The sequence below is a fragment of the Pedobacter sp. MC2016-15 genome (assembly GCF_026239695.1).
In the GTDB taxonomy this organism is placed as follows: domain Bacteria; phylum Bacteroidota; class Bacteroidia; order Sphingobacteriales; family Sphingobacteriaceae; genus Pedobacter.
Window position 1 is genome coordinate 1 of the sequence record NZ_JAPIVS010000007.1, and the last position, 57671, is coordinate 57671.

General features: G+C 45.1%; 48 protein-coding genes (1 of these 48 running past the window's edge). 30 read left to right on the top strand and 18 right to left on the bottom strand.

Features of this window, described 5'->3' with window-relative positions; translation table 11 throughout:
- A partial coding sequence (locus OQY15_RS18740) for a response regulator transcription factor (protein WP_265793462.1) occupies positions 1-511 on the bottom strand: 511 nt, incomplete at its 3' end.
- A complete protein-coding gene (locus OQY15_RS18745; RefSeq protein ID WP_265793463.1) occupies positions 508-1860 on the bottom strand; it encodes a HAMP domain-containing sensor histidine kinase in 1353 nt (450 codons plus the stop codon). The genes OQY15_RS18740 and OQY15_RS18745, both read right to left, overlap by 4 nt.
- A gap of 110 nt (positions 1861-1970) precedes the next feature.
- On the opposite strand from OQY15_RS18745, the gene OQY15_RS18750 reads away from it, so the two are divergent.
- A complete protein-coding gene (locus tag OQY15_RS18750; protein ID WP_265793464.1) occupies positions 1971-2921 on the top strand; it encodes a hypothetical protein in 951 nt (316 codons plus the stop codon).
- 50 nt (positions 2922-2971) lie between these two features.
- Complete coding sequence (locus OQY15_RS18755) at positions 2972-3931, top strand: hypothetical protein (protein WP_265793465.1); 960 nt, start codon at positions 2972-2974, stop codon at positions 3929-3931.
- Positions 3932-4008: 77 nt separating this feature from the next.
- On the opposite strand, the gene OQY15_RS18760 is transcribed toward OQY15_RS18755, so the two are convergent.
- From OQY15_RS18760 to OQY15_RS18780, 5 genes are all read right to left on the bottom strand, one after another.
- A complete protein-coding gene (locus tag OQY15_RS18760; protein ID WP_265793466.1) occupies positions 4009-5043 on the bottom strand; it encodes an acyltransferase in 1035 nt (344 codons plus the stop codon).
- Between the two features lie 477 nt (positions 5044-5520).
- On the bottom strand, positions 5521-6642 hold the full coding sequence (locus OQY15_RS18765; protein ID WP_265793467.1) for a glycosyltransferase family 1 protein: 1122 nt from the start codon (positions 6640-6642) through the stop codon (positions 5521-5523).
- Entirely contained in the window at positions 6639-7340 is a 702-nt protein-coding gene (locus OQY15_RS18770; protein WP_265793468.1) for an acyltransferase, read from the bottom strand. Before OQY15_RS18770 ends, OQY15_RS18765 begins: the two co-directional genes overlap by 4 nt.
- On the bottom strand, positions 7330-8718 hold the full coding sequence (locus OQY15_RS18775) for a hypothetical protein (RefSeq protein ID WP_265793469.1): 1389 nt from the start codon (positions 8716-8718) through the stop codon (positions 7330-7332). Before OQY15_RS18775 ends, OQY15_RS18770 begins: the two co-directional genes overlap by 11 nt.
- Positions 8719-8724: 6 nt before the next feature.
- Positions 8725-9663, bottom strand: a complete 939-nt coding sequence (locus tag OQY15_RS18780) for a glycosyltransferase family 2 protein (RefSeq protein WP_265793470.1) — start codon at positions 9661-9663, stop codon at positions 8725-8727.
- A gap of 126 nt (positions 9664-9789) precedes the next feature.
- Here OQY15_RS18780 and OQY15_RS18785 point away from each other — a divergent pair, with 126 nt between their 5' ends.
- On the top strand, positions 9790-10518 hold the full coding sequence (locus OQY15_RS18785) for a CpsB/CapC family capsule biosynthesis tyrosine phosphatase (RefSeq protein WP_265793471.1): 729 nt from the start codon (positions 9790-9792) through the stop codon (positions 10516-10518).
- 10 nt (positions 10519-10528) lie between these two features.
- Here OQY15_RS18785 and OQY15_RS18790 read toward each other — a convergent pair whose 3' ends face one another.
- Entirely contained in the window at positions 10529-11662 is a 1134-nt protein-coding gene (locus OQY15_RS18790; protein WP_265793472.1) for a hypothetical protein, read from the bottom strand.
- A gap of 1042 nt (positions 11663-12704) precedes the next feature.
- Here OQY15_RS18790 and OQY15_RS18795 point away from each other — a divergent pair.
- The 18 genes from OQY15_RS18795 (at position 12705) to OQY15_RS18880 (ending at position 33230) form a co-directional block, all read left to right on the top strand.
- On the top strand, positions 12705-13523 hold the full coding sequence (locus OQY15_RS18795) for a polysaccharide biosynthesis/export family protein (protein ID WP_265793473.1): 819 nt from the start codon (positions 12705-12707) through the stop codon (positions 13521-13523).
- Positions 13524-13550: 27 nt separating this feature from the next.
- Positions 13551-15878 (top strand): tyrosine-protein kinase, encoded by a 2328-nt coding sequence (locus OQY15_RS18800; RefSeq protein ID WP_265793474.1) that lies wholly within the window; start codon positions 13551-13553, stop codon positions 15876-15878.
- A gap of 2 nt (positions 15879-15880) precedes the next feature.
- Positions 15881-17164, top strand: a complete 1284-nt coding sequence (locus OQY15_RS18805) for a polysaccharide biosynthesis protein (RefSeq protein ID WP_265793475.1) — start codon at positions 15881-15883, stop codon at positions 17162-17164.
- A gap of 1 nt (position 17165) precedes the next feature.
- Positions 17166-17771, top strand: a complete 606-nt coding sequence (locus OQY15_RS18810) for an acyltransferase (RefSeq protein ID WP_265793476.1) — start codon at positions 17166-17168, stop codon at positions 17769-17771.
- A gap of 19 nt (positions 17772-17790) precedes the next feature.
- The gene (locus tag OQY15_RS18815) at positions 17791-18720 is read left to right on the top strand and encodes a hypothetical protein (RefSeq protein WP_265793477.1); all 930 of its coding nucleotides are present in this window, start codon (positions 17791-17793) and stop codon (positions 18718-18720) included.
- A gap of 24 nt (positions 18721-18744) precedes the next feature.
- A complete protein-coding gene (locus tag OQY15_RS18820; RefSeq protein WP_265793478.1) occupies positions 18745-19320 on the top strand; it encodes an acyltransferase in 576 nt (191 codons plus the stop codon).
- A 14-nt stretch (positions 19321-19334) separates the two neighbouring features.
- Positions 19335-19988: a hypothetical protein gene (locus OQY15_RS18825; protein ID WP_265793479.1), complete on the top strand. Its 654-nt coding sequence runs from the start codon at positions 19335-19337 to the stop codon at positions 19986-19988.
- The gene (locus OQY15_RS18830; protein ID WP_265793480.1) at positions 19988-21226 is read left to right on the top strand and encodes a glycosyltransferase family 4 protein; all 1239 of its coding nucleotides are present in this window, start codon (positions 19988-19990) and stop codon (positions 21224-21226) included. Before OQY15_RS18825 ends, OQY15_RS18830 begins: the two co-directional genes overlap by 1 nt.
- A complete protein-coding gene (locus OQY15_RS18835) occupies positions 21226-22578 on the top strand; it encodes a hypothetical protein (RefSeq protein WP_265793481.1) in 1353 nt (450 codons plus the stop codon). The genes OQY15_RS18830 and OQY15_RS18835 overlap by 1 nt, the downstream gene beginning before the upstream one ends.
- Complete coding sequence (locus tag OQY15_RS18840) at positions 22575-23735, top strand: glycosyltransferase (protein WP_265793482.1); 1161 nt, start codon at positions 22575-22577, stop codon at positions 23733-23735. Before OQY15_RS18835 ends, OQY15_RS18840 begins: the two co-directional genes overlap by 4 nt.
- A gap of 13 nt (positions 23736-23748) precedes the next feature.
- Complete coding sequence (locus OQY15_RS18845; protein ID WP_265793483.1) at positions 23749-24885, top strand: glycosyltransferase; 1137 nt, start codon at positions 23749-23751, stop codon at positions 24883-24885.
- 6 nt (positions 24886-24891) lie between these two features.
- Entirely contained in the window at positions 24892-25680 is a 789-nt protein-coding gene (locus OQY15_RS18850) for a glycosyltransferase family 2 protein (protein WP_265793484.1), read from the top strand.
- A gap of 4 nt (positions 25681-25684) precedes the next feature.
- Complete coding sequence (locus tag OQY15_RS18855) at positions 25685-26248, top strand: WcaF family extracellular polysaccharide biosynthesis acetyltransferase (RefSeq protein ID WP_265793485.1); 564 nt, start codon at positions 25685-25687, stop codon at positions 26246-26248.
- Positions 26248-27489: a WcaI family glycosyltransferase gene (locus tag OQY15_RS18860; protein WP_265793486.1), complete on the top strand. Its 1242-nt coding sequence runs from the start codon at positions 26248-26250 to the stop codon at positions 27487-27489. The genes OQY15_RS18855 and OQY15_RS18860 overlap by 1 nt, the downstream gene beginning before the upstream one ends.
- A 15-nt stretch (positions 27490-27504) precedes the next feature.
- Positions 27505-28953, top strand: coding sequence for a capsule assembly Wzi family protein (locus OQY15_RS18865; protein WP_265793487.1), 1449 nt, complete (start codon positions 27505-27507; stop codon positions 28951-28953).
- A gap of 56 nt (positions 28954-29009) precedes the next feature.
- Positions 29010-30383, top strand: coding sequence for an undecaprenyl-phosphate glucose phosphotransferase (locus tag OQY15_RS18870; RefSeq protein WP_265793488.1), 1374 nt, complete (start codon positions 29010-29012; stop codon positions 30381-30383).
- 455 nt (positions 30384-30838) lie between these two features.
- Positions 30839-32173, top strand: coding sequence for an undecaprenyl-phosphate glucose phosphotransferase (locus OQY15_RS18875; RefSeq protein ID WP_265793489.1), 1335 nt, complete (start codon positions 30839-30841; stop codon positions 32171-32173).
- Between the two features lie 148 nt (positions 32174-32321).
- Complete coding sequence (locus tag OQY15_RS18880) at positions 32322-33230, top strand: sugar phosphate nucleotidyltransferase (RefSeq protein WP_322973384.1); 909 nt, start codon at positions 32322-32324, stop codon at positions 33228-33230.
- A 55-nt stretch (positions 33231-33285) separates the two neighbouring features.
- Here OQY15_RS18880 and OQY15_RS18885 read toward each other — a convergent pair whose 3' ends face one another.
- From OQY15_RS18885 to OQY15_RS18895, 3 genes are all read right to left on the bottom strand, one after another.
- Positions 33286-33609: a hypothetical protein gene (locus OQY15_RS18885; RefSeq protein ID WP_265793490.1), complete on the bottom strand. Its 324-nt coding sequence runs from the start codon at positions 33607-33609 to the stop codon at positions 33286-33288.
- Positions 33610-33727: 118 nt separating this feature from the next.
- Positions 33728-35008: a PAS domain S-box protein gene (locus tag OQY15_RS18890; protein ID WP_265793491.1), complete on the bottom strand. Its 1281-nt coding sequence runs from the start codon at positions 35006-35008 to the stop codon at positions 33728-33730.
- Between the two features lie 82 nt (positions 35009-35090).
- Positions 35091-35687 (bottom strand): class I SAM-dependent methyltransferase, encoded by a 597-nt coding sequence (locus OQY15_RS18895; RefSeq protein WP_265793492.1) that lies wholly within the window; start codon positions 35685-35687, stop codon positions 35091-35093.
- A gap of 165 nt (positions 35688-35852) precedes the next feature.
- Between OQY15_RS18895 and OQY15_RS18900 the strand changes: the two genes are divergently transcribed.
- From OQY15_RS18900 to OQY15_RS18920, 5 genes are all read left to right on the top strand, one after another.
- The gene (locus OQY15_RS18900; RefSeq protein WP_265793493.1) at positions 35853-37055 is read left to right on the top strand and encodes a PAS domain S-box protein; all 1203 of its coding nucleotides are present in this window, start codon (positions 35853-35855) and stop codon (positions 37053-37055) included.
- A gap of 123 nt (positions 37056-37178) precedes the next feature.
- Positions 37179-38687 (top strand): ATP-binding protein, encoded by a 1509-nt coding sequence (locus tag OQY15_RS18905; protein ID WP_265793494.1) that lies wholly within the window; start codon positions 37179-37181, stop codon positions 38685-38687.
- The gene (locus tag OQY15_RS18910; protein ID WP_265793495.1) at positions 38687-39076 is read left to right on the top strand and encodes a response regulator; all 390 of its coding nucleotides are present in this window, start codon (positions 38687-38689) and stop codon (positions 39074-39076) included. Before OQY15_RS18905 ends, OQY15_RS18910 begins: the two co-directional genes overlap by 1 nt.
- 160 nt (positions 39077-39236) lie before the next feature.
- Positions 39237-39842: a response regulator transcription factor gene (locus OQY15_RS18915; RefSeq protein ID WP_265793496.1), complete on the top strand. Its 606-nt coding sequence runs from the start codon at positions 39237-39239 to the stop codon at positions 39840-39842.
- Between the two features lie 50 nt (positions 39843-39892).
- Positions 39893-42754 (top strand): SdrD B-like domain-containing protein, encoded by a 2862-nt coding sequence (locus OQY15_RS18920; RefSeq protein ID WP_265793716.1) that lies wholly within the window; start codon positions 39893-39895, stop codon positions 42752-42754.
- A 372-nt stretch (positions 42755-43126) separates the two neighbouring features.
- Here OQY15_RS18920 and OQY15_RS18925 read toward each other — a convergent pair whose 3' ends face one another.
- The 7 genes from OQY15_RS18925 to katE form a co-directional block, all read right to left on the bottom strand.
- On the bottom strand, positions 43127-44422 hold the full coding sequence (locus tag OQY15_RS18925) for a hypothetical protein (RefSeq protein WP_265793497.1): 1296 nt from the start codon (positions 44420-44422) through the stop codon (positions 43127-43129).
- A gap of 55 nt (positions 44423-44477) precedes the next feature.
- The gene (locus OQY15_RS18930) at positions 44478-45230 is read right to left on the bottom strand and encodes a hypothetical protein (protein ID WP_265793498.1); all 753 of its coding nucleotides are present in this window, start codon (positions 45228-45230) and stop codon (positions 44478-44480) included.
- An 84-nt stretch (positions 45231-45314) separates the two neighbouring features.
- Positions 45315-45857 carry a hypothetical protein gene (locus OQY15_RS18935; RefSeq protein WP_265793499.1) on the bottom strand — a complete coding sequence of 181 codons (543 nt, stop codon included), beginning with the start codon at positions 45855-45857 and terminating at the stop codon, positions 45315-45317.
- A 76-nt stretch (positions 45858-45933) separates the two neighbouring features.
- Positions 45934-46722, bottom strand: coding sequence for a HAMP domain-containing sensor histidine kinase (locus OQY15_RS18940; RefSeq protein ID WP_265793500.1), 789 nt, complete (start codon positions 46720-46722; stop codon positions 45934-45936).
- 126 nt (positions 46723-46848) lie between these two features.
- Positions 46849-47547, bottom strand: coding sequence for a PRC-barrel domain-containing protein (locus OQY15_RS18945; RefSeq protein ID WP_265793501.1), 699 nt, complete (start codon positions 47545-47547; stop codon positions 46849-46851).
- 165 nt (positions 47548-47712) lie between these two features.
- A complete protein-coding gene (locus tag OQY15_RS18950; protein WP_265793502.1) occupies positions 47713-48345 on the bottom strand; it encodes an ankyrin repeat domain-containing protein in 633 nt (210 codons plus the stop codon).
- On the bottom strand, positions 48263-50428 hold the full coding sequence (katE, locus tag OQY15_RS18955) for a catalase HPII (protein WP_265793503.1): 2166 nt from the start codon (positions 50426-50428) through the stop codon (positions 48263-48265). The genes OQY15_RS18950 and katE overlap by 83 nt, the downstream gene beginning before the upstream one ends.
- Before the next feature lie 179 nt (positions 50429-50607).
- Between katE and OQY15_RS18960 the strand changes: the two genes are divergently transcribed.
- From OQY15_RS18960 to treY, 4 genes are all read left to right on the top strand, one after another.
- Positions 50608-51738, top strand: a complete 1131-nt coding sequence (locus OQY15_RS18960; protein WP_265793504.1) for an alpha/beta hydrolase — start codon at positions 50608-50610, stop codon at positions 51736-51738.
- A 187-nt stretch (positions 51739-51925) separates the two neighbouring features.
- A complete protein-coding gene (gene glgX / locus OQY15_RS18965) occupies positions 51926-54100 on the top strand; it encodes a glycogen debranching protein GlgX (protein WP_265793505.1) in 2175 nt (724 codons plus the stop codon).
- The gene (gene treZ, locus OQY15_RS18970) at positions 54060-55895 is read left to right on the top strand and encodes a malto-oligosyltrehalose trehalohydrolase (RefSeq protein WP_265793506.1); all 1836 of its coding nucleotides are present in this window, start codon (positions 54060-54062) and stop codon (positions 55893-55895) included. The genes glgX and treZ overlap by 41 nt, the downstream gene beginning before the upstream one ends.
- A protein-coding gene (treY, locus tag OQY15_RS18975) for a malto-oligosyltrehalose synthase (protein WP_265793507.1) crosses the window boundary here: on the top strand, positions 55888-57671 show its start. Its footprint extends 2209 nt past the window's final position; only the first 1784 of its 3993 coding nucleotides appear in the window; it begins with the start codon at positions 55888-55890; the stop codon falls past the right edge of the window. The genes treZ and treY overlap by 8 nt, the downstream gene beginning before the upstream one ends.

The following is a 57671-nucleotide window of genomic DNA, read 5'->3' on the forward strand; positions in this document are numbered from 1 at the left end:
GCCCTAAGTTCTTTCGGAGCAAAAGCAAAAGCTGCGATTCCCGCTCGGTCAATATCTTGCGGTCTGAGGGACCGATAAGCAGCAGTTCTTTGGGATAAAAACGATAGAGCCCAATCTCGTAAGATTCCGGCTCCGGTGTTTTCAGCGAAGACCTTTTGAGGATATTTTTCACCCGCAGCACCAATTCGTCGGCATCAAATGGTTTGATAATATAGTCATCAGCCCCCAGTTTAAGGCCCTTCATCACATCTTCCTTCAGTTTACGTGCAGTAATAAAAAGAAAGGGCATTTGAGGATATCCTTTAGCAACCCAGGCGGCAAAGGTAAAACCATCCTCTACCGGCATCATCACGTCGGTGAGGATAATATCAAACGCCATTTCCTGAAGAGCTATCCGGGCTTCCTGTCCATTTACCCTTAGCTCCACGGAAAACCCATTAAGCTCTAGATACTGTTTCAGTAAGGGACCAAGATCCTGATCGTCTTCTACGATAAGTACAGATGAACTCATGCAAATGCTAAATAAATGCTAAATATACTTCCTTGAGGCGAAGAGTTCGTTAACCGGAGGTCGCCTCCGATACTTTTTACCGACTGCCTGCTCAAATAAAGGCCCAATCCCAAACCCTGTACGGAGTGCACATAGTGTTGGGGTACACGGAAAAACTTCCCGAACAGATACTCCTGATAAACCCGGTCAATGCCGATGCCCTTATCAATCACATCGATACGGAACATATCACGTTCTTTCTCACCGCTGATCTGTATCAAAGAACCTGCTGCAGAATACTTCTGTGCATTGTCTACCAGGTTATCTATCGCAGCTTCAATCAATCCCGCAGAACCTATGACATCACAGGATCCTGACCCTGCAAAGACCTGTAATTCATGATTGTTTGATAGCGTTGATTTCTGGTAATTGTGCAGCAGCGCTATGATATCGACCCGTTCCGTATTTAATTTTTCCCTGATGACAGAGCTTTCCAGTACGCGTTCAACCGTAGTATTTAATTTTCTATGCTGACGCTCCAGATTTTGTATGAGTTCCTTCTGTTTAACAGAATCTTCTGCATACACGGGCAAATTGAGCGTCTTAAAGGCGATAGCCATCGAACTCAGCGGGGTTTTCAATTCATGTGTGATATTGTTGACCAGATCTTCTCTCAGCTCCGTTATCTTTCTTTGCCGTTGTGCCGAGCGAATTACCTTAAAAAATACGATCACCACGGCCCCAAGTAGTAAAAGGGAAAGAGATCCAACAAGCACCATTTGTTTTAGAATTGATATTGGCATAGCGGGTACTTCCAGGTAGATCAGGTTATCGTAGGCGGTCGCAATTGTGTTGTCGCCTGTATGGTCTGTGGTACCATTATTTTGGCCTAAAAATATCATCTGGTAACCTTCGCGTGCCAGTTTCCTCAGACGTGATCTTTGATCAGGTATGTTCAGATCAATGATCGTCCGGCCCTGTGATTTTATCTTAATGGCCGCGTAGCCGGTTTGATAGGAAACACCTTTGATCAGTTCATCCTCCCTTGCCCTGTCAGCCAGCAGGCTATTCAGATTTTGCGATACTTCTTTGTCTTTCGCACTCAAAAACCGCTCGAAACCTATCCGGTCAAGTTTGCCCGCACGAACCATCTCTGCAACATCTGTGAGGTTGGTAAAGTAACGTTTTTGAATCTTCTGAAATGCGGAGTCATTGTACAATTTCAGTACCGAGGCCTGTACCTGGCTATGATAGTTGGTAAGGTTGAGCTGCAAAGTATTATTCAATAAATAACACTGAACGGACACTAATCCTGAAAGGATGATTAAACATACAAAGATCAGCAGCTTAAAGCGCCCCTTATTTTCCATGAAGCAAAATTAATCATTAATGATCCTTGCGACGAGGATATAAGGATCATTAACACTTCATTAACTATCCATTAACCATTTCCGGGTGGAAGCTAAGCGAGATTTGCATCATGATATTGAAACGAAAACACATGATGCTGGTCACTATGCTGACGGTATCAATGGCACTTTATGGTTATGGACAACAAATGCCAAAAGCCGACCGCGGCATTCATTTAAGCGGCGATACGATCAGTTTGCATTTCACTGTTTACAAGTATTTCCCATTCATTACAGCGGACATCAATGGTGTTAAAGGGAAACTGTTGTTTGATACGGGTGCGGGCATGGATCTTGAACTTGATGATAAAGTCCTTGATTTAAAAAATGGTAAACCAAAGGGGCGCGGATTTGTTGGCAGTGGCCAGGCATTCAGCGTAAGCCTTTACGATACGATCAGTCATATCAGCCTGGATAATGGACGTTTAACTTACACTGATGCCGGTCCTGTAGGTGGCCACGATTTCAGTTACATGAATAAGATCACCACGGATATATTAGGATTGATAGGCTATAACTTCTTCAAAGGTTATCTGTTTAAGCTGGATTATAAAGCAAGCCTGATCACTTTTTATAAAAACACACCGCAACGTTCAGCAAACAAGGATTTCTTGACAAACGAAACGTTAGTGGCGGTACTCGATTTTGAAACCAGAAAACTGATCAACCACCCGGTCATCAGGAGAATATCCGGCAATGATACCCTGGCTATAGCATTTGACACAGGGCAGTTGGGATCCCTGGCCTTGTCGCCGGACATGAAAAAGGATTGGTCTGATAAAGGAAAATTGATCACAAAAGGAGAGGATAGAATAGCCGAAATACGATCATTCCAGCTCCCGGGCCTCGCAGATCCGCTGTCCTTTAAAACTATTTTGTATTCCCAGCAGGCTGCGTCAGGGGCTAACAAAGCTATCGGCATCACCGAACAGAATACCATCGATCTGGGCTATAGCTTCCTTACTCAGTACAAGACCGTGTGGGACTTCGACAACAAGAAGATATATCTTCTCAAACCATAATACAGGCCTCCAAAATTTAAATGAATACAATCCCCCATTAAACATACAAAATGAAAAAGATCATAGTAAAATTGCTGTTGGCAGCCCTGGTTCTTACCTTAACTAATACCGTAATTGCTCAGGTTCCGTCAATGCCCGAAAATCATGAACTTCCGGAATTCCACTTAACAGAAGATACCTGCAGTATTAATTTTCTGGATCACGCCCGTTACATCTTTATTGAAGGGAGCATCGGAAAGACCAAAGGAAAATTTATGTTCGATACAGGTTCACAGACTAGCCTGGCAATAAACCGGCTTTTTGTGGAAACGAAAGGAGGCAAAAAGATAGGAACAGGATTTAACGGCTCCGGAGAAAATTATGATGTATTCAGGTTAGATACGGTGCGTGATATTAATGTCGGTAATCGTTTATCTTTTGATATTTGCGGCCCTGTTGAAGCAAACGAGCAAAAAGGGATTCATGAACATTTGGAACCACAATTTCTTGGTTTGATTGGTTACGATTTCTTCAAAGGTTATGTGATGAAAGTGGATTACCGCAATCACCGCTTAACTTTTTATAAGAATACAGAAACCCGGAATAAAAACCAGGATTTTTTGAAAGGCGAGAAACTGATTACCGTGATTAATCTGAAAGCCAGCCTGCTACCGAATCACCCGCTTACAGACCTTCAAATTAACGGAGTAAGTGTTGATGCTGGATTTGACACTGGTACACCAGGAGTGCTCTATCCTACAGATAGCTTTAAAGAGGAACTTTCAAAAAAAGGAATATTAGGCGAAAAGGATAAAGAAAGCGAAACCACATTAAAAAACCTTGAATTTGCAAATGGCTATAAAGGTTACAGTGAACAGATCCACATCCTTACACCAGAGCAAGGCATGGGCATCAGAAAAGCCATTGGCTTTCAGACTGAGAACATGCTTGAGTTAGGCCACGGTTTCCTTGCCCAATATAAGACCGTTTGGGATATACAAAACAAGAAACTGTATCTTTTACAAAGGTAGTTCAATCAACTCATGAGTGTAAATTGGAGGTCACAATTTGTGACCTCCAATTTAAAGTCCGTCGTGATAAAACGTATTTAGTTACTAACCAAAAACCCCAATCGCAATTTCTTAAGCAACCCTATCAATAAAACACAAACAGCACAGATCCCTATTGTTGAAATCAATGGACATACAACTGATGCTAAAGGAAAATGAAAAACCACTCCGCTTTGCATGATTAAAGGCGACAGGCAAAGAATAACCAAAGGATTCAAACAAAATATCCCTAAAGTCTGATTAGCCATTGACTGAACCAATCTCCCGAATGCTGCGGGCAGTTCTGCATAGGTTGGTCCTGAGTTAACCGCACTCGTGAGTAGCAGGGTACAGATAAATACGCTGGGCAGCATGTATACATTTTCTAGTCCCGGTTTCAGATATAGAATCTCAGCAAGGATCAGCAGAGGTGAAAGCCATATCAAAACTGGAGGTAAAGAGATATTGATGATATTTTTATGTGCATGGAGAATACCTACGATCATATAAGGCAGCCAGTAAACAAAAGGGCGGTAACTCAATTTTTCCATCACTCCATGTTCAAACCAGCTGGTATAGGAAATCAGCGCATAAAAGCCGATTGACAAAAGAATAATGACAGAAGTGAATTTTGATAAGACCGGAGTTATTTTCCGTATGATATTAAACAAGATGATCAGCTGAAATAAAATGATAAAGTAATACTGTCCGGACCAGCCATAGCCCACCCAATGTTTGGTGATCAAACTTTTAACCGTTAGCGTACTAAAGTCTGCAGTTAGCAGTAGATACACAACAGACCAGACAAAAAATGGTATAAAAAGCTGGTAAAGCCGCTTGAACGCATTACCGTCACCTCTTTTGATAAAGCTCTTTTCTGAAAAATAAGCCCACAGATAAATAAAAACCGGTACACAAAATCTAAATAGATTTTGGATAAACTCCACCTGCGTTTTACTGAAATCTATTGCGGAAGCACTAAAGGGAAGGAGATGAGAGCCATGAATAAAAACAACAGCAAAAATTGATAAAGATTTGAGAATGTCTGCGTTGGCATTTCTCTGGTTTGGAGCGCTGTTTTTTTTGATATCCATCTTACAACAAATTGTAGTACAATTACAGGTTGTCAAGTTACATAAATATCTTTGAAGGATTAGCTGATGTATTAAATGTAATTTATATTTAACATTTAAAAACAGCGAGCTGCCAGTGGTAACAGCTATCTAGTCAGATTCTTTTTTTCTGGAATACTTGATATAAACCTTTGAGTAACAATGATTACACCTGTATCTTTTGATATTCTTGAAAAACAGGACATATTTCACAAAGGGATCTCTGGGCACTCTGGTATCCAGTAGCCCGATTTTGCATTTGGGACAGCGATGGTAATTCCTGGATCGATAAACCCAGTTCTGATCAGGTTTATCGGTGAGCGCTATTTTCATTTATAATGACAACATTAATATCGGGTCAAATATACGACGTGTTGCCAGTTATTTAATTAGTTGTAGGTATACTTGATATTTTTGTGCTTTTTGTCCTAAGTAACAAAAATGTGGGAATAATAACGGTTAAAGGCCGATTTGCCGGAATAGAGCTACAAGTTGTAACGAAGATTTTACCCAGGAAAATTCTTTGAGACGCTCATTACCTTTACGAATCATCTCATTTCGCAGAATTTCATCATCCAGTAACATCTTCATCTTGCTACACATATTACTGATATTGAACGGGTCGAATGTTAAAACTGCATCCCCACCTACTTCAGGTAAAGAGGTATTGTCAGCAACCAGAACCGGTAACTGATAGTCAAAAGCCTCCAGAATTGGAATCCCAAAACCCTCATTGGTAGAAGGGAAGACATACATCAATGCCCCGGAATAGATGGTTGCCAGTTCGTTGTCGCTAAGGTACCCGGTTAAGATGATCTCATTTTCCAGGCCTGTCTCAGAAATGGCATCCAGAATCGCCTGCTGATCGTTACTGTCTTTGCTGGCATTGGAAGGACCTGCAAGAACCAGTTTGACCGGACTATCCGTAGTCGATTTCAATTCCTTAAACGCATGAATCAGCGCAGGGATATTTTTGCGCTTAAACATAGATCCCACATGCAGAACGTAATTTTTGCGCTCAATCCCAAAACGACCCAAAATATCAGTCTCTTCATGTACCTTCATCGTTTTTGGTCCTTCGTACACAACTTTAAGCTGCGATAAGGGGATGCCGGTATAATGATGTATCTGCTGTTGCGCATACGTTGATGGCGTAACGATAAAAGCGGATCGCTTCGCTGCGGGAATAGCCGTCAGGTGATAAAGTTTGAGCCAGAGTTTGCCGTAATGTTCAGGATTTTCAAAGAAAAACGCATCATGAAATACGGGGACAGTCTCAAAACCAAGCCGCATCAGCGGCACAAAGTTATCTGTACAAAACAGAACATTACAACCGTTAAAATATGCTTTTAATGGCAGCGTAACCTGTTTCCAGAACTGGTAATTGAAATGTTCCACGTATTTGCCAAGTTTAGAACTACCCTTGTAAACCGGGAGCGACGTATCCAGAAACTTAAAGCTCAGCTGATCGTTTGAGATCTCCCTGAAAGCTTTACAAAACTCCTCCAGATACGTTTTTGTACCCGTTTTGGCGAGTTTCAGGTCCCTGATGTCAACCCCGATAACTAATGGCTTACTCATAGATCTGCAATGCGGTTTTTGATCACTTTTGCCGGAATACCTGCAGCGACAGAATTATCCGGGATCGACTTATTCACCACGCTCCCTGCAGCAATGACACAGCCTTTTCCGATGACTACACCGTCAAGAATGCTCACCCCGCCACCGATCCAGCAATTGTCCCCAATCTCTACACCAATACGTGTTACGCCCTGGCCCTTGATCGTCTGATCAGGAGCACTGAAGTTATGGTTTTCGGAGAAGATCTTCACCTCCGGACCGAAGATCACCTCATTGCCAATCTTGATTCCGCCCTGTCCGGAGAAGTACGCACGCGCACTGATGCCGGTGCCATTTCCGATGGTAATTCCTGTGCCTTTCTGAGCAATAACACCCGTGCAGAAAAGGATAGAGTCGCGCGCAATAGATACATTATCCCCCAGGATGATCCCATTATCTGATAGTGCATTGATATATACATTATCTTCCAGGATCGTATTCCTGCCGGTGCTCAATTGATAAGCATGACTAATCTTTACATCTGTACCCAGAAAAAGCATCCCCTTGGAACTCTTTAAAAAAGGCTTTTTCAGCAGACCTCTGATCACTTGCGCAAACCTGCGGTTTGACACCACAGCAAGGTCTCTGACAGTATATTTACTCTCCCATTTATAGTTGGGATCATTCTTCAGTTTTCGGATTATCTTTTCAAGTAGCATAAATCACCTCCCGCTTGCTTTTATACTGCATCACGATATTTATCAATAAGCCTGAGAAGAACCAGTTCATGTAAGAAATATACGAAGAGGACTCCACTTCTGAGGTGAGCAGAGGAATAAATAATCCAACTTTAAACAGCAGCACCATCATACAAACCATTCTTTCCCTGCCCTTCAGCTTCGGCAGCCAGCGCAAACTTGTCCTGATCAGCGAGATGTAAGCGACCAGATAAAATAATAAGACCAGCACACCGCCCTGTACACCGATGATAATATATTGATTTTCTCCACCGGTAGTTTCTCCCAGAGATCCGCCGACCCTTCCGGATGTTCCCAATCCCAGACCTAGAGGGTGGCTGATCATCGATTCAATACCCTGCACCCATTCTACCACGTGACCGATACTGGAAGGATTACTGAAATTGAGTGTATTGATGACCACCTCTGTGATCCCGCTGGCTTTATCTTCAAAACTGCTGATGATATAAATGATATATAAAGCAACGGCTGCAAAACCCAGGTGGATTGTATTAGTGATATATTTCTTCTTCGTCAGCAGTGCGTAGACATAGATCATGATAAAGTAACTCACAAAAGGCGCCCTGGATAAGGCAAATGAGATACAGGCAAAACTCGCTGCCAGTGCAAGCAGGCCGGTAATCCCGGGCTTGAACTTGTTATCATCCCTGGTATATAACGCTCCAATAACCGCCAGGGCCAGTAGGGTGGCTGCGGCATTTTCCAGCGGGTTGGCAAAGAAACTTGCAAAGCGCTTAAAGCCCCCCTCAGACTCGAAAGTCCAGCTTAATCCATAGTTTCCTGAAGGCTCAAAGTTGAAGAAGTAATAACTGTACTCGGCATAACCCGTCATCGTTTGCAGGTGCCGGTTAAGCAATACTTCCATACAAATCACGGCCCCTGCGGCAATGGTGAGCAGAACGATGAAGTTGAAGTACTTGGTGATATACATCTTTGTGATGTCTGAGAAGCGCCCCGCAAAATAAACAATCACAAAGAACGACATACTTTTTAGTGCGATCAGTCGGTTGACCAGACTCTGTTCACCAATAGGTAGTAGTGCCAGTATAAAAGTGTAACACAGAAAGGCAAAGATCAGATGATCAATAAGGTGAAATCTGGGCTTCTTTCGGAGACTAAACAGGTTGATCACCAACACAGTGAGCATGATCCCTTCCTTGAAAAACTGGAAGGCTGGTATTACATTTCTGAGGCCGATCAAAAAGGCCACGGACATAGCCGTAGAGTACATGGAAAGCCCGAAAATGATAAACAACAGAAAGCTGTCGGTCTTACCCCTGATGATCTCTTTTAATGCAATTACAAAAGAAAATAAAAATATAATTGGAAAGATAATCATAGCATCCTATTTGCCAGCCGGCGTTAAATCAGGCCAAATTACCTTTTCTGGTGTAAAAAATCCATCTTTCAGCCCATTAAATAAAAGCGATGCTTTTTTTCTTCGTCCGCGGAGCAGAAAATAAGACATCAGTGCTGCGTAATAAGGCAGGTAGTATAAAAACATGAAGGGATAGAAAACAGGCTTGCCAAATCTTCTGAGAAACCAGATCCTGTTCCTGCTCACGTAGTAGTGAATCACCGGACTCAGGGTACCTTCTTTTTCTTTGGTTGCCAGCTGACCCGAGGCGCCTGCCTCGTGATACAATTTCTGTCCGGGCAGATAATGCAGCTCGTGACCGCCATCCCTGATCCTGAATGAAAGCTCTACATCCTCGTCGTAAAGAAAAAACTGTTTATTAAATATACCTGTTTGCTTCAACACTTCATTTCGCACCAGCATGCAACAGCCCGTAAGCCATTTCGCTTTAACAAATGAAGTCGTATCCGGATACTGCTTTTTGCTGGAGAACAATTTTCCGAATAAGGAATAATAGCCTCCTCTTCCATTCCAGATCTCAGATCTTTTGTGCATCCAGTAGATGGCAGGTTGTACCGCTGCTGCGGCAGGTTGTTGCTCCAGGTGGTCCATTAATGCGCTCACCAGATCGCTGTCCACTTCAGTATCATTGTTGATGATCAGTGAATAGGTATATCCCTTTTCTATGCTATATATGATAGCCCTGTTGTTCCCTTCGGCAAAACCCAGGTTTTCCTGGTTGTCTAAATAGATCAGGTCCGGGAATTGGGATTGGAAAAGTTCTAGCGAACCATCTGTAGATCCATTGTCGGCCACAATAATATCAAAATGAGCTGTATTGCAGTATTTCAGCAAAGAAGAAATGCAGTTCAACGTATGTTGGGGAGTGTTCCAGTTTAATATTAAAAGTGCAACAGGTTTTTGCATATCTTAGCGCTAAGGTCGGCAAATTCTCCCAATTGGGCAAGTTTGACAACCGTAAAGGCTCTTGCAAAAACCGGCCGGCAGCTTATGGCAGATATTTTGTGTCTGCTTTTACTAAATTATACGTGAATGTTTTCATTTTTTCAGAAGAAAAATAAAGTAAGTGATATAGAATGGCTGGGGATTGATATCCATTCCCATCTTTTGCCGGGAATAGATGATGGTGCAAAGACCATGGAAGATTCCCTGAAATACATCCATCGTCTGCAGGAGCTGGGATTCTCAAAATTGATCTGTACCCCGCATATTTACAGCGATATCTATCCCAATACACCGGAAACGATCCTGCCGGTGCTTCAATCTGTGCAGCAGCAGGTTAAATCTGCAGGAATAACTGTAGAGCTGGGAGCCGCTGCGGAGTACATGGCCCAGAGTGATTTTGTTGCAGCCGAAGGATTACTGACCTTATCAGGAAATTATATTCTGATAGAAATGTCTTACCTCGTAGAAACTCCAAACATTGAACAGATCATATTTGATCTGCAGGTGAAGGGGTATCAGGTTATACTGGCACATCCTGAACGGTACAACTTTTATCATAAACTTCCAGAACGGTACCAGCGGCTGAAAGATAGCGGGTGCCTCATGCAGATGAACCTGCTCTCGGTGCTGGGCTATTACGGCAAGAGTGTACAGATTATTGCAGAAAACCTGTTGCAAAAGAATTTCTATGATCTTGCCGGTACAGACCTGCACCATGACAGGCACCTGGCCTCCCTTTCTTCAGCAGTAACTGATGGTACGCTGTATAAGAAAATCGGAGATTACGGCTTCAGGAACAAAGAGATTTTTGGCTGATAGCTCTTCATCAGGCATGCTTATGGAGTTGTTCAGCAAATTCTTTTGTAATTTGCGATAGCCCCCTGGGTTCAAACTGGACAGTATCCAGGCCATCCAGAAAATGATGAAGTTCTCCCTTCTGGTATTTAAATGTTCCCTTTGGGTTTTGCGTATGATTGATACCGCGGCGCTCCCAGGAGTGCCCGATGCACAATACCGGCATCGCATGTTCCAGCATCGCTGCTACAGTCCCGCTTTTCTCCATCATCTCAAAGGTTGTGGTGCTGATGCCAAAAGAACCTGTACTCAACGTTTCGGAAATAGTTTGCTCAGACTGCTCACCCAGGATTTCTACTGCCAGGCCGTAGGATGTCCACACCCGTACAAATTCCTCCTGATGCGATCCGCTTCTTCCGATCAGCACGAGCTGAAATTTGAGATCATGCGCACTGCCATAGGCTGCGACTTCCTCTGCGAAAGAAGCGATAAAAGAATCTGGATGTATCGTCCCGAAGATCACAACCCTCACCACTGAATCTGAGTTAAGACGCTTACGCTGCTCTGCAGGCTGAGCATGATGGCTGATATTGCCAAACAGAGGCAAATGGAACGATTTGATGCCGTCCTGGTCGAGGATGGTCTGATATACGGTGTTCTGCGTACTGATTGCCTTAGGTTGTAGCTTTCGCACCATCTGGCGGATGATACCACGCTGAACAAATCCCCAGATCTTGTGGCGCAGACTGGCACCTTTGTACATGCCCACAGCAAGTTCATGAAACATGATATGCCATTTGAACTGAGAGTTATGACTGGAAAGATGTCTTGCCAGACTGTACGGTAGCCCTTTGTCATGATAAGTGAAGACCACATATTGCAGGCTGACCCAGTCAGGATTATAAGTTTTGATAAAGTTCATTGCCAGTTCCACTCTTTCTTTTTCAGGAAGAGCAGCGGGTATGCGGTAAACCTCATAGTTGTTACTGCTGCTTGCTGCGTGTTTTTCTGGTGCAGATATATGACGATCGTTGATGGCTATAGCCCCCACCTGATGCCCCTGTAAAGTAAGTTCTGATGCTAATTTCCTCACGTAGTCGCCCACACCGTCTCTACCGGTTTCCAGACTGCCACAAATAAAAATCAATTTTATTTTATTTTCCATTTGATGAGCTTTGTATTTCTTTCGTAGAATGTCACATTTCGAATGTATACAAAGTATTGCTTATTTTTAACAAAAAGCTATTATTTCATATCTGCTTAATACATCAAAATTCATACAAAGGCTGTTATCTGTCTTTTAAAACAGCTTTTTTTTAGGGATTGATCAAAAAAAAGGACTGATTTTTAAACATTGTAGTCTTTATAGACACCAATTGTTGGGATCACTGCAATTGTGAGCTCTCCAATTCCTTCGATAAAAAATACATATTGTAAAAATAACACTAACATAAGATCAGCAGCCTGCTGTATAGCTGGTTACGAGCCTAAGTAATTTGCTAAATCGAGTAAGCGACACCTTTTTGAAGTAAATTGGTATCATAATTGATACAACAGCTATTGTGAACTTTATCGGATTATTTAATAATCACTTATAATTATGACAATTTAAGCTATGCCGGTACGAACGCGCCTGCTTTTGGTCTATTGTAAGGGTTGAACATAATCTGATGGATAATTGTGGGATCTTTTGATTTTTCTGATCCTGTGAAGATTATTTTTGAAAGAAACACGCTGATTTTTAAGAATAATCATATCAAAGTCGTCAAATTGTAACGAAATTGATATAATATATCATGGATTAACGCGTTTTGTAATCGTAAACATCAAATATTGGGTGTAGGAGTGTGATTAGAAAGGTATTTGTATGTATTGATCACAGCTCTTTTGATTTTAACAAAAAGATAATTGAATGGTAATGGCTCAGAAGTCATATCTATTCTTTGTTTTTTAGAAAAAATATTATCTTGCTTAAATATTCTTTTATACTTTATAATGACCTGATGTGCTGTTTTTTGATTTACTTAACAAATTATTAATGTTCTCATTATTCAGAAAAAGAAATACTACTACCAAACTTCGCTGCTCAGTATCAGATTTGCAAAGATGTTCCGCATCTAAAATGTTGCTCTCGCAAACAGGCAATCTATTTATAGCTGATGTTACCCTACGGTCTATTTTCTCAATCAATCAACCGATATTCACTTATGAATAACTTGTACAAAAAAACTGGCTGGTTCTACCTTTTTGCGTTCAGTTTCATCATCATGATCTCATCATGCAGAACACCGCAGAATGTGATCTACTTCTCTGATCTCGATTCAACCAAAGTCAATAGCGTACCGCTCGCAAAATTCAAAGAACCACTGATCCAGACTGACGATATCCTGAGTATCAATATCCAGACGCTGGACCTGGAATCAACTCCTGGAATGGGTGCTTCTGCAACTTCGGGCGCTGCCAGTCCTGGAGGAGGTGCCACTGATAATTCATCACAAGGGAAAGAAGCTAACGCAACAAGTGGCTTCCTGGTTGACGAGGACGGCAATGTGGAAATCCCGATGATAGGTTCAATTAAGCTTGCCGGTTTAACTACAAACCAGGCCAGGGAACTGGTAAGAACCAAAGCTGCCAAATACTTTAAAGACCCTACGGTAGAAGTTCGTTTCGCCAATTATAAAATCACGATGCTGGGAGAGGTGAACAGACCTTCAACCTATACCGTACCTTATAAAAAAGTAACAGTGCTGGATGCGATCTCTATGGCTGGCGATCTCACGATCTATGGCAAAAGAGAGAACGTTTTGCTGATGAGGGAGAACGGCGACAAAAAGGATGTGGTACGGTTGAACCTCAACTCTTCTACGCTGATGGCCTCTGAGTACTATTATCTGAAACAGAATGATATTATTTATGTGCAGCCTTCCAAAGCAAAAAGCTCTGCTAATGACGCCGACCGTGTGAAACTGATTACTATTCTAATCAGTGTAGCAACGCTGTTGACTACCATTTTAATCAGATTGTAAGTTGTCCACCCCTTAAAGTATATAAGTATGCCCCCACAGGAAGATGTCTTTGTAGAAAAAAATAAAATCAACTTTAAACAGCTGGCAACGAAGATGCTGCGCAACTGGTACTGGTTAGTTTTATCGCTGGTGCTTTGCCTCGCCTTATCTTTTATTTATTTGAGATATGCGACACCGCAGTATTTCACGACCTCCAGAATCTTGCTCAAAAATGATGAAAAAGCTTCTCTGGGAGACAATGAAATCGCCAAAGCGCTGGGCGGACAACTGGGTAGCAGCAGCAGCACCGAAGGGGAAGCTGAGATCCTGAAAACAACGCATCTGATGAGTAAGGTGGTGAAAGACCTGAAAGCTTATGTGACGTACTTCAATAAAGGACAGATCAAATCGGTGAACCTGTACAAAGATTCGCCCTTTAAATTGACAATTCTGGGATCTATAGATAGCCTGAAGCCGCTTACACTGGAGGTGAGAATTAAGGGCAACAAAATCAACTTGTCTAACGAAACCTTTAATAAGGAGGTCAACTATTTCCAGCCATTTATTGTTCCTGGTCTCGGAAACGTTCAGATAGAAAAGGGGCCAACGGATGCGAAAAAGGATGAGGTTTATGAGGTGAACGTGCAAACGGTTAGACAGACTGTTGCGGGTTTAATCAAGAAACTGGAGATCGCTATTCCGATCAAACAAACGGATATTATCTCGCTGAGCCTGACTGACCCTGTTCCGCAATATTCTGAAGATATATTGAATGGACTGATCAAAAGTTATATCGAGGGCAATATCCTCGACAAAAATAAAGTGGCTGACAGTACGATTGCTTTTATTGATAAGAGGCTGATCTATGTGAGCCAGGAACTGGGAAGTATTGAAGGGAATGTGCAGTCGTTCAAACAACGGAACAAAATTGCCGATATCACCGCACAGTCGGGCCTTCTGGTAACTTCTACAGGTAGTAATATCGAGGAGGAAGCTAAGATCCAGACGCAGCTGAGTGTGTTGTCTTCTGTAGAAAACTATCTGAACAGTTCAGGGGCCAATGAAAGGATTATCCCAAGCGGTGCGCTGCTGGAAGATCCGGGATTTGCCTCTCTGGTGGAGCGGTATAACCTGATTGTGCTGGAGAAAGAAAAAAGCAGCATCAGCAAAACTGAAGATAACCCTTACATCCAGAATCTGAATAACCAGATCGCCGGGGCGAAATCAGACATGCTCACGAGTCTGAAAGGTTTTAGAAAATCTCTGGAAATTACAAAAGATAAAATCCAGGCGCGCTCAGGTGAGTTAGCCGGGCAGGTGAGAAAAGTGCCGGCAGTGGAGAGGACTTATCTCGATCTCTCGAGACAACAGCAGATTAAGCAGGAATTGTATGTTTACCTGCTGACCAAAAAAGAGGAAACGGCAATATCTAAAACTTCTAATATCTCGAATTGCTCGGTAATCGAACCGCCGCTTACGATGGGTGCGGTGAGTCCGGTGAAAACCAATATCATTGGCTATGGGGTGTTCCTGGGAATTCTGCTGCCAATCGGTATCATCTTTATCGGCGACAGGCTCAACAACAAAATCAACTCTAAGGAAGATGTGATTGCACATACCACTGTACCTGTGATTGGCGAAATCGGCAAAAGCCCGGTGGCGCTGGAAACTATCGTGGTGGAGCAGGGATCAAGAACGCCGATTTCGGAACAGTTCAGGGCCTTGCGTACCAACCTGGGTTTCTTTATGAAGGAAACCGACAAGACGGTATTGCTCACCTCCAGTATGTCTGGTGAAGGAAAATCTTTTATCTCGCTGAACCTGGCTACGGTACTGGCCATATCAGGTAAAAAGGTGGTGGTAATGGAAATGGACTTGAGAAAGCCAAACCTTTCCAACAAACTGAACCTGAGGAATGATTTTGGTTTTACCAATTACATTGTATCCAGCGAACTGACTGCTGACAGTATTATCAAAAGTTCCGGAACACATGAGAATCTTTTCATTATCAGTTCCGGCAATATACCACCGAACCCTACGGAAATTATATTGAATTCACGTATGGACGACCTGATGTCGGTGTTGACAGAGAAATTTGACTATATCATCATTGATGCGCCACCAGTAGGACTGGTAACTGATGCGCAGCTGCTGAGTAAGTATGCCGACCTGACATTATATGTTGTCCGCCAGGGATTTACTATTAAGGAGCAATTGGGTATAGCTCAGGATCTTTACCTGACCCAGAAAATGAAAAACATCGCTATTCTCATGAATGATGTAAAGATTGAAGGCCGTTACGGTTATGGCTATGGTTACGGTTATGGACTTGAAGAGGAGAAACAGGGATTTTTCTCAAAAATCTTTAAAAAGTAAATATGAGAGCGTTGATACATAGGTTATCCACTCATCCTAAGTATTCAAGGGTATTTGAATGGGGTAAGGTGATTTCCATTGCGGGATCTGCTCAAATTCTTGTTCAGCTTACCGGGCTGCTTACCGGTATTTTGATTATCAGGATGCTGCCCACAAAGGAGTATGCATTTTATACCCTGGCGAATACAATGCTGTCAACGATGACGGTGCTGGCAGATGGCGGGATTAGTGCGGGAGCGATGGCCCAGGGTGGTAAGGTATGGAAAGACAGGCAGCAGCTGGGGCTTGTACTGGCAACGGGACTGGACTTGCGGAAGAAGTTTGCCATCTTCAGTCTGCTTGTAGCAGTGCCGATCCTGGTATACCTGCTCTGGCACCAGGGTGCTTCGCTATGGGTAATTGTGCTGGTGGTGGCTACGCTGATCCCATCCTTTTACGCGGCGCTGTCTGACTCTTTACTGGAGATTGTGCCTAAGCTGCATCAGGACATCAAACCTTTGCAGATGAACCAGGTAATGGTGAATATCTTCAGACTGCTTTTGTCGGCCTCTGCGGTTCTGTTCCCCTTTACCTTCATCGTTCTACTGGCGAATGGTATTCCCCGCATGTATGGCAACTTCAAACTCAGGAAGATCGTTGAAAAATTTGCCGAACCGGAGTTACAGCCGGATCCGGTGTACAGGGACAATATCATGCAGGTGGTGAAAAGGATGATGCCGGGATCTATCTATTACTGTATATCGGGACAGATGACGATATGGCTGCTGTCTATCTTCGGCTCTACGGATTCCATCGCAAAGATTGGTGCCCTGGGCAGAATCAGCATGCTGCTGACCATCTTCACGGTGCTGTTTGGAACATTGATTACGCCTCGCTTTGCGCGGTTGGCAGAAGATAAAGCGGTTTTATTAAAACGCTTTGTAACGATACAGGTAGGCATGGTGATCCTCTGCACAGCGATTTGTACGCTGATTTACTTTGTGCCACAACCCGCACTCTGGTTGCTGGGTGATAAATTTAAGGGTCTGGAAATGGAATTGACGCTGAGCATTCTGGCCAGTTGTCTGGCTTTGATGAGTGGCTTGTTTTTCGGACTGTCTTCTTCAAGGGGATGGCCTACGCATCCGGTGGTGCTGATCGTTGGAAATGTTGTCTTTGTGGTTACCGGTGCATTGCTCTTTGATGTGAGTAGCTTAATGGGGGCATTATGGTTTAATATTTTTATCAACCTCTATCCGGTAGTGATCCATAGTCTGAATTTTTATTATAAAGCATTTAAGAAATAGTATGTCGGCAACAAATACACCAAATACCAACAGAAGTGCAGTTGTTCGTATAGCGTTCAGGATAAATACTATGCTCACTAACCTGTCGAAGAAAAACAGAGTATTCTGGCTAAAGCTGCAGGGGTTTCAGGTGGGCTCCAATCATAACATTGGCAAAATTACGGTACAGGTGCCTGAGCAGGTGAGTATCGGCAATAACTGTGTGCTGGAGGATTATGTAAGGCTGCGCCCGGGAGGTGGATGGAAAAAATCCAGCATCACCATCGGCAATAACAATTTCATTGGCCATGCCACGCAGATCAATGTGGGCAGTCATTTTAAAATGGGCGAAAACTGTATGGTAGCCCCGCTATGTGTTTTCAGCGATGCCCATCATGAATTTGATGATGTCAATATCCCCATTAACCAGCAGCCCTGCAGGTACAATCAGATCGAACTGAAGAACGACGTTTGGATAGGATCGGGATGTGTGATTTTAGGTGGGGTAACGATAGGTAATGGAGTAGTGATCGCAGCTGGTGCTGTAGTAAATAAAAGTATCCCCGACTTTGAAGTATGGGGTGGTGTGCCGGCAAAAAGAATCAAATCGAGGTTGTCAACAAATTAATCCTTAATAACGAATTTAAATGAAAGTCATAACTACGCTAGCTGAAAAAGATTATTTCCTCGGTGTTGCCGCCTTAGTGAACTCGATTGTTAAACATGGTAAGTATGTTGACAAAATTGTGGTAGGCTACAGAGGAAGTTTGCCTGGATGGTTACCCGCGCTGACAAAATCTGCCTTTGGTCAGTCGGTTGTTCTGCAATCGGGCCTTGAGCTAGATTTTGTGGAAGTACAGGGTGGGCTGCATATGGTTCATGAGAAACCGAAATGGTTCCGTTACTTAACCGAAGTGCTGGAGCCGGGTGCTGACGAGTATTTCTTTTTTGACTCGGATATTATTGTCATGAACCGCATGGCCTTTTTTGGTGAATGGGTAAAGGAAGGTGTTGCGCTCTGTGAGGATGTAAACTATGATATGAGTTTAACGCATCCCATCAGAAAGCAATGGGCCAAGCTGGCTGCAGAAAATGGTAAGGTGGTGAGGAACCAGCTGAGCAGATATTACAATAGTGGTTTTCTGGGCTGGACCAAAGAGACGGCATCCTTTGTAGTGGAATGGGATGAATGCTGCCAGATCTTAAGCCGCATCAGCGGGGATATGACCAAATTCAGGGTGAACGACCGTACAAAAACGGTATTGAGTGCCAATCAGGATTCGCTGAATGTGGCGGCCATGGTTACAGACTGCCCGATCTCGGTGATTGGCCCCGAAGCCATGGGCTTTCATTATGGACTGAGTCTGATGCAGCACCCCCTGGGGCCTAAACCATGGAAGAGGAAGTTTGGAAAGGATTTTTTCCTCGGAATTCCGGTGAGGGAAGCTGACGTAGCATTCTGGAAAGCAGTGAATGATGGTGAACTGAAACCTTATCCCAGCAGCCGCATAAAAAACAGGCTGTTTGTGATGAAGTTTTTCAAGTTCATGGGCAGGATGTATAGCAGAAGACAATAATCGTTGATCATCATTTTTTAACATATGAGCTACATCATTCAACAATCAGGATTTGTGATCCGCAAGCGTTACTGGCCACGTTTTACCGGTTTTTTCAGGAAAATCTGGTTACAGGTATTAGGGATGAAGGTTGGGGCAGGAACTACGCTCCCGCAATTATTTGTGACCTGGCCACATCAGGTTAGCCTGGGTAACAATTGTTTGCTGGAAGAACAGATCAGTTTCAAGTTTGACGGGATACGTAAACCGGGGCCATCCATATTTATTGGAGATAACGTCTTCATTGGATCAGGATGTGAATTTAATATCCGTTTGAGAATCGATGTAGGAAAAGATAGCCTGATTGCCTCAGGCTGCCGTTTTGTAGATCACGACCATGGCATTGAGCCAGGCGTGCTGATGCGACTGCAGCATGGGCCTGAAAAGGCGATAAAAATAGGTAATGATGTTTGGCTGGGCTGTAATGTGGTGGTACTGAAAGGTGTAGAAATAGGAGATGGTGCAGTGGTGGCCGCCGGCGCAGTGGTAACCAAATCTATAGCTCCCGGTGAGATCTGGGGAGGTATACCAGCCAAAAAAATAAGTGATAGAAAAAAATAACAGGTAGGAGAGGTATGAAGATTATTTTTCTTTGCGGGGAACTTGACCCGGGACGTGATAGTGTTGGAGAATATGTGAGATGTTTAAGTGAGGAGCTTATTCATCAGGGGCATCATGTTGCGATCGCATCGATCAATGACACCTATATCGAATTGATGCAGAACTCAGGCCTGTTAGGTCCTGCAGAACTGTCTGTATTGCGCCTGCCTTCAAATCTTGCAGAAGAGGACAGGGTGGCGCTGGCAAGGGTGTTTATCGATTCCTTTAATCCGGACTGGATCAGCCTGCAGTTTGTGCCATCTGCATTTCACCGCAGGGGGCTGGTCTTTGGTCTTGCAGGTAATTTACTGACTGCCGGAAATGGTAGGAAATGGGAAGTGATGTTTCATGAACTCTGGATGGGCATCTCTGCTAAAGCGGGTAAAATGGAAAAACTCTTTGGAAGATTCCAGTTTGCGCTGATCAGGTCAATGATCAAAAAGCTGAATCCCAAAGTTGTCCATACTCATAATGATGTTTATCAAAAGGAACTGGAGAGAATTGGCACTGCTGCTAAACTGCTGCCTCAATTTTTCAGGACGGATTTATCCGCTAAACCCAATTATACTGAAGTAGCAAAACAATTTGTTCTGGATCTGCCGGATGAGCAAAACTTAAACGCTGAATAATGAAAATTGTAGTCACACATCCCACTGGTAACCGTAATGTAAGAGCCGTAATGTCTGCTTTCGAAGAGGCGGGTGTGCTGGCATTTTTCAGTACGACGCTGTCGGTAGACCCGGATCATTTTCTCCTGAAGTTGCTGCCTGCAAAGGTTTCAAAGGAGCTGGCAAGACGGTCATACCCTTTAAGCTCGGGACTGATCCGCACGCGGCCGATGCTTGAGTTGTTACGCAATGTGCTGCCAAAATTTGGCTTTAAGAGTGCCGTGGCGCATGAGACGGGTTTTGCAAGTGTTGACAAGATTTACCAGGATCTGGATAAAGCTACAGGAGCGATCCTGAAAGCAGAAAATAAAAAGCAAAAAATCGATGCGGTTTACTGTTACGAAGACGGTGCCTTGGAGACTTTTAAAGCTGCAAAAAAAGCAGGGATGGAATGTATTTACGACCTCCCGATAGGATACTGGCGCTCGGCAAGACTACTGCTGACTGCCGAAAAGGAACGCTGGCCGGAATGGGCATCTACGCTGGTGGGGTTCAGAGACTCGCAAAGTAAACTGGACCGCAAGGACGAAGAGCTGCGGCTGGCAGAAAGAATATTTGTGGCGAGCAGCTTTACGGCAAAAACGCTGGGGGATTACCAGGGTAAACTGGCCCCGGTTGCCGTAATTCCTTATGGCTTTCCACCGGTGAAAGGTGTGAGGGAATATACTGTAGCGCACAACAGGCCCCTGAAACTGCTTTTTGTAGGCGGTCTGTCGCAGAGAAAAGGTATTGCAGACTTGTTTGCTGCGGTGAAGAATATTGGAAAAGGGCTTGAGCTGACGGTGGTGGGCAACAAAATGAATGTTGAATGCCCGGCACTGGATCTGGCATTAAAAGAACACCACTGGATACCAAGTCTGGCGCATCATGAAATCCTGGAACTAATGAGAGGCCATGATGTGTTTGTCTTCCCTTCCTTATTTGAAGGGTTTGGACTGGTGATTACTGAGGCGATGTCTCAGGGTACGCCGGTAATCACGACCGACCGCACTGCGGGACCGGATCTGATTACACATGGTAAGGACGGGTGGATTATTGAAGCAGGCTCTACAGCGGCGCTGCAACAACAGATAGAAGAATTGATGGCAGACCCGGAAGCAATTGTGGCTGCGGGGAAAGCCGCCATGGAACGCGCAAAACTGCGGCCATGGGAAAAATACGGTGAAGAGTTGACAAGGGCGATAATGAAAGGTAGATAATGAAGGAACAAGCTGATGGCAAATCTCTGCTGAAAAAGGCAGTCTGGGCGTATTTTTTACTGCTGATTTTTGAAGGCGCATTGAGAAAATGGGTGCTTCCGGGATTGTCTACGCCTATTTTGCTGATCAGGGATCCTTTGGCGATCTGGATTCTTTTCAAGGTTTGGGAGCAGGGTAAAATGCCGTCCTCGATTTACCTGAAGGCCATGGCACTGATAGGTGTAGTTTCTATCGTGACGGCGATGCTTGCCGGGCATGGGAACTTTGGCGTGGCTATATATGGCGCCAGGATTATCCTGATCCATTTCCCGCTGATGTTTGCGATAGGAAAGGTGTTCGACAGGGAGGATGTGCTGCAGATGGCAAGGACGATCATCTGGATATCTATCCCGATGGTGGTGCTCATCGCCATGCAGTTTTACAGTCCGCAAAGTGCCTTTGTAAACCGGGGTGTTGGTGGAAATATGGAAGGTGGTGGTTTCTCAGGGGCTATGGGCTTCTTCAGGCCGCCGGGAACATTTTCATTTACCAATGGAAACGTGTCTTTCTTTTCACTTACTGCCAGCCTGGTGATCTATTTCTGGTTAACACCGGGTATCAACAAACTGGTGCTGATTGCAGCAACCATAGCTGTACTTGCGGCGATACCACTTTCCATCAGCAGGACTTTGTTCTTTAGTATTGGCGTAGCCCTGATCTTCGCCATTTCCGCAACTTTATTTAACGGTAAGAATACAGGTAAGATTATCACTACAGGATTTATCCTGGTGATAGCCCTGGCGATATTGAGTCAGCTTCCGTTTTTCAGTACCGCTACAGAAGCTTTTACAGCCAGGTTTACCAATGCCAATGAAACTGAAGGTGGTGTGAAAGGGGTTTTGGGTGACAGGTATTTCGGGGGATTAGGAAGTGCTTTATCCAATTCAACGGAGCAGCCCTTTTTTGGCTTTGGTGTAGGCATGGGTACCAATGTGGGTTCCAATCTGCTTACCGGTGCTTCTACCTTCCTGATTTCTGAAGAAGAATGGGGAAGGCTCATCGGGGAGATGGGGGCGATTATGGGTATCGGGTTTATTGTGGTGAGACTTGGTGTCTCTTTCCGCATGCTGAGCTTTGGCTATAAGCAAATGCTGCGTGGCGACTTGCTGCCATGGATGCTGCTGAGCTTCGCCTTATTGAATATCCCGCAGGGACAATGGGCACAGCCGACAAATTTAGGTTTCAGTGCAATGATTGGAGGGCTGCTCTTTGCTTCCTTCAATACGCGCAAAAAAATAATCAACGAAAATCAGCCTGAAGCTGCTATACCGGCTCTGCCTGTGGATTTAACTCAAATTAAATATATACGATGAAGATTGTCTTTTTTGCCCATCCGTCATTTTTAGGCTCGCAGAGTATGCCGCGCTTTGTCAATATGCTGGCAGAGGGCATGGAAGCACGCGGCCATAAAATAGAGGTATGGAGCCCTGAAGCATTTTTTACGAATATACCGCTGAAGAAGCTAAAAAAGTGGCTGGGATATATGGACCAGTACCTGGTTTTTCCGCGGCAGGTGAGGCAGAAATTAAAGCAGCAGCAGGAGAAGGTGTTGTATGTGGTGGCCGATAATGCGCTGGGGCCCTACGTGCCTTTGATTGCCGACCGCCCGCATGTGATCCACTGCCATGATTTTCTGGCACAAAGATCGGCGCTGGGACAAATCCCGGAGAATATGACATCGGCCAGTGGCCAGAAATACCAGGCCTATATCCGCAATGGATATACCAGAGGAAAGAACTTTATTTCCGTTTCGGAGAAAACCCGCACAGACCTGGCGGACTTTCTTCCGGTATCTCCACGCAGGTCGGAAATGGTATACAATGGCTTAAACCCTGCCTATCAGCAGGCATCTCCGCTGGAGTCGAGGTTAGCGCTGACAGGAAAGTTAGGTATTGAGTTGAAAGATGGGTTTTTGCTGCACGTGGGTGGAAACCAGTGGTACAAAAACAGGCTAGGGGTGATCGCTATCTACAACCAGTGGCGTGAACGTTATACGCTTGCATTACCGCTGTTGCTGATCGGAGCAGCTCCGTCAGCGGCACTAAAAGAAGCTTATGAGCAATCTGCATACAAGCAGGATATCCATTTTTTAACGGGCATCGACGATGCGACGGTGCGCCAGGCCTACTCAGGTGCAACGGTATTTCTTTTCCCTTCTATTGCTGAAGGTTTTGGATGGCCGATAGCTGAAGCCATGGCTTCGGGCACGCTGGTGCTGACGACTGCTGAAAACCCGATGCTGGAAGTGGCTGGTGATGCAGCATTCCTGATCCCGAAGAAGCCCTTTGAGAAAGCTCTGCTGCAGACATGGGCTGCTGATGCTGCCGAAGTATTAAACAGGGTAGTAGAGCTGGATGAAACAGCACGGAACGAGGCGGTGATGAAAGGGATCGCACACGTTGAAAAATTTAAGGCTGCGGATGCCCTGGATACAATTGAACGCATTTATACTGAAATATTTAACGATTAAACCGAATTAGAACATGAAGATACTCCACATTGTACCCTCCTATAAGCCGGCATATATCTATGGCGGACCCATCGAATCTGTCTCCAAATTATGCGAAGGATTGGTGAAGGCTGGTCATGAGGTGGATGTTTTTACCACCACGGCAAACGGTGAAACGGAACTGCCGGTTGAAGAAGGTAAAACGATTGATGTGGATGGGGTGAATGTGACTTATTTCCGCAGGATTACCAAAGATCATACGCATGTGTCACCCGACTTATGGAAACATCTGTACAAAAATGTGCAGTCCTACGATATCGTAAATATCCAGTCCTGGTGGAGCTTTTTGGTGATCGTTGCCGCCTGTATCTGCCATGCCAAAGGGGTTAGAGTGGTGGTATCTCCGAGGGGGATGCTGAGTCCTTATATTTTCAATTCGGGCAATTCAAAGAAAAAGAAGCTGATCCACGCTGTGATTGGCCGCTGGGCGCTGTCGAAAACCTGGTTTCATGCCACTGCTGAAGCTGAAGTTGCGGAGTGCAGGGAGGTGATACCGGGCTGGAAGGGATTTATGATTGCGAACAATGTGACGCTGCCTGATATTCCGATAGTGAAACAGGAGAAGGAGGTGTTTACCCTCATATTTATGTCGCGCGTGCATCAGAAAAAAGGGATTGAGATCCTGCTGAATGCAGTGCAGGGTATTTCATTTCCGGTGAAGCTGCAGATTGCGGGCTCAGGAGAAGCAGACTACACACAAAAACTGAAAGACCTGGTAAAGGAACTGGGGATAGAGGATAAAGTGGAGTGGCTGGGATGGATGGACAGGGACAGGAAGTTTAAAGTATTGATGGAAGCGGATCTTTTTGTGCTGGCTTCTCTGAATGAAAACTTTGCGAATGTGGTGTTGGAATCATTGCATATGGGTACTCCGGTGATGGTTTCGAAGGAAGTAGCGCTTTCAAAATTTGTGGCCGACTATAAGGTAGGCTGGGTTTCTTCGCTGGCGACGAATGATGTGACTAAAAAAATCACTGAAGCGAGAAATGAGAAGGAAAAACGCCACTGGATTGAGGAAAATGGCAGGGAGATCATTGCAAAAAGCTTCTCTGAAAAGGTGCTGATTGCACAATATGTTGAACAGTATAAAAATGTCATAAACTACAAGTAAGAAGCTATGGATCAAGTTAAATCAACCTTATTGCAGGCCCTGATTCTCACGAAGAATGAAGAACCCAATTTGAAACGGGTGCTGGATAAACTGACATGGCTGGAAAGGGTGGTGATTGTGGATAGTTTCAGTACCGATGCTACGCTGGATATTGCCGCTTCTTTTGAGAATACGGTAGTGGTACAGCGCCCCTTTGATTCTTTTGCCAGTCAGTGTAATTACGGGCTGACGCTGCTGGACAGTACATGGGTGCTGAGTATGGACTCTGATTACGTGCTGACAGATGATTTTATCAATGAGACGAGGGCTTTTATTACCACGGGTGATAAAAGTGCTTATGCCACAGAATTTAAGTTTGTGGTTTTTGGTAAGCCGCTGTTGAAAGACAATACTACGCCGAGGCCGGTATTGTTTAAAAAGGAGGCGGGTTCTTATTTTGATGATGGCCATGCCCACCGCCTGGCGATTACAGGGGAAACAGGAGCTTATCGTGCGCGCATCCTCCATGATGACCGTAAATCGCTGACGATCTGGTTAAATAACCAGAATGGCTATTCGGTTAAAGAAAGCCATAAGATCCTGAATACGCCGCAGACTGAACTACCGATGAGTGCGAAGATCAGGAAAACAAAGATCCTGGCGCCCTTCATGGTGTTTTTCTATTCGCTCTTTATCAAGGGGCTGATCTTTAATGGCTGGAGGGGATGGCATTATGTATTGCAGCGTACAATGGTGGAGATTGTTATCGCGCTGCGCCTGATTGAAGAAGAAAAATTAAAAAAAGAGATCGAGTAGTATAATGGAAGAACTGAACCGCTCAAAAGTAAAGCTGGCAAATTTTGATTCAACCGTAGGTTTGGACAGAGGTGCAGGTAAATTGAAAGAGATCTGCTGGTATTTTACCAAGATGATTTTCTTTTTATCGGCAATGCCATGGCCCAGCAGCATCAAATGTTCTTTGCTGCGCTTGTTTGGCGCCAGAGTGGGTTCAGGGGTAAATATCAAACCCAGGGTAAATATCCATTTTCCCTGGAAACTGACAGTGGGTAATGATGTATGGATAGGTGAAGAGGCTTTCCTGCTCAATTTTGAACTGCTGACGATCGGCAACGATGTATGTATCTCTCAGCGGGCATTCCTGTGTGGGGGCAACCATGATTTCAGGATTCCTGAAATGCCCTACAGGAACGGGCCGATTACGCTGATGGATGGAGCCTGGATCGGGGCTTCGGTATTTGTTTCTCCGGGAGTGACAGTAGGTACTGACAGTGTGATCACGGCAGGATCTGTAGTAACCGGGGACATTGCAGCCAACGGAATTTACAAAGGGAATCCTTTAGTTTTTATCAAACAAAGATGGTAATGAAGAAAAAGATATTGGTATTGGGTATAAACTGCTTGCCGGAACTCACGGGGATAGGTAAGTATACAGGTGAGATGATCACATGGATGGCCGAACAGGGCCACGATGTGACTATGGTCACTGGTTTTCCCTATTATCCGAACTGGAAGGTACAGGAGCCATACACAGGTGGCTGGTACAAGTCAGAAACAATGTTTGAAGGCAGCCTGAAAATTCACAGGTGCCCGCTTTATATCCCCTCTAAACCTTCAGGACTGAAAAGGCTGATCCATGAATCTATATTTTTTGTATCAGCAGGCTTTGTAGTGCTCAAAATGCTCTTCAAGCCTAAGCAGGACCTGATTTTTGCGATTGCGCCACCTTTCCACCTGGCGATTCTGGCGCTGTTCTACCGTTTTTTCAGGGGTGGACGTATTATCTACCATGTGCAGGACCTGCAGATTGAGGCGGCAAAGGAGCTGAAGATGCTGCGCTATAAATGGATGTTCGATACGCTTTTTGCCATCGAGTACTTTATCCTGAGGAAGATGGATTTTATCAGTACGATCTCTGAAGGGATGATGAAAAAGGTAGGACGCAAGATTCCTAAGGGGGTGATGTTCTTTCCGAACTGGGTAGATACTGAAACATTCTGCCCGCTGCCGGAGCGTCATCTGCTGAAAACAAAATGGGGTTACCAGCCGGATGACCATGTGGTATTATACTCCGGAAGTATCGGCGAGAAACAGGGACTGGACAGTTTGATCAGGATCGCGGCTCAGTTACAGCCCCGCACAAATATCAAATTTGTGATTTGCGGAACAGGGCCATACAAAGCTGAACTGATCAGGATGTCTGAAGAAGCGGGTCTTACCAACCTGGCATTTCTGCCGCTGCAGGAATTTGATGTCTTTAATGAGTTTTTGAATATGGCGGATATCCACCTGGTGTTGCAGAAAGCAAATGCGAGCGATCTGGTGATGCCATCCAAGCTGACGGCGATTTTAGCAGTGGGCGGACTGGCATTGGTGACGGCAAATGAAGGCACTACGCTGCATGATGTGATTATTGAACATGCTATGGGTGTGATTATTGAGGCCGAAAAGGAAAACCTGCTGGCGGAAGCTATAGTGGAGATTACTGAAAACGATTACGAACCTTGCAGGAAGAACGCAAGGAAATATGCTGAGAAATATTTGGATAAACGTAACATCCTTCCTGAAATGCTGGAGTATGTATCCGATGTAAGAAACCATAATTGATAGCTAAACCTAAAGATGATGAAGAAGTTCCTGATTATTATCCTGTTTATATTTTCGCAGCTCAACTTAAAAGCCCAATTTTTAGATTCGCTGCAGGTGCAGGCGGGAACGGCGGTAAATGTTGCAAGTAAAGATTTTTTACCGCTCTGGTTACAGGCCAACAGGTTTGGTGTAGTATCTGACCAGCAGTTTGATTTTACGACGCACCTGAGGGCTACCAATGCACATCGCTTTGGTGCGCCAACAACAATTTATGACGGCAATGACAGGGGTATCTATGTCAGCTATGGAATTGATGCCTATAACAATGACCACCTGAGCAAAACTTTGCTGCAGGAGGCTTTCCTGAAGGTGAGGTACAAGAATATCACCTTTAGCGGAGGTAGGTTTAAGCAGATCATCGGCGAGGTGGATCCGGATCTTTCTTCGGGATCGCTGGGACTTAGTGGCAATGCATTGCCTGTTCCGAAGCTGAATCTGGCAATGGAATATACGGACATCCCTTTTACAAACGGATGGTTCCAGTTTAAGGGGATGATCAGTCATGGCTGGATGGGACCAAACCAGTTCCTGAAAAGTGCTTACCTCCATGAGAAGAATTTCTACGTACGCTTTGGTAAACATAAACTGAAGCTCTATGGAGGAATCCAGCATTATGCGGTATGGGGTGGCGAAAGGGCTGGTTTCTTTGACCTGGACCGCTCTTTTGACGGCTTTCTCAGTGTCCTGATCGGTAAGGAAGCCAATGATGGCAGTGTGATGGGAGACATCAGGCCAAACAGACCGGGTGACCACCGAGGGGTGATTGAAGCGGGTGCCGAATGGGAAAACGATGATCTCAAAATCAGCCTGAACCACCAGACGCCCTTTGATATGGGCCAGGGTATTGATACGAGAAATATTGACCGCCTGCTGAGTTTAAACATCGTCAATAAAAAGGAAGATGCGATCCTGAAAAAGATCACTTTTGAATTTATCCATACCAAACAGATGAACGACTTTTACAGGCTGGGAGTTAGGGAAAGTTATTACAATAACGGTATCTACAGAACGGGTTGGGAGTACAACGACCATATTCTTGGTACACCGCTGTTCATTAACAGGGTACGGGGATCCAATTACTTCCCGGATGTACAGCCTTATGACTGGGACGGACCAACGGCTACCATACAGCCGCTCACCAATATTATCAGTAACAGGGTAGTGGGTGGACATGTAGGTGCTATCCTTGCGCTGACCGAAGATATCTCTTCCAAAACCTTACTTACTTTTACCAATAACTACGGGAACTATAATGACCGGAACTTCAGGGAAAGATATTACGGACAGTGGTATACGCTGCAGGAATTCAGATGGGCAGTTCCGAAATCACAGTTGTCTGTAAAAGGGGCGCTGGCCTTTGACTTTGGAGATATGTACAGCAATTTCGGCTCTATGGTTGGCGTAGAATGGCAGCTGAGATAATGAACGGGCTTCTGAAATAAGAGAATTGTTGTAAGTTTGCCTGACAATCTAACCAGATGGCAGACCACTACGGCTCTTATTTTAAAACTTTAGGGATCATTATTGATATGCTCCTGCTGAACCTTGCAGGTCTCGCAGGTTATCTCCTGATGTTGAATTTGCCGCTGGAGGACCTGCACCTGGGCTGGCTTCATGTACTGCTGATCAATTTTCTGTGGTTCAATGTGACCCAGGCAACACGGCTATACCGGGATATTTTTGCCAGGGATGCGATACCTACATTGAAGGCAGCTCTGGGCTCGCTCTTCCTTTTTGCCTTCCTCATCTTTTCTTTAATTGCGCTGATCGCAGATTTTCATTGGTACAGCATTCCTGTGCTGGTCTCGCTGCTGCTGTTTTCTTTTCTGCTGTTGTCTGGCAAGATTATCTTTCTCCTCTGGAGGAGGAGCTCAAGGGCCAGCCGGATCGACTATAAACCTGTGCTGATCCTGGGAACAGGGCCACTGGCGACGGAATTGAAAACTTATCTGGATACTCACCCTATTTTGGGTTACAAAGTAATTGGCTTTTTTGATAACAGGCCGGGGGCAGCTGTGCTGGGACCATTGGAGGGATGGCTGAGTTATGCCAGGGAGAATGGTATTAAAGAGGTTTTTTGTGTATTACCCGATGAAGAACTGGAAGAGATCTATCAGCTGAGAAGGCAGGCAGATCAGGCAATGGTTCGCTTTAAGATGGTTCCGGATGTGAAGGATTATTTTCGCAGGAATGTAAAGGTGCAGTGGTTTGGCCACATGCCGGTATTAAGTACCAGGACTGAGCCGCTGGAGATACGGATGAACCAGATCCTGAAACGGGGATTTGACATTGTAATTTCATTATTTGTTATAATTTTTCTTTTGAGTTGGCTCTTTCCCCTGCTGGCTGTATGGATCAAACTGAGTTCTAAAGGACCGGTGCTGTTCAGGCAGCTGCGTTCAGGAAAAAACAATGAGTCGTTCCGCTGCCTGAAGTTCAGGAGTATGGTGGTTAATGATCAGGCAGATTCTTTACAGGCGGTGAAGAATGATCACCGGTTAACCAAAATCGGTGCTTTTATGAGGAGAAACAGCATTGACGAGCTTCCACAGTTCATCAATGTGTTGCTGGGAGACATGTCAGTGGTTGGCCCAAGGCCACACATGCTGCAGCATACGGCTGCTTATGCCGCGCTGATCGAGAAATTTATGGTTCGTCATCTGGTGCTTCCGGGGATTACAGGATGGGCACAAACCAAAGGTTTGAGAGGGGAGACTTTTGATCAGCAATCAATGCAGGAGAGGGTGGAGGCTGATATCTGGTATCTCGAAAACTGGTCTTTGTTTCTGGATATGAAAATTGTCTTTATGACCGCAGTACATGTGGTGCTGGGTAGTGATAAAGCGCATTAATGTTGACAACTGAAAGTGTTGGCTGTTCAATAAACTGGTCATTTAATTCAGAAAAATAGACAATTTAACCAAAAAAGGTTGTTCCTGGCTTACTTTTCAGCATTGGCCTGAATATTTTGCTGTTAATTCTGTGTTATGTACAGAATATTAGAAATTCGGGCATGATAAAGACTTAAACACTGGTTTTTCATTTTTGTAATTCATTTAATCGATCTTATTGTTAATCTAAAGTTTACTAAATAAAAAATTGGCTCTTTTTTTTGTTGAAATCTTCTGATTATACTATATTAGTGATAATTATTTAAACAATAATTCTTGTTTGAACCTTGGCAGATCCCTTGGTATAATTCTTGTTACACAAGCCGTATTCATTGCATAACTTAAAGTATAATATGTCCATTCAAACCCGCTACCTTTATTTACTTAGATACATCCTGCCGGTTACAGACATCCTAATGCTAAATCTCATTTATGTGCTCTCTTATTACTTTACCGGATATATGGGTAAGGGAGTAAGTGAGGAGTTGCAAAAACATTATCTTGTCGTTTGTAATTTGTTATGGTTTCTGAACACAGCTGTTTTTAACCTGTATTCGGAGTATAACGCCAGGAAGATCGAACGGATCTATAGGGGCACGATTAAGAGTGTCATCCTGCATTTTGTTATTTTTTCGCTCTATTTACTCTTCGCAAAGGATCTGGACTTTTCCAGAAATTTCCTCATTACTTTTTATGTCTTTCTGTTTATCGGATTTGTGCTCAACAGGTTTGCCGGAACGTATATCCAGCATGTGCTGATCAACAGGTTCCACTCTACGAGAAAGGTTGCGGTAATGGGCGATAATGATACGGGGATGCGTGTAGCGGCTTACCTGCAGAAACAACGGAATATCGATTTTTACGGATTTGTAGGTGATGATGCCAGTATCTATGGCGACCGCAACGGAAAGATCTCTCCTGAAGCAAGTGTGAGGTTACAGGAAGCGGCGCTCTCCGGGGTGAAAGATCTGTATGTGTCTGTGGCGCCGTCCAGGATGCGCGAAATAGGTCCGCTGGTCATGGAAGCCGACAAGCAGCTGCTGCGTCTTAAATTTATTCCTGATCTGGCCGGTGCCCTTGCTGCACCCTATAGAATAAGTTATATGGGTGGGGAGTTTCCGATTATCACGCTGAGACACGAACCATTGGAGAGTATGGGTAACCGCTTTAAAAAGCGTGCCTTTGATATGGCTTTCGCTGCTTTCGTCATCATCTTTATCCTGAGCTGGCTATATCCCATTATCGCGATTCTGATTAAACTGCAAAGCAAAGGCCCTGTGATGTTTAAACAACAGCGGAGCGGAATTAATGATGAGCCCTTCTGGTGCTACAAGTTCAGAAGCATGCGCATGAATAATGACAGTGATAAAAAACAGGCTACCAAAGGTGACGACAGAATTACGCCAATCGGCAGGATCCTACGTAAAACCAGTTTGGATGAAATGCCGCAGTTTTTCAATGTCTTTATGGGAAATATGAGTATCGTTGGACCACGACCGCATATGCTGCGCCACACGGAAGAATACAAGAAAATTATCGGCCAGTATATGGTGCGGCAGTTTGTGAAGCCGGGAATTACGGGATGGGCACAAGTGAACGGTTACCGGGGCGAAACCAAGGATGACTCTGCCATGGAGAAAAGGGTAGAACATGATATCTGGTATCTGGAGCACTGGAGTTTGATGCTGGATGTACGCATCATATTTTTAACCGTCATTAACATTTTCCGTGGTGAGGAGAACGCATACTAAAATTGAAAACAATTATATGATAATAGCCGTTACAACATGAGTGTGTTTCAATGCGATTATCTGAAGGAAATGTATTAAATGCAGTTTCTGTTTAGTAGTTTTAGAAAAATAACGCATTCATAAATTTAAAATATACACTGAAAAACATATGTCTGAAATCAAACCTTCTTTGGTAATCCTGGCAGCTGGAATGGCTAGCCGTTATGGTGGTAACAAACAAACTGAATCTTTTGGCCCTTCTGGTGAAACTATCATGGAATATTCTATCTATGATGCGATTAAAGCTGGTTTTGGTAAAGTAATTTTTATTATCCGTGAAGAGTTCTCGGAATCTTTTAAAGCGGTAATTGAGCCTAAATTGGCCGGTAAAATCGAAACTGATTATGTATATCAGTCGTTAGAGAGTTTCAGTGGTGGACGTGCTACTCCTGAAGGCAGAACGAAACCTTTTGGTACCATGCATGCGCTGCTTTGCTGCAAGGATGTTCTGGATGCTCCTTTTGCTGTAATCAATGCAGACGACTTCTATGGCTTTGATGCTTTTAAACAAGCTTATGATTACCTGGTAGCAGGTATTGAAAAAGGTAAATACGCTTGTATCGGTTATGAACTGAAAAATACACTGAGTGATAACGGTTCTGTAACACGTGGCGAGATCAATGTTGATAATGAGAAAAACATTGTGAGCATCACTGAGCGTAAAGAGATCTATAAAAAAGATGGTAAAGCATTTACTCCGGATGGCGGAACAGATGTTGAATTACCTTTAGATACTAAAGTAAGTATGAACTTCTTCTGTTTCACTCCTGATTTTGTGAACTGGTCTGAAGAGGAATACTACAAATTCCGCGATGCGAATGCTACGGAACTGAAAGCAGAATTTTTAATTCCTGAAGTTGCTGATATCCTGATTAAATCTGGTGAAGGTGTAGTGAAGATGATTCCTACTGAAGCAGTTTGGTTTGGTGTGACGTTCAAGGAAGATGCGCCTGTTGTAAAAGCACAGTTGCAAAAACTGATTGACGAAGGTACGTACCCTGCGAACCTCTGGGCATAATTTAAAAAAGCCGGCTTGCTAATTGAAAGCCGGCTTTTTTTATCTTTTACTCTGATTATCTCGTAAAGCGGGCAACGACAAATGCGAAGATGCCGGTCATGAATTCTGTGAAGAATTTAAAATCATAAATTCTTTTGAAACTCTTGTCCGTCAGCGGGAAATGATACGCAGCCCATTCACCTGCCTGGGCAACTAATTCCCGATCTGTAATCTCATGGGAATACCATTCTACACCATCCTGTTTCCTCACCGGCTGGATATGTCCCAAAAACTCGTGCTTGTGGTAAACTGAAAATAAGGAGTTATCCTCGTAAACTGGCTCTATCAGCAGTATACCCATGTAATGCTGGCACATTACTTCAATTTCTTTTGTTCTCATTCGTAGCCAATTTATATCCGGCGCATAAAAATACGGCAAAAATGTAGCCGTGGATTTTTAAATTGGCAATAAAGTAAAACAATTTACGTTGATAAGTGTTTACCACAAAAATGGCATTTTACTCCTGTTCCGCCTGCTTGATAATTCCCGTGATAATTTCGTTCAGCTCATCTGCTGAAACGATAAGGTAGTTCAGGATTTCCTCTTTCTCCTCTGCATTACTCTGCACCTTCATTAAGCCCGACAAACTCATTACCCTGGCCAGTGGCGCTCTGACCTTATGACTCTGGATCCAGGCGATATGTTTTAGCCTGTTGTTCTGCTCCTCGATGCTATTGATATATTTAACACGGTCTGTAATGTCTGTGGCTAATACCAAAAGTCCCGTCCTGCCATTGACCTCGATCGGGTTACTGCGGACCTCTACATGAAAGGACCTTTTGTTCTTTTTCATGTGTACCATGTTTCCTTTGAAGGATTTCTGGTTCTTGCGGTAGCCGGACAGCGTTTTGAGCGTTTGCTTCGTCTCTGAGCCCTGTCTGAGGTCTTCCAGGGTAAGACTCAAAAATTCTTCCCTGCTGTATCCGTACAGGCTAAGTGCGGCATCGTTTACCTGCAGAAAGTGCAACGTAGCGGTATCAAAGACCCACATCGGACTGGGATTATTGGCAAACAGGTAGCGGTAATAATCTTCGGATTCCTTCAGCTTGTTGTTCAGCTCTGCGATTTCCAGTCCTTCATCTTCCAGCTGCCCCTGTAGTTCACTCTCCCTGACGATGATCTTCTCCAGACGCCATAATACCCGCTGAATCAGAATCAGGGTGACGAGATTGATAAAAAGTAAGGTGGAGGTATGACTTAACCAGGAAATGTGTGTAAAATGCCTGAGCAGTGGCGTATCAAACAGCTGGTGGTAAATGATAAAATCAAGGGCAATAAAGATCAGGAAGTTGGCCAGCAGGAAAAAATAGATCCTGTTTCCCTTGAACAGGAATACCGTGAATGTACAGGTGCAGGTAAAGTAGAGCAGTCCCGGTCCTTCGGCTCCCTGCACCAGCAGCGTGACCAGTGCGAAGATGTAGAACATCACCATCACAAACACCTTTTTCACTGCGATCCTGATCCGGCGCTGCAGCAGGACTGTAGCCAGCACCAGGTAGAATGCCCCGTCAAAGATGGTGATGAAAATATGCCTCTCCATCATTCCCAGTAAGATTCTTACAGACATCGCCAGTAGGCTTACCGGCAGCAGGTAGATGATGATCTTGATAAACGAAAGTTCACGCCAGTAGCTTACATCTCCTTCATCCTGAAGCTTCTGCAAGCCCATGATATCATAGATCCAGGCCGAATAGCGAAGCCACCACGAATGGATTATCTTTTGTAAATCGTCTCTCATGCAATCGTTGTATCTGCTTAGGAAATAGGAGTCATAACACTCTAAGGTAACAACTTGTATTTGATTTCCTATAATGATTTAGCTATTGTTTGACCCAAAATCCGAGGGTTCCCCCTGCAAGCTGTCTGAGGCGTTTGTATCCGGCCGGCACATAATCGTCGGGGCAGTGATAGGTAGCGAGGCGGGTTCCTGCGGGCTTGTCATCCAGCAGCTCATAAAACCGGGAAAGATACTCCTCGTAGATCTCCGGAGAGGTCTGCAGCAGGTTGTCTATAGGTTTTTCATGAACAATGTTTTCGCTGAATGAATTGTAGAAATAAAAGTGGTCGAACCTGTTCATGTCCAGCGCAGTAAAGTTGCCGTGGATGAACTCCACATTTGTGGTTTTTGTTGCATTTTGGGCAATAACCGCCTCGTCAACTAAGGCTTTCCGCTGTTCCACACCATAAAAAAAATGGTCCGGAAAATAATGTGCAGCAGTAATACAAAATTTTCCGACGCCGCTGCCAATATCTAAAATATGCCTGCCAGGGCCGCCTGCAAGGTGTTCTGCGGCCTTCATGGCGATATCCAGCGGGGTCCAGTGCATGGACGAAAGTTGTTGTGCGCGCATTGAATACAGCTTGTCAAATGCTGCATCGCTGGAAAAAATATAAGAAGGTCCGGAAGGTAAGTCCATATGCCAAAATTGGAGTAACTTTTGCTAAATTATAACTAAATCAATATAAAACCTATGATAATGAACAAGCATGTAAAAATGGGAATTCGGGAATCGGTACTTGTGGGTGTGAAACATTTTAACGGCTTGTTTTAATATTTTATGTTTTCTTTTAAAGAGTTTTGGTTGAAAATAACCAGCCTGATTGAGACGGCTGTGCTGCGGAAGGCTGACCCCTCTGAGGAGGAGCATGTTTTCTGGCGAAAAAAACTCTTCACCAATATGATTAGCTATGCTTTCGCCGTTAGTATCATAGCATTTGTATCATCAACGAGTTTTGGTATTTTTGCAGGCAGCACTGTGGTGCAATGGTTTAACATTATTTTCGGCTTTGCGCTCCTTTATGTTATCTTCAATAAAAAAATCATGATCCAGACCAGGAAAATAATTGCTTTATTTCTTCTATATGTATTGGCGATCATCTATATCGCTGTACTGGGATCTGAAGGGCCGGGCGTGTTGTACCTGATTATCATTACTATCTTTTGTGCAATGATCTTTCCCCGTCCGGTGGCGTATTACCTGGTGGGATTGAACGTAGTGATATGCGCAGCTTTTGGCGTGGTAATTTATTACAAATTGTTTGACAGCCCGCTGCTGGACAGCTATGACCTGCCTTTATGGGCGTCGTATTCTGGTAACCTGATTTTTGTGAGCCTGATCAGCGTCATGCTGGTGAGCAAGGTCCTCAACGGACTGGAACAGACGATACAGAAGGAAGCGAAACTGGTATCTAAACTGGATGCCTCTGAAAAATATTATCGTACAACTTTTGAAGCCAACCCGGTACCTATGTACGTTTTCGATATGGAGAACGGCCGTTTTCTGCATGTGAACGAGGCAGCTATTGCGAAGTACGGGTACAGCAAGGAAGAATTCCTGAAGATGAATATCAACGATATTCGTCCGCAGACAGAAACGAGTAAACTGCTGGATTTAAACAGCATGATCCGTAGCCGCGATTATTCGGGCGTGCTGATCCATATCAATAAGGATAATGATGCCTTCCCGGTAGAGATTGAAACCAATGTGATCAGGTTTGAAGAACGCGAAGCCCGCCTGGTGCTCGCTACAGACGTGTCAGAGCGGATTAATTATATCAAAGAGATTGAACGTCAGAATAAAGATCTGAAAGAAATTGCCTGGATCCAAAGCCATATGGTACGGGCACCCCTCGCAAATATCATGAGTCTCACAGAGTTTCTGATTAAGTATCCCGGTGAGGATACGCAGGAAACGCTGACCTTCCTGAAAGATTCCTCGCAGAAACTAAATGTTGCTATAAAAGCGATTGTAGGACAGGCCGATGGCTCCGGTCTGGCAAGCTAAAAGGTTTTGAATATTTAGGAAAAATCATACCTTGGACTTTTAATTAGAAGTTGGTTTTCTTTTTACTAAAATTACCAATCTTATAATTAGATTTGTAATCTCAGAAATGTGATCGCCAAGCTTATGATTAATCTCCCATCACTGAACAATGAAGCTGAAAGACTGGACGCGCTTCATGTGCTCGAAGTATTAGATACGGGAGAAGAAGAGGAATTTGATAACATTGTCAAGCTCGCATCTATCATTTCTTACGCACCAATTGCTGCCCTCACTTTTGTTGATGCGGACAGAATCTGGTATAAAGCTAAGCTGGGCATAGTAATTACGGAGAGCCCAAGAAACAATGATGCGGCAGATCTGTATCCCTTTTTTGTAGCGATTCCAATTGTAGTGAACAAAAATCTGGTGATCGGTCACCTCAGTGTGGCAGGCTTTGACAAGGCTACGCTGACTCAAGAACAACATAAGGGACTCGCTCTGCTGGCACAACAGGTAGTAACGCTGCTCCAGATGCGTATGCCGGTGATTAACAACAGCATCAAAGAATTTTACGAAAGTATTCTCAATAATATCCCTACCGACATCGTCGTTTTTGATGCCGACCATAAATATCTTTTTGCCAATCCAGGTGCAATCAGGAATGACGAATTACGAAAATTTATCATCGGAAAGGATGATTTTGAATATGCGGCCTACAGAAACCGGGACCCGAAGATTGCTGAAGCACGGCGGGCGCAGTTTATGGAGGTGAAAAACTCGGGCAAGCCATTGGGCTGGGAGGAGAGTCAGACGGATCCGGACGGAAACGTGATTACTTTTCTGCGCAAGATGTTTCCGATGCACGATGAACATGGGAATTTTATCATGGTGATAGGATTTGCCATAGATATATCTGACCGGAAAAACCTGGAGGAAAAGCAGACCACGATCATGGAACAGCTGGCGATGCAGAATACGCAGCTGATAGATTTCTGTAATGTGGTATCTCACAATTTAAGAGGACCGCTGATCAATATGGCCATGCTGGCTGAATTTATCAGGGATTCTGAAGATGTGGAGGAGCAAAAGCTGCTGGTGACGAAGCTGGAGCCGGTAATAGAGAGCCTCAAAGGTACCTTTAATGAACTGGTAGAATCCATACAGATCAGACAGGATAAAGATGTGAAGTCTGATCACCTGAACTTTGCGACCTGCCTGCAGGAAACGCTGGATGGCCTGGTAGGGGAGATCCAAAAGGCGGAAGCCAAAATTTCTGTAGACTTTGCAGATGCCCCGGCGGTAAACTATCCGCATAAATATCTCGCTAGTATATTCTATAATCTGATCAGCAACGCCATCAGATACCAAAGCCCGGAAAGGAAGCTCTCGCTGAACCTGTCCTCCAAAATCAGGGAGAACAATATTATTCTGACAGTAACGGACAATGGCCTGGGGATTGACCTGGCCAAACATAAAGACCATATTTTTAAAATCGGAAAGGTTTTCCACCGCCATCCGGATGCGAAAGGCCTGGGTCTGTTTATGACCAAAACACAGGTTGAAGCGATGGGAGGCAGAATCTGGGTAGAAAGTCTGCCGGATGAAGGCTCTACTTTTTCAGTAGAATTTGTGAAACAAAACAGGATTGGGTGATGAAGAAGATTTATTTGATTGACGATGATGACATTTATGTATTCCTTACAACAAAGACGATTTTAAGGGTAAGGGAGGATGTAGACGTGGAGGTTTTCTCTGATGGTCTGCAGGCCATTACTCACCTGAGGGAGGCGCAGGATCATCCGGAGCTCTTGCCGGATGTGATCTTTCTGGACCTGAATATGCCGGTGATGGATGGATGGGCATTTCTGAAGGAATACCAGGAACTATTCCCCGCGCTGGCCAAAAAAAATGAATTGTATATTGTCTCTTCTTCCATTTCACCCCACGAAATGGAGCGTTCAAAAACTATCCCCGCCGTCTCTGAATTTATCATCAAACCTCTGGTAAGAGAGAAATTTATCGAGATCCTCGAAAAGCTGTAAAAAATCCTTTTTAACCATGATGATGTGTCTGTTCATGTGTCTGTTCACGCTGCAGAATGAATGAACGGAATGAATAATACATATAGATTTACTATGCCTTAACTTTGTTCTTATAATCGTCGCAACTGTATGGACGATAAGCAACTAAGGAGGCAACGTTATGATCAAAGTGGGTATAATCGATGGTAACCAGCAAAGCCGTGGCATGATGCGGGTAATGCTCGACCATCAGCAGCAATATAATTTTAAAGTTACCCTTGAAGCAGGATCCATGGGCGAATGCAAAAAGGTACAGCCTTCACAGGAGCCCAATGTGCTGCTGCTCGATATAGAAGAAAATGGCGTGGATTCCATCATGGAGATCTACCGTAAATTTCCCAATACCAATGTTGTCATTTATAGTAATATCCAGGACCATAACAGTGTGCTGGCTTGTGTAAAAGCAGGTGCTATGGGTTATCTGACAAAAGATACCTGTGTGAACGAAGTGATCTCTACGATCGTGACTACACATAAAGGTGGTTCTGTCTTTAGTCCATCCATTTCCAGAAACGTGATTCAGCATGTGCAGCAGACGATCGACTATCAGAGTAACCTGAGTTTCAGGGAGCGCCAGATTGTAGAAGGTCTGAAAAACGGGCTGAGCTATAAGCTGATCGGCTATAAATACGGGATTTCCCTGGATACTGTACGCCAGTATATCAAAAGGACCTACAAAAAACTGAATATTAACAGTAAAGGTGAGCTTTTGGCTCAGTTCAAATAATCAGTATTGAGACAAATTTCCTGGCCATTTGAAGAAAATCTACTTATTTGATGTACCCTTACCGCTATTGGAAGCTTCTTTGTTTGCTTCTTTGCTTCCAGCTGGCTGCGTATAAAGCTTCCGCACAGGTCAAATATGCTTTTACGCAGGACACGCTGCTGATCAAAGGAGGGACAACTTTCGCGAATTTGTTGCGGCTGAGTAATCCCTATGCAGAAACGGTAACGCTGGTACAGAATCCTTCAGAGAAAAAGCTTACAAAAGGCCTGATCTCGCTGCCGGATACGCTGGTATTACAAGGCGGACAGACGAGGGCCTTTCCGCTGAAGTATGTGGCCGACAGGCAAACGATCAACATCAATTCCCAGGAGTTTAAAGTATCGCTGGTAGCGCTCAAGGCAGGGCTGCAGGTACAGAAGTCTGCCCTCTTCATTACGCAGCTCACAGAGGTAAAAGGTTTAACTATCGGTACAGAAACGGACGAGGTTTATCTGAGTCAGCTGAGCAACCAGGCGCAGGTGATGGTGCGGGTGGCCAACAACAGCTTTGTGCCGCTGAGGTTCAGGCTGGCGCTTTCAGGGGTTCCCGACGGACTGGAGTTTATCGGGCAAACGATGAACCTGACGCTGGCCCCGGGAGCTCAGCAGCTGCTGCCTTTCCTCGCCCGCAACAAAACGGTAACACGTGTAGCACCCGATTTTACGGTAACTATCGATGCACTGGACGACCGCAATACGATCATCGCGACGAAGATGATCCGTATCCTCAATGTAACCAGCTCGACGCGTTCAGGCCAGGGGAATGACCAGTTTCTGGGGCCGCTGCCAAATGCTGTGGCACTGCGTTATGCCAGCCTCAGTAATGATTATTCGTTCTACCAGCTGCAGGCAAATGGAAATATGAACCTGGGGGAGAACACGAACCTGCAATACCGGGCGAATGTGGACAGGATTACGCAGGGTAATAAAAATGGACTTAACATTTACAATTCTTACCTGAACCTGGATACAAAATACTTTGGGGTAAGACTGGGCAATATCTATGAAAATATGGATTTCCAGCTGAGTGGCAGGGGAGCGAAGGTAAAGGCGAACCTGAAGAAAGCCGGGGTTTTATCATTATATGGCATCGAAAACCAATATATGCTGTATGATCAGATCAATACTACTTTCCCTTCTGCACGGATCTATGCGCTGGACTACAACCTGGAGTCGGTTAATCAGGCTCAAAGGCTCACGGCAATGCATAAACATGACCCTTATACGGGTCTGGATGCGAAACAGGCTTCATGGAAGGGCCGCTTTAAGCTGAGCAAAACCCAGAGTTTAGGTCTGGAGGGTGGCTATTCTACAGAAAAGTTGTACGACCTGGATACGGAGGTGAAAAAGGGATATTCGGCAGGCTTAAATTACTTTCTCAATACTGAAGATTTCGCTGTCAATGCCAACGGATATTACAGTAGTCCTTATTTTACAGGGATCCGCCGCGGGCAGCTGAACTCGGAACTGCGTTTGCAGCGAAAGTTCAGCCAGTTTAGCTCTCTCTCGGTACGTGGAAGTGTACAGATGAACAAGCCGAGGTTCCAGGATCTGGTGAACAACGACCTGAACAATACGCTGAACCTGGGGATCAACAAGAATGCGGTCTATATTTATGAGGTCGCCTATGCCGCTGCACTGGATAAGTTTCACGTCAGTGGTGGCCCATATTACATGGGTCAGCAGTTGTCGTCTTCAGGCTATTCTGCCTCGGTTCCCGAGTATACGGACTGGAAAGCTTCTTCAGTTCGTTTTTCTGCGAATTTAGGGTATGGGGGGAGGCTACAGGGATTTGACATCACTGCCGATTATGGGTATACGTATCTGAATACGTCGCAGAAGCCTCCGGCTCCTTTTCATTCCTTAAAAGTTACGGGCAGTTATACACTGCCCATTGTTGGTTTTAGCGGGTACGCTCAGCTGAACCCATTTTACTTGTCGGACGTGATTTCCTATACCCCGGGAACTAACTACAGGATTTATTCTTTCGGACCAAACATTCACTTTACAGCGCTGAAAGAGAAGCTGAATTTTCGGGGCAGCGGCATGTACAATTATTACGGCTTTAGCAAAAGTTCGAACTATTCTGCTACTGGGAGTATGCGTTACATGATGAAGGGAAACTGGGCCTTCACGGCTGATGTGCAGTATACGCTGACCAAGCAGGTGCTGCCTTCAGATATTCTGAACAATATCAATGCGGTGCAGAACGGGGCACAGCCGCTGCCGGGCGACCTGAGGTATAACAACAGGCAGGTACGCGTGGGTGTGGAGAAACAGTTCGGCAGATCGGGACAGCATGGTTCTGAAAAGCTGGAGCTGACGTATTACGAAGATCATAACAATAACGGCCGCAGGGACACTGGTGAGCCGGCTGTTCCGGGGGTGCTGGTGAAGATCAACGGGGATGCAGCGCTGACTAACGCCAACGGGCAGGTGGTGTTTAAGGACATGAGAAAGGAAGCCTATGCGGTGAACATCACGAATACGAAGGGATGGAGTCTGCAGGAGCCTACTTCGGTATTTCTCAATAAAAGTAAGAAACTGGATATCCCGCTGGTAAAAACTCAGGCGCTGAATGGTTGCCTGAAGGTGAAGGAGGAGAAATATGCCGAGGGTAAGCCCTTGTTATCGGGTCTGAAGGTGAATGCTGTGGATGCCAACGGGCAGGTGCATGAAACGCTGACGGATGAAAATGGTAAATTCTGTTTTTATCTGCCAAGGAGTAAGTATTCGGTTTACATCGAGACTGCAGGTTTGCCTTTCTCCATTGAAAATGCAAAGCAGGAGGTGTTGCTGCAGGGAACTCCTGTGGAGATGCTGACGTTTATCTATAAAGATCAGCACAGAAAGATTGGTGTGAAACGCTTTTAATATTTCAGGCTCACCTCTCTCTTTACATCATTTTGTGTTAAAGTGTTCTATTTTAAATTAAACTGTTGTTATTTATAAATTAAATATGGTACTTTGTGTCAATGTTTAACTATTAATTGATTTAGGAGGATCATCTTATGGATTTGTTTGAAAATGACATATTATCAGCTCAAGTTGCTTCTGGAAGAAATAATGAAACCGGAGTTAATTTGACGAAAAACCAAAATAACATTCAATTGATTGCAAATGACTTATTATCACATACCAAGCCTTTAGATGCGTTTGAACAAGAGGTCTTGAATAAAACATATGCCAGGTCGTTAAAGTCTGTTCCTTCAAGGTCTTACTAGTAATTGCATTATTGAAATCGTTTTAAGGAGCGGTGATGGTGAACAGGACGTCTGCGGCGTATTGCCCTGCGGCTTTGTTCAGGAGGTTGGAGGTTTGTGTGCTGGGGATCCGGTACTGGAGGTTCACTGCGCGGTCAAGCACCGGGGCACTGGAACTGATCAGGGTTTGTGCGGTGGTGGAAAGGGTAATGGAAGAAACGCCGGTTTGTCCGGAAGCTCCTTCGATGATCATAACGCCGGCAGGTATGGTGGTTGCGTTGAGGGTAAAGTTTGAGCTTGCACGCACTGTAACGTTATAGGGAATGGTGCTGCTGATGGTGATTGGTGCCGGTGCGGCAACAGTGACGCCTGAGGTATAGTTGGCAGGTGTACTGAAATTAAGGTTTACACCTGTTGCGGGTATGTTGGCTTCAAACAATCGTGGTACGTTGACAGTAGCCGTGGAAGCCATGGTTAGTGATGCAAGACTCGCGGGTTGCGCTGCTGCAGTTTTGGCAATCGTATAAGTAAGAGGATAAGTGTATGTTCCGGCCTGAATAAAATTAGCCTGCAAACTTGCGGGTGTCACTCTTAGGGTATTCGTCAAGGTACCACTTGTATTATTCACTGGTACCGGAATGCCGCTGGATGTACTGAGTGCCTGATTAGAGGTGCTCAGGTTGATCTGAGGACCTGCAGCAGATGTGCCGGACAGCGTAGCAGTCACTGCCGAAGCTACGAGAGTAGGATCCGTGATCTTTGGAAAGGTTGTGCTGAAGCTGATAGTAGGGCCTGCACGGAGACTGATGTCTACAGGAACAGAGGTATTGTACGAAAAGGTTTGTGTAGCAGTAACTCCGTTTGTACGGAAGTCGGCCAGGGAAGTGACGTTTAATGCAGTCGTGGATGCGACTGTACTCGTTTGTGTCAGGTATGCCGGTACTATAACGGAATAAAATCTTGATGTTGCATCTGATGCACTGAATGTTAGCCCTACGTTGTAACTCCCTGCCTGCCATGCTGTACCTGCAATGACCAGGCGGTAATTGATAAACATATTTCCACCAAGGGTGACGCCACCGCTGGCAATAGATTGGTCGACAGTACTCAGTGTGATTTCTGGATTGATGGTCCCCAGGTTGATACCCGAGATGCTGCCTAGTTTTATCCTTGCAATATTAAGAGGTAAAGCGCTGCCGGCAGTGCCACTGGTTACAGGTATCGTTGAGCTGTTTGCCTTTACCCAGATATCTCCTCCAAGTACAAATCCATTGAATCTACCGCTGGCTACTCCGTTTTGGACCTGATCAGCCTGACTCGTAATATTCGCTTCTGTCAAATTAAAAGTTACCTGCGCGCGCAACCCTGCGCTGCAAAAACAACACAAAAAAAAACTAAGGGCGGTATATAACTTCTTTTTCAGCAATTTTTAAATCATAGGCAGCGCCGGCATCCAGTAAAGCAACGGCCAGGAATTTACCGGTCAATTCTATTGGCAGGTTAAATGTAACCCATTGCGTAGCCTGAGGCATCATGGCGATGCTTGCAGGATCAATCTTATGTTCTTCACCGGTTTCTTTATTGGTGAGCTCCAGGCGTACAAAAGCATCCTTGTTGATATCTCCCGTATTATGGATCTTCAGCATCAGTCTCCTCAATTTGAGTTTGCCATCGCTAACCGTTCCGCGGTCTTCAAAAGCCAGGAACTCCAGCTCACCGGCATTTAATCCGTTTGGTGTGTAATAAACCTGAACACCCATTTCCATCAGGATACTCACCCCAATAGATTTACCTGCAATCGCCGCCGAAGACTGATCCTTTACCTGCGTAAAAAATATCATGCTCTGAGCATTGGTTTTTGCTACAGCTGGAATAGCCATGGAGATATTCAGCTTTTTGGTTTCCCCGGGAAGAAGCCTCACCGAAGTGGAAGACATCGTCAGCCATTTCGCGTTGGAGGAAGGCCTGGTCCCCGGGTCATAATACATCTTGTTCCCCAGAGAGTCCCTGTCGAAATCCAGGATGCGCGTGCTGAAATTCAGTATCGCCTGCGAGGTATTGCTCAGTGAAATCGTTTGTGCCACAGTTTCACCCGGATTGCCTGTAAAGGATAACCTGGAGGGGGAAATGGAAAAACCCTGCCCCATTGTTTTGTGTGTAAACAACGGGACAAGGCTTAAAGTATAGATAATAGTTAATAGTATTCTTTTTGAGAACCTCATTCAGGCAGATTATGGCTGTGTAACCGAATAGATCAGATTGGTAGTATATGTACCCGGAGCTTTACCAATTAATGGTGTAACATCAGGAATACTGTAAGCCAGACTATAATCGGTTTTCAACGTAGGAACACCTGCCGAGGCAATTGTAACCGGAGTGTTGATCGCATCTGAAAGTGGCACTGCTCCCGCAAGGGTGGCAGCATTTGCCGGGTTGGTTGCTGTTGCAGCAACATTAACTACACTTAGTGGAACCGGTGTAGCATTACCTGCAATAACAGTAAACAAAGCATTGGCCGTCACTTTAACACTGTAAGCTTTTGTGCTGATTACAGACAGCTGATTGGCAACGGAAACTGTTTTCGGTGTCTGATAATCCGCAACTGCTGCATAATTGAACAACACCTCTGCGTTTGAATTAAGAGTGATGGCAAGCACATCGGTGAGGATGATTTTAACTGGAACCGGACCGGTAGCAACTTGCGCTTTGGCTTTTACGTTGACCAGGGTTAGTGCGGCTAAAACTGCAACGACGATGAGTAAATTTCTTTTCATGGCTTTTGAATAAATGATACATCAAAAGTATGAAGAACCTCAAAGTAAACCGCTTTAGTATTGACACATGTTGATGTTACACAACATGCTCATTTTTAATGGTTATAGTAAAGGTTGAGCCCTTATCTACTTCACTTTCAACATCAATTGTTCCCCCCAGTGAAGTGATCTGCGTCTTGGTGATGAAAAGCCCTACGCCGCTGCCGTTAACATGGCTGTGAAAACGCTCGTTTAAACCGAAAATCCGATCCTTGTGTTTCAGGAGGTCTATACCCATCCCATTATCTTTGAATGTAAGAATAATATTACCTTTCTCATCGAGTTTTGTAGCAATTTCAATTCGCAATGCGCGGTTTTCAGCACAGTATTTTACTGAATTGGACATTAAATTCATCAGTACACTTTCCAGATAACTCTTGTTAAAAGGAATCATTTCACATTCGAAACTACTGTGTATGTAAATCCCCATTGTGTGGATCTGCTTGGTAAACGAATTACATACCTTTTTGAAGATTTTAGAGATGCTAACTTTTTCAATTTTTATTTCTTTGCTCTGCTTCAGACTAAGCATCTGCGTAAGGTCGTAAATTGTTTCGTTTAACTTATCCGCTGAATCTCTGAACATATCGACAATTTTTTTATTGTACTCATCCAGCAGATCATAGTTAAGTATATCGATTAAGCCGATCAGATTCGACAGTGGTGCTCTTAAATTGTGAGAGGTAATATAGGCAAACTGACTAAGATCCTGGTTGCGGGAAGTGAGGTCTTCGATGAGCTGATCCCTCTCTTCTTCAGTTTTGTTGCGGGCAATATATTCCCGAAAATTAGCCGCCAGCGCGCTGATGTCCGAGTTCTTTATCATATTATTATTCAGTTGATTCGACATAAAGTTTATCCTTGGTAGTATGTAACCCATAGTAGACAAACACCTTGCCATATCCGCTGAGCCCGGAGATTTTAACACTCATTTACATTCCTTTACGGAATACTATTCTCCCTCTTTGAGTACACGGTGTACAAGCTCTGCCTGTTCTGCAGATCCTGCCGCTACGCTGAGAATATATTCATCCCTGGATCCGTCGCCGATGAACTCGGTATTTGTATTACCGGCAAGATCCGTCACACTGTTCAGCGGGTTATAGGGCGTAACTTTAATATCTTTTTCTGAAAATCCGTTGTGGATAAGGAGTACAAATGCAGCTTCTGCATCGGCCTCTTCCTGATAAATTTTAGTGATTACCTGGAAGGGAATATGATCCTCATAACTTCCGGAAGCTCTTTTGGCGTAGAAACTGGATTCATCGAAATCCTGATGCCCGTAAAGCTCTGAGTCTGCTGAGATCACCGCATGTCCTTTGACATAATCCGGAAGCACGATCAGCTGCTGCGCTGTAATGTTGGGCAGCACCACCCGGTCATATGCAGCATCCAGTTCGGCAACACCGATAGGAATCAATATCTCTCTGTGCGCCATGTTCCAGACATTACCTTCGAGGTTAAGCACCAGATAGCGAACTTTCTGTTCCTGTTCATCAAAAAGCAGATCGGCAACAGTCCCGAGATCCTGACTGGCGGAGTTAACAACTTTCCAATGTATGATATCGGGCTGTCCGTCTTTGATTTCAAAATCGCTGGAGCTCAGTTCTTTCAACGTCCTGATCTCATGTTCGTTTTCCTTCCGTTCCATACTATTAATAGATGATCTTGTCACTAAGGAAATAAAACAATGCAAGTCCGAATGCAATAATTGCAATCAGCCAGCTAAACCAGCCTCTGTATTTCTTGGGTTGAACTTCTAGTTGTGCCATAATTTTTAAGGTTTGATGTATCTGTGTAACACACAGACATGAATTTATGTTTGGCTATCAAGCAATTCTGCAGCTTCTTTGTTGCCCTGCTGGATGGCCAGGTCTAAAGCTGTAAGTCCTCTGAACTCCTTAATGTAGGGGTCAGCACCGGCTGCAAGCATCAGCTTTACCAGTTCGTTTCTGCCAAACATCGTAGCGAACATCAGCGCTGTTCCACCGTTCCCATGCTGAAGATTAAGGTCGGCACCCTTTTCTATCAGCAGTTTTGCGATATCTGGATAACCTTTAAAGCAGACGCCCATCAGGGCAGTGTTGCCTCCGATATCCGCAGCGTTTACATCGGCGCCTGCCTCAATCAGCAATTTTGCTGCATCGAGTTGGTTATTGTAGCAGGCAATGATCAGTGGTGTGTAGCCTTTTTCATCGTTAATGTTTGTATTTACGCCATCGTCCAGAACGGCTTTAATAAAAGCAATGTCGCCCGTGCGTGCGGCATTGATAAGAGCAGGTTGGTATTCCATGTATTTAATGTCGTTTATTGAATGTGTTAATAAAAACCTCCTGCGGGATTGCTGCAGGAGGTTCAGTAATGAATTATGCAGGTACGTCTGGTTTTTTCTCTCTTTCCCAGAAACGGTGTTGAGCAACGGCAGCAATGAAGTCTGCAGCTTTACCATTAACTACTACGCCCGGAGGGGTAGCTCCTTTCGGCCCTGCCGGGATCAACGCAGCTTTGAGGATATCTTCACCTTCGCTGCTGGCACCTATTGCTTTACAGTGTTTAAAAGCTTCAGTCACGAAATGCAGGGCATCCGCTTCGGCAGCAATGGCTTGTACGCTGGCTGCACCACCTGGAACATATACTGCATCAAAAAGTACAGATGCTGTAGTCAGGAAAGTAAAGTCAGCTTTCACTGCTGTCCCCTTATCATCCTTAATAAATCCGCCATGCGTAGCTACGATTTTCGGCATCGCCCCTTCAGCCAGTAAAGCTTTTTTCAAGTCATCCAGTTCCTTGCCGTTTACCCCATCGGTTGCGAGAATAGCGATCATCCTGGTTTTGATTGAATCTTTCGGCGTGTTGGCCATGCTTAAAGCTGCAGAAGCTTCCAGTGAAGGCTTTACAATTCTGGATTCATATTTCGCAGGATCTGCATCAGCGGGAACACCATGGTTGATTGGTCTTTCCGGCTCAGCAGGTACTTCGAGACCTAATCCTGCAGCCACTTTTTCTGCAAGACTGCTATCAATCAGTGTCAGGATACCAAGCATCCTTTTACGGATTTCTTCACGCTCTACTTTTCCCAGTTCGAAACGCAGGGCATCCACAATGTGGTTTTTCTCCGGTTCTGACTGGCTGTTAAAAAACATAGTGGCCTGACTGAAGTGATCGAAGAAACTCTCACTGCGGTCGCGGATCTTCCTGGCATCAATCCTTTCCTGGTAAGAGTTAAATCCACCTTCGGCAATCGTTGCCTGTTTGGGATCATTACCGGAAATGCTGTTGGGCTCGTAACTGGTACGGCTGGTATTGATGGTCTGACGCATATGCCCGTCGCGCTGGTTGTTGTGCAGAGGCGATATCGGTCTGTTGATAGGAATCTCGTGGAAGTTTGGTCCGCCCAGACGCAGCAACTGCGTATCGGTATAAGAGAACAGACGTCCCTGCAGTAGCGGATCATTGGTGAAATCAATCCCCGGAACCACATGGCCGATGTGAAAGGCCACTTGTTCAGTTTCTGCAAAGAAATTATCAGGGTTTCTGTTGAGGGTCATCTTGCCGATGATCTGTACAGGTACCAGTTCTTCAGGGATCAGTTTGGTAGGATCCAAAATATCGAAATCGAACTTCTGCTCGTCTTCTTCAGACACGATCTGTACGCCAAACTCCCATTCCGGGAAGGCACCTGCTTCAATAGCGTCCCAAAGGTCTCTTCTGTGGAAGTCAGGATCATTACCGGATATCTTCTTTGCCTCATCCCATGCTACTGAATGTACACCCAGCAGCGGTTTCCAGTGGAATTTTACAAAGCTGGATTTCCCTTCGGCATTGATGAAGCGGAAGGTATGTACCCCAAATCCTTCCATCATGCGGTAACTGCGGGGGATACCCCTGTCTGACATGGCCCACATGATCATGTGCGCAGATTCTGGCATCAGGGAGATGAAATCCCAGAAGGTATCATGCGCCGATGCTGCCTGTGGTATTTCGTTATGTGGTTCTGGTTTTACAGCATGTACAAGGTCTGGGAATTTGATAGCGTCCTGTATAAAAAATACAGGCATGTTATTGCCCACCAAATCGAAGTTTCCTTCCTGGGTATAAAACTTCACGGCAAATCCGCGTACATCGCGTGCCAGATCGGTTGAACCTCTGGAACCTGCAACAGTGGAGAAGCGTACGAAAACAGGGGTTTTCACAGCGGTATCATTCAGGAATCCCGCTTTGGTCAATTCCGGAATGGCTTTGTAGAGCTCGAAAACTCCATGTGCACCTGAACCGCGTGCATGAACAATTCTTTCAGGGATACGTTCATGGTCGAAATGGGTGATCTTCTCGCGAAGAATAAAATCTTCTAACAATGTAGCGCCTCTCTCACCTGCTTTAAGCGAGTTTTGGTTATCGTTGATTTTGACCCCCTGATTGGTGGTCAGGAATTCTCCGCTGCCATTTTCTTTATGGGCAGAAAGCTGTTCCTGCTTGTTATTATCAGGCGTGCTAATGCTTTCTGATGGTTTGGTTGTTTTGTTGTCTTTCATAGGATGAATGTATGTGCGCAATTGTAACACGTAGATAGGCCCAGTGTTTTGACTGATTACATAAATTCTGCGAGTAGAATCCCGGAGATTGAATTTTTGATTAGCATTCCCGCAGGTGGTGGTGCTAAACTTATTTGAAAATGTGTTGTTGGCAGGTTATCTACAAAAAACAAATACTTATGAAAACGATTTTAAATACTTCGTCTTTAGGGCTCCTTGCGGGAGCGCTGCTGTTTGCCTCATGTGGCGGCGAGACAAAAACCACGACTACCACAGACTCTACGACAACTACTACAACAACGATGAGCGACTCTACAGCTTTGAAACCAGCGGGTCCGGCACCGGAATGGGCGCCTACTATCCATCCGGAAATGCAGGCGGTAATTGAGAAGCTGGCAAGTTATGGGGATAAACCTATAGAAACTTTGAGTGCAACAGCGGCAAGGAAAAACCATACCCCTACAGATGCGGTGATGGACCTGATCAAAGAAAACAACATTACGCTGCCAGCTCCGGGAGTGGATACCGTAGGAAAAGAAATTCCGGTAGCCGGTGGAAATGTACACCTGAGGATTTACACGCCTAAAGCAGGTAAAGGTCCCTTTCCTGTAATTGTATACTACCATGGCGGTGGCTTTGTAATCGCCAATATCGACGTGTACAATGCTTCGGCACAGGGTCTGGCAGAGCAGGTAGGTGCCGTAGTGGTATCTGTTGCTTACCGTTTAGCACCTGAAAATAAATTCCCTACAGCGCATAATGATGCTTTTGCTGCCTATGAATGGACGCTGAAAAACGCGGCTTCTATCAATGCAGACCCTAAGAAGATTGCTGTGCTTGGTGAAAGTGCCGGCGGAAACCTGGCTGCAAATGTGAGTATCATGGCGAGGGACAAAAAGATCATGGCTCCACTGCATGAAGTATTGGTATACCCGATCGCACAGACAGACATGAGCACAAAATCTTATACACTTTATGCTGCGGCGAAACCGCTGAATAAACCGATGATGAGCTGGTTTACAAAAAACTACCTGACAACAATGGCCGAGGCTAAAGATCCAAGGATTTCTCTGGTGGATGCCAACCTGAAAGGATTGCCTTCAACTACGATCATAACCGCGGAAATTGACCCGCTGAATAATGATGGCCTGATGCTGTCGGATAAATTGAAAGCGGCCGGAGTGACGGTTGACCTTAAAAACTATGATGGCGTAACGCATGAGTTTTTTGGAATGGCAGCAGTAGTGCCGGAAGCTAAAGACGCTCAGGCTTATGCAGCTGATCAGCTGAAAAAAGTTTTTGGAAAATAATTAAAACCTTTTCATAGTTGTGATGTTCTTTAAACACATCTACCAAAACTACCTATGAAAAACAAAAAGGCTGGATCATTCATTTGATTCAGCCTTTTGTGTTTATATACATTTTGTGTCTCCTGTCCCTTCGTAAAATGAACAAGAATTTTAAAACATTTTATGTTTATTTTGATTGATAATAGTAATGGAGAAGATTACTGTATACCCCGGCCGTCCCTATCCGTTAGGAGCCACATGGGATAGTGAAGGCGTTAATTTTGCTATTTATGCCGACAATGCCACGGCGGTTGATCTTTGTTTCTTTAACAATGAAGACGACGAGCAAGAATCCCTGAAACTTAAGCTGACCGAACGCACTCATCATATCTGGCATGGCTATCTGCCTGGCATTGCGCCGGGACAACTGTATGGCTACCGTGTTCACGGACCTTTTGATCCTGAAAACGGTCACCGCTTTAATGCGAACAAACTGCTGATTGATCCTTATGCCAAAGCTATTGCAGGCGTGATTGGCTGGCATGATGCGCTCTTTGGGTATATCATGGGTTCCGAAATTGAAGACCTGAGTTTCTCTGAGCTGGACAGTGCGCCTTTTATTCCGAAAGCTGTGGTGATCGACCAGACTTATGACTGGAAAGGGGATGTACCTCTCGATATTCCCTATCATGAATCGATTATTTATGAAGCACACGTAAAAGGTTTTACCATGCAGCATCCGGACATTCCGGAGGAAATAAGGGGCAGCTATGCAGGTCTGGCACATCCGATTACGCTGAATTATCTGAAGGAGCTGGGAATTACGGCAATAGAGCTGATGCCGGTACACCAGTTTGTGAACGACAGGCACCTGGTAGAAAAGGGTCTGAACAATTACTGGGGCTACAATACGATTGGCTTTTTTGCACCTGATGTACGTTACGCCTCTAGTACTGAACGCGGCGGGCAGGTAAAGGAATTTAAGGATATGGTGAAGGCGATGCACGTTGCAGGCATTGAGGTGATCCTGGATGTGGTATATAACCATACTGCTGAAGGTAACCACATGGGGCCAACGCTTTCTTTTAAAGGAATAGACAATGCTTCTTACTACCGTTTGGTGGACGACAAGCGCTATTATATGGATTATACGGGTACGGGAAATACGCTGAATGCGAATCTGCCAAATGTGCTGCGCCTGTTTATGGACAGCCTGCGCTACTGGATTACGGATATGCATGTGGATGGTTTCCGCTTTGACCTTGCCCCGGCACTGGCACGTGAGCTGCACAGTGTAAATAAGCTGAGTGCCTTTTTTGATATTATCCATCAGGACCCGATCATCTCACAGGTGAAGCTGATTGCTGAACCCTGGGACATTGGTGAGGGGGGCTATCAGGTGGGTAACTTCCCTGCGGAATGGGCAGAATGGAATGGTAAGTACCGGGATTGTATCCGCGATTACTGGCGCGGCGCCTACAGTATGCTGGGGGAGTTTGCCCAGCGCTTTACCGGCAGCCCGGATTTGTACCAGGATGACCTGCGGAGTCCGACGGCAAGTGTGAACTTTATCACTGCGCATGACGGTTTTACGCTGCATGACCTGGTGACGTATAATGAGAAACACAATGAGGCCAACGGGGAGGGCAACCGCGATGGGGAGCAGCACAATGGCTCCTACAACTATGGTGTGGAAGGGGAAACAGATATTGAGGAGATCAACATCACCCGCTCAAGGCAAAAACGTAACCTGCTGACGACGCTGTTTTTATCACAGGGAGTGCCGATGATGGTGGCCGGCGATGAGTTTAGTCGCACCCAACGCGGAAATAACAATGCCTACTGCCAGGATAACGAAATCTCATGGCTCGACTGGATCAATGCGGACCAGGAGATGTTCAACTTTACGCAGCAGCTGATACACCTGCGGAAAAGGCATCCGGTATTTTGCCGGAGACGCTGGTTTCAGGGGCTGCCGATCAAAGGGGTAGGACTGAAGGATGTGGCCTGGTTCCTGCCGGAAGGTATGGAAATGCAGGAGCACAACTGGAATGAGGACTATGCGAAGTCACTGGCGATCTACCTGAACGGGGAAGATCTCAGAAGCACTGACGCTAAAGGGAACAAAATTACCGACGACAGCTTTTACCTGATGTTTAATGCCCATGACCAGCCACTGGAGTATACGCTGCCCAACGCGCGTTATGGAAAAGAATGGCTGAAGGTGCTGGACACGGCCATACAGGATATCAATGAGTCTCCAACCCGGCACTTTACAAGTGATACAATTGTGGTGGAGGGAAGATCTATAATTTTACTAAAACATATAAAAAGCACTAGCGATGTCCAACGAGCTAAAAAGAAAAACAGGCATCAACATTAACGCTGCGGGCCAGGCCGAAATCCGGTTCTGGGCACCTGAAGCTGAAAGTGTAGAGCTGAAGACAGCAAAGGCTTTGATCCCGCTGGAAAAAAAAGATTTCGGATACTGGGAAGCGGAAAGCGATGAACTTAAATCGGGGGGTACCTACCATATCCTGATTAATGGTGAAACGCAGATTCCCGATCCTGCCAGCCTCTCCCAACCTGAAGGGGTACATGGGCCATCGGCCGCAGTAGCGCTCTCAGAATTTAACTGGACAGACCAGTCCTGGAAAAACCCGGCACTCGGGGATTACATCCTCTATGAGTTACATACAGGCACTTTTAGTGCTGAGGGAACTTTTGAAGGGATAATTGGCAAACTGGATTACCTGGTAGAACTGGGCATCAATGCGATTGAGATTATGCCGGTAGCGCAGTTTCCGGGCGGGCGCAACTGGGGTTATGATGGTGTATTTCCATTTGCGGTGCAGGACTCCTATGGGGGTGCCGCAGGTTTGCAGCAGCTGGTAGATGCCTGCCATGAGAAAGGTCTGGCGGTGGTGCTGGATGTGGTTTATAACCATATGGGTCCCGAAGGGAATTACTTTGCGCAGGCAGGGCCTTATTTTACGGATAAATACGGTACCCCATGGGGCAGTGCGATTAACTTCGATGATGCCTGGTCGGACGGTGTACGGGAGTATTTTATTGAAAACGTGCTGATGTGGTTCAGGGATTTTCATATCGACGGTCTGCGGCTGGATGCGGTGCATGCGATCAAAGACTTTGGGGTGAAACACTTGCTCCAGCAGATCAGTGAAGAGGTGGATAACTTGATGGAAGCGACAAACCGCAGGCATTACCTGATTGCGGAGTGCGACCTGAATGATAACAAATATATCAATCCCCTGGAACGCCAGGGCTACGGAATGGATGCACAATGGATCGATGAGTTTCATCATGCGCTTCGTGTGACGGCCGGAGAACCAACAACGGGTTATTACAGTGATTTCTCTGGGATCAAAGATCTGGAGAAATCGTATCGTGATGCCTATATCTATGATGGTGTATATTCGCCCCACCGCCTGAAGACTTTTGGTGGCAAGGCCGATGGTAATCCGGGATCGCAGTTTGTCGTCTTCTCACAGAACCATGACCAGGTGGGTAACCGGATGCTGGGGGAGCGGACGAGCACGCTGCAGAGTTATGAGATGCAGAAGCTGATGGCTGCTGCCGTCTTGTGCAGTCCCTTTTTGCCGATGTTATTTATGGGCGAAGAGTATGGGGAAACAAATCCTTTCCTGTTTTTTACGAGTCATGGCGACAAAGAGCTGATCGAAGCTGTGCGCAAGGGACGCAAGGCAGAGTTCGCGGCTTTCCATGCTGAAGGGGAGGCGCCGGACCCGCAGTCGGAAGACACATTTAACCAGTCGAAACTCCAATGGGGGCTCTTGCAGCAGGATGGGCACAAAGAGCTGCTCTCATTTTACAAGACGATCATCGCTCTGCGTAAAAAGTATGCGCCCCTGCACAATGCGAACCGCAAACAACTGACGGTATCATCTGATCCGCAAACAAACTGCCTGGTGCTGCGCCGCTGGGAGGAGGAAGTGCAGGTTTTATGCCTGATGAATTTCTCTTCGAAAACTCATGGCCTGACGATTCCTGATGATAAACCCAGCTGGAAGAAAATTCTTGACTCTGCCGATCCGCAATGGAAGGGGCCTAAAGCTGCACCGGTATCGGTTGATGCCCTGCAAAAAATGGAGATACAACCACAATCTATCTTAATCTATACCAATAAATATGCATAAGCCAATTTCAACCTACCGCATACAGTTTCATAAAGATTTTACTTTTAAGGATTTTGATAAGATCATCCCTTACCTGAAGGAATTGGGTATCACTACGATCTATGCTTCGCCGGTGCTGGAGGCAGCCCCGGGCAGTATGCATGGCTATGATACGGTAAATCCGGAACAGATCAACCCGGAGATAGGTACACTGGAAGAACTAAGGGCGCTGTCGAAAAAGCTGAAGTCGCTGGATATGGCCTGGATTCAGGATATCGTGCCGAACCACATGTCCTTCCATCCCAAAAACAAATGGCTGATGGATGTGCTGGAGAAAGGTTCTTCATCGGCCTATGCCGGATTTTTTGATATCAACTGGTCGGGCGACAAATCATTGCCGCTGATGGTGCCTTTTCTGGGAAGTACGCTTGAAGAAGCCATAGCCTCGCAGGAACTGAAGCTGGTACAGGGCGAAGATGGGATTAAACTGCAGTATTTTGAATCGGAATGGCCGGTGAATTCACGCGTGAAGGATATCTCTATCCCTGTACAGGAGGCTGTGGATCTGCAGTATTACCGTCCCTGTTCGTACAAGGAAACGGATTACCAGATCAATTACCGCAGGTTCTTTACGGTAAACAGCCTGATTTGTCTGAATATGCAGGATGAAAAGGTGTTTGAAGCTTACCACAGCCTGATCAGGACCTTGCTGGACGAAGGTGTATTCCAGGGACTGCGGGTAGACCATATTGACGGTTTATATGATCCTGAAACTTATTTTGACCGTCTGCGTACGCTGGCAGGTGAAAGCACTTATATCGTTGTAGAGAAGATCCTGGAGGAAGGTGAAGAATTGCCGGAAGACTGGCCGGTGGAGGGTACTACGGGTTACGATTTCCTGGCGCAGGTGAATAACTTGTTTACTGCAAAAAAGGCGAAAAAGGAGTTCTTAAAATTTTATGAGTCGCTCAGTGGTGAGTTTAAAAGTATAGACAGGCTGATCAGGCAAAAGAAAGCGGGTATCCTGGGCGAACATATGGCGGGGGAGCTGGAGAACCTGTACCAGCTGTTCCTTGAACTGGAGCTGGCCGATGAAGGACAGCTGCAGGCGCTGAAGCCGGGAGCATTAAAGGATGCGATTGGCCAGCTGCTGATCTGCTTCCCTGTATACCGCTTTTATGGTAACCGGATGCCGCTGGAGAAGACTTTTTACCAGAGTAGGATCCTGAATATTTTAAAGGATATTGAGGAGGTGAAGGTGCTGGAAGATGCTGTGGAGCTGCTGCGGACGGTGCTGATCAGCAAGCCGCTGGATGAAGATGAGGATTATAACCGCCGGGTGACGGAGTTTTATCTGCGTTGCATGCAGTTTAGCGGTCCGTTGATGGCCAAAGGTGTGGAGGATACGCTGATGTATACGTACAACAGGTTTATCGGACACAATGAGGTGGGCGATGCGCCTTCAGCCTTTGGCGTAAGCAAGGAGGAGTTTCACTACCTGATGATTGCGCGCTCCTACGAGCTGCCATTATCGATGAACGGTACTTCTACGCATGATACGAAACGGGGTGAGGATGTGCGGGCACGTTTGAATGTGCTGAGCGAACAGCCGGAATTATGGATAAAAAAGGTGAAGGAATGGCGCAAGCTGAATAAACAGCTTGCGGGTGGACTGGACCCTAACGACGAATATTTTATTTACCAGACGATAGCGGGGAGCTACCCGATGCCGGGAATGGATGAGGACAATTATCCTGAACGGCTGGAGGCCTACATGGAAAAGGCGCTGCGTGAAGG

Bases quoted from the DNA above. Each gene is read 5' to 3' on its own strand.
- OQY15_RS18890 (WP_265793491.1), bottom strand. From the start codon at position 35,008: ATGAGAGACGATTTACAAAAGATAATCCATTCGTGGTGGCTTCGCTAT.
- OQY15_RS18875 (WP_265793489.1), top strand. From the start codon at position 30,839: ATGCTAAATCTCATTTATGTGCTCTCTTATTACTTTACCGGATATATG.
- OQY15_RS18810 (WP_265793476.1), top strand. From the start codon at position 17,166: ATGTCGGCAACAAATACACCAAATACCAACAGAAGTGCAGTTGTTCGT.
- treZ (WP_265793506.1), top strand. From the start codon at position 54,060: ATGTCCAACGAGCTAAAAAGAAAAACAGGCATCAACATTAACGCTGCG.
- OQY15_RS18845 (WP_265793483.1), top strand. From the start codon at position 23,749: ATGAAGATACTCCACATTGTACCCTCCTATAAGCCGGCATATATCTAT.
- OQY15_RS18850 (WP_265793484.1), top strand. From the start codon at position 24,892: ATGGATCAAGTTAAATCAACCTTATTGCAGGCCCTGATTCTCACGAAG.
- OQY15_RS18910 (WP_265793495.1), top strand. From the start codon at position 38,687: ATGAAGAAGATTTATTTGATTGACGATGATGACATTTATGTATTCCTT.
- OQY15_RS18860 (WP_265793486.1), top strand. From the start codon at position 26,248: ATGAAGAAAAAGATATTGGTATTGGGTATAAACTGCTTGCCGGAACTC.
- OQY15_RS18840 (WP_265793482.1), top strand. From the start codon at position 22,575: ATGAAGATTGTCTTTTTTGCCCATCCGTCATTTTTAGGCTCGCAGAGT.
- OQY15_RS18830 (WP_265793480.1), top strand. From the start codon at position 19,988: ATGAAAATTGTAGTCACACATCCCACTGGTAACCGTAATGTAAGAGCC.
- OQY15_RS18885 (WP_265793490.1), bottom strand. From the start codon at position 33,609: ATGAGAACAAAAGAAATTGAAGTAATGTGCCAGCATTACATGGGTATA.
- OQY15_RS18945 (WP_265793501.1), bottom strand. From the start codon at position 47,547: ATGGAACGGAAGGAAAACGAACATGAGATCAGGACGTTGAAAGAACTG.
- OQY15_RS18765 (WP_265793467.1), bottom strand. From the start codon at position 6,642: ATGAGTAAGCCATTAGTTATCGGGGTTGACATCAGGGACCTGAAACTC.
- OQY15_RS18760 (WP_265793466.1), bottom strand. From the start codon at position 5,043: ATGGATATCAAAAAAAACAGCGCTCCAAACCAGAGAAATGCCAACGCA.
- OQY15_RS18815 (WP_265793477.1), top strand. From the start codon at position 17,791: ATGAAAGTCATAACTACGCTAGCTGAAAAAGATTATTTCCTCGGTGTT.
- OQY15_RS18905 (WP_265793494.1), top strand. From the start codon at position 37,179: ATGATTAATCTCCCATCACTGAACAATGAAGCTGAAAGACTGGACGCG.
- OQY15_RS18915 (WP_265793496.1), top strand. From the start codon at position 39,237: ATGATCAAAGTGGGTATAATCGATGGTAACCAGCAAAGCCGTGGCATG.
- OQY15_RS18870 (WP_265793488.1), top strand. From the start codon at position 29,010: ATGGCAGACCACTACGGCTCTTATTTTAAAACTTTAGGGATCATTATT.
- OQY15_RS18855 (WP_265793485.1), top strand. From the start codon at position 25,685: ATGGAAGAACTGAACCGCTCAAAAGTAAAGCTGGCAAATTTTGATTCA.
- OQY15_RS18950 (WP_265793502.1), bottom strand. From the start codon at position 48,345: ATGGTAAAGCTGCAGACTTCATTGCTGCCGTTGCTCAACACCGTTTCT.
- OQY15_RS18745 (WP_265793463.1), bottom strand. From the start codon at position 1,860: ATGGAAAATAAGGGGCGCTTTAAGCTGCTGATCTTTGTATGTTTAATC.
- OQY15_RS18865 (WP_265793487.1), top strand. From the start codon at position 27,505: ATGATGAAGAAGTTCCTGATTATTATCCTGTTTATATTTTCGCAGCTC.
- OQY15_RS18820 (WP_265793478.1), top strand. From the start codon at position 18,745: ATGAGCTACATCATTCAACAATCAGGATTTGTGATCCGCAAGCGTTAC.
- OQY15_RS18800 (WP_265793474.1), top strand. From the start codon at position 13,551: ATGCCCCCACAGGAAGATGTCTTTGTAGAAAAAAATAAAATCAACTTT.
- glgX (WP_265793505.1), top strand. From the start codon at position 51,926: ATGGAGAAGATTACTGTATACCCCGGCCGTCCCTATCCGTTAGGAGCC.
- OQY15_RS18785 (WP_265793471.1), top strand. From the start codon at position 9,790: ATGTTTTCATTTTTTCAGAAGAAAAATAAAGTAAGTGATATAGAATGG.
- OQY15_RS18940 (WP_265793500.1), bottom strand. From the start codon at position 46,722: ATGATAAAGAACTCGGACATCAGCGCGCTGGCGGCTAATTTTCGGGAA.
- OQY15_RS18775 (WP_265793469.1), bottom strand. From the start codon at position 8,718: ATGATTATCTTTCCAATTATATTTTTATTTTCTTTTGTAATTGCATTA.
- OQY15_RS18935 (WP_265793499.1), bottom strand. From the start codon at position 45,857: ATGAAAAGAAATTTACTCATCGTCGTTGCAGTTTTAGCCGCACTAACC.
- OQY15_RS18755 (WP_265793465.1), top strand. From the start codon at position 2,972: ATGAAAAAGATCATAGTAAAATTGCTGTTGGCAGCCCTGGTTCTTACC.
- katE (WP_265793503.1), bottom strand. From the start codon at position 50,428: ATGAAAGACAACAAAACAACCAAACCATCAGAAAGCATTAGCACGCCT.
- OQY15_RS18895 (WP_265793492.1), bottom strand. From the start codon at position 35,687: ATGGACTTACCTTCCGGACCTTCTTATATTTTTTCCAGCGATGCAGCA.
- OQY15_RS18795 (WP_265793473.1), top strand. From the start codon at position 12,705: ATGAATAACTTGTACAAAAAAACTGGCTGGTTCTACCTTTTTGCGTTC.
- OQY15_RS18835 (WP_265793481.1), top strand. From the start codon at position 21,226: ATGAAGGAACAAGCTGATGGCAAATCTCTGCTGAAAAAGGCAGTCTGG.
- OQY15_RS18770 (WP_265793468.1), bottom strand. From the start codon at position 7,340: ATGCTACTTGAAAAGATAATCCGAAAACTGAAGAATGATCCCAACTAT.
- OQY15_RS18880 (WP_322973384.1), top strand. From the start codon at position 32,322: ATGTCTGAAATCAAACCTTCTTTGGTAATCCTGGCAGCTGGAATGGCT.
- OQY15_RS18825 (WP_265793479.1), top strand. From the start codon at position 19,335: ATGAAGATTATTTTTCTTTGCGGGGAACTTGACCCGGGACGTGATAGT.
- OQY15_RS18780 (WP_265793470.1), bottom strand. From the start codon at position 9,663: ATGCAAAAACCTGTTGCACTTTTAATATTAAACTGGAACACTCCCCAA.
- OQY15_RS18930 (WP_265793498.1), bottom strand. From the start codon at position 45,230: ATGGGGCAGGGTTTTTCCATTTCCCCCTCCAGGTTATCCTTTACAGGC.
- OQY15_RS18805 (WP_265793475.1), top strand. From the start codon at position 15,881: ATGAGAGCGTTGATACATAGGTTATCCACTCATCCTAAGTATTCAAGG.
- OQY15_RS18750 (WP_265793464.1), top strand. From the start codon at position 1,971: ATGATATTGAAACGAAAACACATGATGCTGGTCACTATGCTGACGGTA.
- OQY15_RS18790 (WP_265793472.1), bottom strand. From the start codon at position 11,662: ATGGAAAATAAAATAAAATTGATTTTTATTTGTGGCAGTCTGGAAACC.
- OQY15_RS18920 (WP_265793716.1), top strand. From the start codon at position 39,893: ATGTACCCTTACCGCTATTGGAAGCTTCTTTGTTTGCTTCTTTGCTTC.
- OQY15_RS18960 (WP_265793504.1), top strand. From the start codon at position 50,608: ATGAAAACGATTTTAAATACTTCGTCTTTAGGGCTCCTTGCGGGAGCG.